Genomic DNA, 41089 nt, shown 5'->3' with positions numbered 1-41089 from the left:
CCGTCATGTGCCGCCCCCTTCCGAACCGGGAACCACCCCGCCGGCGGCACCCTGGCCCCGAGTCCCCACCCCACCCCCACGGACCACTCCACGTGGGCCGGGGTTGTAGCGGACCCGTTCGGCGATGCGGCTGAGCCGGTGGCGGCAGGTCACGCTCGGTTTGGGCAGGCCGCCATCTCCGGCAGGCACAGCGCGGGCAGACAAGCCCGCACCAGGTCGGAGTCGAGTGCCGGCGCGGGCTCCGGCCGTTCGACTGGGGCGCCATCGGCGCCGGCGAGGGAGTCGCCGCCGGGCTCCATCAGGCGGGTGCGGCGTGCCTCCACTTCGGCGTGGTCCAGCAGGAGGTGCTGGACGGCCGTGCCGAGGGTGGGGTGGCGCACCAGGTCGTGCCACCGGTCGGGGCAGGTGGCGAGGATGCGCCAGCCGGCACCTTCGCCGAACTCAAGAGGCAGTCCCAGGGAGGCGTGTTCGGAAATCTGCCACCGCTCATGCCGGGCGGGGTCGTGCAGCAGGCGGGCGAACGGGGCCAGGGCGTACTCGAGGACCGCGTCGAAGAGGGCCGGGGGCACGGGCGGGTACGGCTCGGCATCGAAGCGGTAGCGGTGGGGATTCCAGTCGTCGACGACCCGCTCCAGGTCGGTGTCGTGCAGCTGCGCAAGCAGGCCGATCGCGCCCATCCGGCGGGCAGCGAGGAGCGCCGAGCCGCCCTCGCCCTGGAGACGGCCGTCGACATGACGCGCGACGCCATCCATGCCTCCTTCGCCCACGACACCGATCTGGACCGAGACCTGGAGGATCGCCGGGACGCCTGGAACCGCCTTCGCCGGTTCGCGATGCCGTGGAAGGACGACCCGGATTTCGACGCGACCCGTGGGCCCCGGGCGGTGTACGTCCCGCTGCGGGCCGCTGATGAGCGTCCGGCCGGGGCGGAGCCCGACGCCGCGGGGCTCCCGCCGTAACCGGCAGCGGGGAAGGAGCCGGCGCCATGATGGCCGTCCTGATCCGGGCGGCCATCGCCTGTTCCCTGGCAGGCAGTGCCGATCAGGCGCCGGCGTCGCGGGGGTCGTGGGGCTCGTGGGGGAGGCCGTCGTCCAGGACGATGCGAATGGTCTCGCCCTGTCCGGTGACGTCGGCGAGTTCGGACGCGATGCGGTTGTAGGAGGTCACGGCCATGGCCCAGTCGCCCTCCAGCGGGGTGGCGGTGGCGCGGGTGTTCCACAGCTCGATCAGCAGGGCGATGAGGGAGCGCCCGGACAGGACGGTCCGGACGCGGCCTTCCTTGAAGTCCTCCACAGCGGGCGGGGTGCGGAAGTGACTGTGGTCGACGGCCAGGGCGGCGAGCCACTCCCAGGTGTCGCGGTGCGCGATCAGTTCCGCCGAGGCCACGCCGGCGGCCTTCAGCAGAAGGACACCGTGGCCGACTTGCGGGTTCTCCGCGCCGACGGATGCCTGTGGTGTGGCACCGGAAGGCTGGGCGTGGGAAGCGCCGGTGCCCCCTTGGTAAGCGGCCTCGATGGCGTTCTTCAGAGCGAGGTCCTGCTCCTGGCGCCCGTCCTCGGGCTGCGGCCGGCGCTCAGTGTTCTCCACGGTTCCCCCCTGGGTGTCGGTGTCGGTGTCGGATGAGTCGGCTGGACGCGCTGCAGCAGGGCCGGTGGAGCCGTAGTCGGCCTCCGCCCCAGGCTCCGCCGCCGGCGGCGCAGTCTCCTCGGAACGCATCTGCGCGTCATCGCCGGCATCGGCTGCCAGCGCAAGGGGGCGCAGGACGTCGACCAGGTCCAGCAGTTCCCGAAGCTCGCCCCGCGTCTCGTTCAGGTCGCTGATCATCCGGTCCTGGCGTCGGCGTACCTCACGGTTCTCCTCGCGCAGTCCGGTGACGCCCCCCTCGATCTTTTCCAGGATCTTCAGGCGGCTCTGTGTGACCTCGCCGTGCAGTGCGGTCAGCCCGACCGTCGGGTCGTCGAGACGTTGGAGTTGGTGCCGTATCGCCGTCAGTTCCTTCATCGCGTCGTCGAACGCGCTCTTCCACCCCACGTGACCCCCTGGTTACTCCGGGCAATGCGACCGCTCGTATCTCCCCACATGGACTTCGCGTGACGCGATGATTTCCGGCCCTTCCCCGGCCAGGATCACCCACCCACGCTCGTACGCCTTTCGTACGCGATACGTACGGCAAAAGAGCGCGATGGGGATAGGGTATTGGTCAGGAGGTGGTCCATGTCCGAGTTGTTCGACGCGGTTGACGCGCTGGTCGCGTCCCGTTCCCCGCTGCCGCCGGCGGAGGAGCGCAAGCGGCTGCGCACCGCGCACGGCCTGACGCTGGACGAAGTCGCAGGCGCGCTGAAGGTGCGTCGGGCCACGGTGTCCGCCTGGGAGTCGATGAAGAAACCGACCGAGCCGCGCGGCCCGGAGCGTGAGGCGTACGCGCGGCTGCTGCGGCAGCTCGCGGAGCTCTACCCCGCACCCGCAACGCCGGCGAAGCAGGCGGCCCCGGTGCCCGCCGGCTTCGCCGGCGCCGGCGACCCGGCAGGTATCGTGCCGGCCGCTGTACTCGACGAACTCACCGCATCCCTCTACTCCTCTCCCGGCGCGCCCCGCCCGGCGGGCTTCGCCGACCCTGCGGAAGCGCGGACTCTGTCCACAGGCCAGGCGTCCGAGGCTGCGGTCATGACTGCGACGGAGAACGCCCAGACCCCTGCCCCTGCTCCCGTTGCCGCTGCTCCGGCGGCCGCGCCGCGTCAGGTGCGCACCACCAAGCCGTCGTCGACGTCGCGCCTCCCGGGTGCGAAGAAGGCCGCCCCGGCCGGTACCCCGGCAGGCTCCGCCGATCCACGGTTCGAGAACGGTCCGCTCGCGGTCGTCGATGTCGAGGACGGGCAGGTGCTGGCGTACTGCACCGGCGGCCTGGTCCTGGACGTGCCCGCCAAGAGCATCCCGGCCCTGGTCGACTGGACGCTGCGCGAGGCCAGGCTCGGGGCGCCGAAGCTGTCCGGGCCGGGCAAGGACGCCGACCCGCTGATCGTCCTCACCGAGGCCGCCCTCGAGCGCTACGGCCTTCCCGTCACGCTCACGGAGGAGGAGAAGCACGCCGGACGGATCCCGGAGGGCCACAAGGTCATCAAGCAGCTCGCGCGCGCGGAGTGGAAGCTGACCAAGCGCGGCTTCGGCCCGTGGGCGCGGATCTACCGCCCCGCCGCCGGTTCGGAGCGGGCCTGCGTGCAGCTGTGCATCCCGTCGTGGAACGCGCTCGACACCCGGCACTGGGGCGAGGCCGGGCAGCTCCCGCCCGCCGAACTCGCCCGCGTCCTGGGCGTGTACGCCTCCCGTCTGATGACGCCGCGCGGCTCCACGGCCGTGACCGGTCTGGAGCTGATGACCGCCCTGCACCCGCCGACCCGGGCCTCCGAGCCCGACGCCGACGGCAAGCGGCACTCCGAGCACAACCCCGGCTCGCTCGGCAAGGACGCCATCGACCCGATGAACTTCCCGCCGTGCGAGGTCCCCGACGGCCACCCCGTCCTCAATGACCTGCCCCGGTTCCACGTGCGCGGCCCGGCGGAGAAGCTGTTCGAGGAGGCCTACGACTGGGCGCGGCCGATGACCGACGCGGAGTGCACCCTGCGCCACCTGGTCGGCATCGACGTCAACATGGCCTTCGCGGCCGGCGCCAACGGCTTGACCGTCGGCCTCGGTGAGGCGACGCGCCTCAAGGCCCCCGCGTTCGACCCGAAGCTGCCCGGCTCGTGGCTGGTCGACCTCAGCCACGTCGACCTGTCGCGGGTGAAGGCCGGCAAGGAGTGGGTGGAGCTGGACGGCAGCCTGCTGCCTTCCCCGTTCACACCGAAGGGCGAGCGGCCCGACGGCCCGGCCTGGTACGCGACGCCGACCGTGGCGTACGCGGTGGAGCTGGGCTACGAGGTGCGCCCGCTGGAGGCATGGGTGCGCTACGAGAACGGCCGCTACCTGGACGGCTGGTACAACCGGCTCCGTGACGCCTACCTCGCCACGATGGCCGACCTCGGCGTGGACGCCGACCTTGCCCCGGCCGACTTCCTCGCGGCGATGGACGGTTACAAGGACCGTGACCCGGAGCTGGCGATCGTCGTCTCGGCGGTCAAGGCGACGGTCAAGGGCGGCCTGGGCAAGCTCCGCGAGCGGCCTCGGGGCGAGGGCTGGCGGCCGGGTGAGCCGTGGCGCGCGCTGTCCCGGCCGACGTGGCGGCCGGACATCCGGGCCGCGGTCATCTCCCGTACGCGGATCAACCTGCATCGCAAGATCGTCAAACACGCGGCGTTCACCGGGCAGTACCCCATCGCGGTCCTGTCCGACTGCGTCGTCTACGCCGCGGGCGGCGAGAGTCCGCTGGACTTCCTGCCCTACCGGGACGGCAAGCCGCTGCCCGGCGGCTTCAAGCTCGGCGTCAACCCGGGCCTGGTCAAGCACGAGGGCACCCAGACCGTCCTGTGGGGCGAGGAGGTCCGCGAGCGGTTCAACGCGCCGGAGCTCAACCTCGCCCGGTACATCAAGGACGGCACCGTCACCGACGTCGACAACGGAGAGTAGGAGAAGGCCACGATGAGCCGGTTCGGGGACGGCCTGGAGGCCGCGGTGCAGAAGGCGTTCACCCGCCCCACGCCCAAGACCGCGCCCGCGCAGATGCGCTACCTGGTCAAGCAGCTCAAGGGCACGAAAGCGGTCGCCCGGATGCTGCGGATCTCCCAGCGCACCGTCGAACGCTACGTGAAGGACCAGATCAAAAAGCCCCGCCCCGACCTCGCCGCGCGCCTGGAGAACGAGGTGAAGGCCCGCTGGCAGCCCCAGATCCGGGCCAAGGCCAAGGCGAAGGCGGCCACCACCGACGGCATCGTCATCGACACCCGCGCCCGCCTCGGCTACACCGCGCCGATCGGGTCCACCGATCAGGACCGCATCCGGCACCTGACCGTCGCCCTGCCGCCCGTCTACGCCGCCCGCCTCTTCGACGCCCAGAAGCAGGGCGCCGGTGACGCCCGCCTCCAGGAGATCGCCGCCGAAGCCCTCAAGGAGGTGTACTTCCAGGACGGCGGCCGACGCGCCGGCAGTCTGGAGGAGGTCCGGTTCACGGACATCGAGCACCTCGAGTTCGAGCTGTAGCAGCCACGCCCCGAACAGCCCGCGAGCCCCGGACCAATGAACCGAAGCACGGTAGTTGTCACGAAGGCAGGGGTCTTGTCATGTCACCGTGCTGCCGACGTCGGACGGTGCTGTGCATGACTGGATAAATGAAAGCAATGGTGGCTTGAGGTAGAGCATGATCTGCCGGGTGAAGAGGGACGCGGATACGGGCGTGGGCGTGGATGGTACCGACGTGTGGCACGAGCGGCTGGGGTGGGCGTTCGGGCTGGTGGCAAGCGATCCGGCTGAACGTGCTGCGGCGCTTGTCCGTCTGGCTGACGCCGAGAGGAACACTCAGGAGGCTCTGGATCGGTACAACAGGGCGTGGCGTCGCAGGTATTCGCTGGGGCGGCAGGCGGCGCGCAGAAACTACCTGAAGACCCTGAGGTATTCGTTTCCTGGTGGGTTGTGGGACCGGCCGGCCGGTCCCGACCTCAGCACGTGGCCGGGTCTTCCCTACGTGCTGTGCTTCCTGGAGTGGGAGGCGAGGTATCCGCAGGAGTGGACACGGTATGCCAAGTCGTGGGGCACGAAGGAAAGCCTCATTCGGGACGTGGCTGCCGCCCACCACGATGAGACGGTCAGAAGCAGGCTTGTGGAACTGGTCGAGACCGTCGTTCAGCGGCCCTACCGCTGCAAGGACCGCGAGTACGTGCGCGTGGCCCGGGCCGTGGACAGTGAGGACCTGCGCAGCAGGCTTGAAAGAGCCGCCTGTTCGGACAACCCATGGGCACAGCGCCATGCCCGGTACGTTCTCTGGCTCCTGGACCGTCCCGAGGTGCCCAATACGCGTCACGTCTGGCGGACGTGGCTGGCGGCGCATCCAGAGTGGACACGGTCAGCAGGCAGCCCGGACTGGAGAGGGGGTCCATCCCTCGAGCTCAGGCACGTCGTGCTGCTGGATCGCCCGGCGGAGCCGGCGCAGGGCCGGGCCGGGCTCGACGCCTAGTTCCGCGTGCAGGACCCGGGTGGCCCGGTCGTACTGCTGCACCGCCTCGGCGGACCGGCCCAGCAGCCACAGAGATCGCATCAGCAGGTCCCAGGCGGACTCGCGCAGCGGCTCATCGGCGATCAGGTCCTGCGCGGTGTGCACGGCCTGACCCGGCCGCCCGGACATCAGCAGCGCTCGGACGTACAGCTCCCGTGCGGCGTGCCGGCGCTCCGTCAGGCGGGCGATCTCCCGGGCGGCGAAAGGAAGACAGGCAGCGTCCATGAGTGCGTCGCCGCGCCAGGCGGCGAGGGCCTCGGCGAGGGCATCGGCGGCCCGCTCCGGCCGCCCGGCCTCCAGCAGATCGTGGCTGGCCGCCACGGTGCGTTCGAACCGTACGGTGTCCAGGTCCTCGTCGGCGACACGCAGAACATAGCCGCACCGCGTCGTGGCGAGGACACCGTCCCGGCATGCCTCGGAGGACCCGGCGGGATGCAGGACACGGCGCAGCCGGCTGATGTGCGCGTGCACCGATGTCGCCGCCCGGGCTGGGGGGCGGTCCCCCCACAGGCCGTCGCAAAGCCGATCGATGCTGACGGCGCGACCGTTGGCGATGAGCAGCCGGATCAGCAACACGCGCCGCTGACGCGGGCCGAGGCCGAGAAGGGTCCCGTGCCGGGTGGCCGTCAGGGGTCCGAGCAGACTGAAGCGGACACCAGCGGCTTGCGTGGACATGATTGCCCCTTCATTCATCGGTTCGTCAGTCGGTCGTGGAAAGTCAGCACCCGGCGGGCGATGCGAATGCCGGACAACGGTGGCATCGCTATCAGGTGCGGTACCCACGCCGGATCTACTGGGGACGGTGGTGACGGGACCCCCCGGCCGGTCACACGGTGCACCACCGGGTGACCGGCCGGCGGACGCGTGCCGAAGGCCCGGGGGGTGTGTCAGGCGGCGGGGGTGCCGAGTACGTGTGCGCGCGAGGCGTGCACCTCGTCGCGCAGGGCGGGCAGGTCGACGCCCAGGACCTGGCCGTTCCACTTGCGGACCTCGCCGTTGACGAGGACGGCGCTGATGTTGCGGGCGTCGGAGCCCAGGACGACCGTGCCGATGGGGTCGTTGAGCGGCATGTTGTTGAGGTCCTCGGCCTGGATGACGAGCAGGTCGGCCTTCTTGCCCACGGTGAGCGAGCCGGTGACGCCCTCCAGGCCGTTGGTGCGGGCGCCCTGCAGGGTGGCGAAGTCCAGGACGTCGTGGGTGGTGACGCGTCCCGGCTGCCGGTCGGTGCCGTAGACGGTGTTGACCGCGCGCATCCGCTGGATGGCGTGCAGGGCCCGCATCTGCGTGAACATGTCGCTGGCCAGGGCCACCTCGACGTCGATGCTCAACCCCGGGCGCACCCCGACCGACAGGGCCTCGTCGATCGCGGGGATCGCGGTCTCCAGCCCGATCTGGGCGTCCGAGGTCGGGGCCAGGGCGATGGTCGTGCCGCTCTCCCCGATCGCCTTCCACGCTGCCTGGGTCAGGCCGGTGGCGTGGATGAGGGTGACGTCCGCGCCGAGGATGCCGTCCTTCGCCCACTGCTCGACGGCCTGCGAGGAGGAGGTGCCGAAGACGGCGTCCACGCTCACCCCGATGCCCAGGTCCCGGGCCGTGCGGGCGAGTTCGGGTCCGTACGCGAGGGCGGGGCCGGCGATCTCGTCGGTGGCGAGGGCTGCCAGGCGCAGGGTCAGCAGCTGGTCGTCGCCGGCGAAGTACTTCTCCTTGAGGCGGGTCAGGTCGCCGGGCCACTGCTTGTCCCAGTCGCCGAAGTGCGGGCCCATGGAGGCGTGCACGCCTCGGATGCCGGTGTCGACGAGGGCCTCGACGGCGGCGTCGGAATGCTCACGGGTGCGGGAGTTGTGGGAGAAGTCGAGCATGGTCGTGATGCCGCTGTCGATGGCCGTCAGCGCGGCCAGTCTGGTCCCGACGTACATGTCATGGGGCCGGTAGACCGTGGCGTAGCCGGCCAGGGTGGACATCACATAGGCGCCGAGGTCGTCGACGTCCGGCATGATCCGGCGCAGCTGAGCCTCCCAGGCGTGCCGGTGGGTGTCGACGAAGCCCGGCGTGAGGAGGGTGCCGGTGGCGTCGACGACGACCGCTCCCTCCCGGCTCAGGCCAGGACCTATCGCGGTGATCGTGTCGCCCTCGACGAGCAGATCGGCGCCGTCCAGAACACCGGAGGCGGGGTCCATGGTGACGATGGTCGCGCCGGTGAACAGGATGCGCCGCTTCGGGTCGCAGGAGCGGCGCTGGAGCTGTTCGAGCACGGCGGGGCTGGTGGTGCCGGAGGCGGTCAAGGGGAGATCCTGTTCGTCGTGCCAGGCGCGGTGGGCCTGTGCGGGGTGGGCGGTGCCTCCAGCATCGGACCGGCCGGGTGTGACAACCAGGGCGCCGTTTTCCTGGGCACAGCACACCCAGGGTCAGCCGGCGGGCTGGATGAGGAACAGCGACGGGACCTCACGGTCGGTCGCGGCGACGCCCGCTCGTCCCGGGCGGCGGTGCGTGACGCACGACCGTCAGGGCGGTCTCTTCAGCGGGCGGGGCGTGGCCCGGCGGGACCTCGCCCCTTCCGCGGCGGGGCCCGCTCCTTGCCCTCCGCGGAGCTGACGGCCGGTCGTCCGCCGCGCTGTCAACGGGGCGGCCGGCACGCCCCGTCGGCCAGCCTGGCCGCACTGTTCCGGGGAGTGAGGAGTGAGCCGGTCGAACACGGCCTGGCGTACGGCGTACCCGTGACCCGGCGCGGTCCGGCGCAGCACCCCGTAGCAACCGGCTGATGTGCGCGTGCACCGCCGTCGCCGCCCGAGCCGGCGGACGCTCCCCCCACAAGTCATCACACAGCCCGTCCAGACTCACCGCACAACCATCGGCGACGAGCAACCGGACCAGCAGCACACACCGCTGACGCGGACCCAGAACAAGAGCAACACCCTCCCGGGTCGCCATCACAGGCCCCAGCAAGCTGAAACGGACACCAGCGGCTTGAGTGGACATGGTTGCCCCTTCGGTTCATCGGTTCGTCAGGTCGGCCACGGACAGTCGTCAGTGCCGGCGGAGGACGTGGATCTCGGGCAGTGGTGTCGTGGCGTACAACGGCATCGGCGTGGGTCGTGGGGCGCCCACCGAGATCCGCTGGGGGCGGTGACGGTGGGCGAGGCGGAGGACGACGGCGGCGTACAGGACGGTGACGGCCATGTCGATGAGGGCGAGCAGGACCGGGGCGTCGGCCGCGGTGTCGTCGGAGGCGAGGCCGTCGACGAGGGCGGCCGCGAGCCCGAAGCTCACCAGGTTGTTCAGCGCGTGCAGGGCGACGGCGGCTTCCAGCCCGCCGGTGCGCAAGGTGAGGTGGCCCGTGACGAGTCCGAAGACGCACAGGTCCACGAGGCCCCACACGGCGCCCCAGCCGTGCGCCGCGCCGAACAGCAGCGCCTGCGGCAGCACCGCGCACCACGGCGAGCGCAGGAAACCACCCACCGCCTGCGTCAGCCAGCCCCGGAACACGTACTCCTCAGCCGCCGCCTGCAACGGCACACACACCGAGAGCACGGCCAGCGACACCAGGAACGACGGCCAGTCCACCCACTGCGCCGGCTCCGCACGCGTACCGTCGTCCAGGGGCAGGAAGGCCAGCGCCAGCCCCGGCACCGCCACGGTCGGCACCGCCACCACGAGGCACCGGCCCAGCCACCGCCAGCGCAGCCGCCCCGTCACCGACGACACCGTGCCCGCCGGACGCCGCCCCGCCCAGCGCACCGCGAGCAGCACCGGTGGCAGCATCAACGCGATGTAGGACAGCTCCAGCACCAGATTCGGCAGCGCACCGAAGTCGAACGTCCCGTCCGGGAGTCGGGGGCGGCCCGCGGCGGCGCCGGCGCCGTAGGAGACCATGTCGACGACACCGATGAGGACGAGCCAGCCACCGGCCAGCAGCAGCAGTCCGAGTACCGGACGCCACCAGCGGTGATGTCCGGTGTAACGCGCCATCCGATGGTAGGGGAGCGCGTTGAGCAGGGGTGAATCGGTCATGTGCACCAGCATTCCGGCGGCGTCGCCCCAGCACGTCCGTCACCGGCACGAACGGCGGCTCTACCGCAGGGTGCAGACGGCACCCGGTCCCGAGGCGGACGAAGGGTGACGGGAACCTGCCGCGGGTCGGCACGTCTTCCCCTCCGTCCCCGGGCGGAGACATCCCTCCGTCCGTGCGGAAGACGGCGGCACGGCGCAGGTGGCCTACGCTCACATGCGTCATGGGAACCATACGTACCTGGCTGCTTCCGACCGCCCTCGCGCTGCTCGGCGTCGGCGTGCTCACGGCCTCGCTGCTGTCGGAGAACGAGCCTGCCGGACTGCTGAGGCCCGCGGGGCTGGTGGCGGCGATCGTCGTGCAGTACGTCGCGCTGGGACGGCGGCGCCGCGACCCCCTGGCGGCGCTCGCCGGGACGGCGGCCGGCATGCTCATCGGGACTCTGGCCGCCCCCGATCACTTCGTCAACCTCGGGATATTCGTCGCCCTGTATGCCGTAGCGGTGCAGTACGGTGGCCGGATCACCGCTCTGTGCGCCGCCGCCGTCATCGGCTGCGATGGGCTGCCGAGTGTCCTGGGCGGTGGCTCGGCGAAGGAACTGCTGGCCGACCTGGGCTCCGCCGCCATGTTGTACGTGCCCTGTGCGGGGCTCGGCGAGGCGCGGCGGCAGTGGTTGAGCGGTCGCTGGGCCGCGGCCGGACGGCTGGCGCGGGCCGAGGAGGAACGGCGGCGGGCCGCCGAGAACGAACGTCACCGGCTCGCCCGGGAACTGCACGACGTCAGCGCCCACCACCTGACCTCCGTGGTGGTGACGGTGGACGCGGCTCGCCGGCTCAGCGGTACCCGGCCCGAACTGGTCGAGGAGGCGATGGCGTTCGCCGCGCGCACCGGCGAGGAGACCCTGTCCTCGCTGCGCCGGCTGGCCGACGCCATGCTGGACGCCCAAGCACCCGATCCGCAGCCGGTGAGCGGCCGCCTGCGCGAGTTGATCAGCGGGTTCGACCGGCTGGGCCGGCCCATCGACGCCGACCTGCCCGACGACCTCGCCGGGCCCGCCGCCGAGGCCGCCTTCGGTATCGTCCGCGAAGCCCTCACCAACGCACTGCGGCACGCGCCCGGAGCCGCCGTGCGGGTACGCGTCCGGCGCCTCGACGGCGCCCTCCACCTGCTGGTCGCCAACGGCGCGCCGCGTGCCGCGGAGGAGCACGCCCGGGCCACCACTGGACTGGGCTCGGGCAACGGGGTCACGGGCATGCGGGAGCGGGCGACGGCCGTCGGCGGCGAACTGACGGCGAAGCCGGCCGAGGACGGGGGCTGGAGGGTGACGGCCACGTTGCCCGACGGCACGGGACCGGTCCAGCCGGACTCGGCGTCCCTGCGCCGCGATCTGCGGCGCGAACAGTGGCTGGCGGACGTGCTGCTCTGCCTGACCGCCGTGATACTGCCGCTGTTCATGGTGTCCCCGTCCGGCGACGCGCTCGGTACGACGACCGTGACCCTGCTTCTGACGGCGCACGCGCTGCCCCTGCTCTGGCGGCGCCGTACTCCCGCTCTCGCCCTGGCCGGGGTGGCCGCGACCGCGTGGCTGACGCCCGCCGCGGTCGCCGCGGGGCTGGTGCCGTCGGACTGGGTGGACCTGCTGCCGTCCGCCATGGTGTCCGAGGCGATGGCGGTGTACGCGGTCGCCGCCTTCGGCCGCCGGCCCGTACGAGCCTTCGGCGCCGCCCTGGCCACCACGGTGAACGTGGTGGCCGCGATGGCCGTGACGGTCGCCGTCGACCAGATGCTGGTGCGGCCGTCCGGCGATGCGACCATGGTGCTCTGGGCCGCGTACCTCGTCATGTGGGCGGCGGCCCCGTTGTTGATCGTGCTGTGGGCTGTCGGCACGGGGGTCCGCCGACGGCGGATACGGGTCGTCACCCGCGAGGAGAGCGCGTTCGGCGACTCGGTGCGACAGACCGCGCTGGCGGCGACCACCGAACGCCGGCTGATCGCCGCCGAGCTGCACGAAACCGTACTGAGGCGCACCACCCGCATGGTGGGTCACGCGAGCGACGGGACACCGGACGATGTGGCCGGCGAGGCACGGGCGGCGCTCGCGGCGATGCGGGAACTGCTGCGCAGCCTGCGCGGTGCCGCCGAGGACGGCGGGCAGCATGCCCCGCAGCCCGGCGCGGCCGACCTGGAGGCACTGTGCGGGGCCCTGCGCGCGGCCGGCCGTGACGTGACCGTCAGCGGACTGCCGCGCGCCGTCGAGGACCTGTCCGCGTCGGTGTCCCTGACCGTGTACCGGGTGGTGGAGGCCGCGCTCCGAGCCGGCGACCGGGGTCCGGCCCGGGTGACGCTGCGACGGCGGCGCGGGCAGGTGCACGTCACGGTCACCGGGGTGCCGCTCGCGGCCGCGGGCCCGGTCGCCGAACGGATCCACGTCCAGGCGGAGTCGGCGGCGGGGCGGACGGCCGTCGACCGGGCAGGTACGCTGCGGGTAACGGTGCCGGTCGGCAACCCGTCGGTCCCTGCTCAGGAGGTCCTGCCATCGCCATACGTGTGATGGTCGTCGACGACCAGGCGGTGGTCCGTGCCGGATTCGCCGCCGTCGTCGATGCCGAAGCGGATCTGACCGTGGTCGGCGAGGCGGGTGACGGCGCCGGCGCGGTCGCGCTCGCCGAACGCACCGCTCCCGACGTGGTCCTGATGGACATCCGCATGCCCGGCATGGACGGACTGTCCGCCACCCGGCTGATCACCGCCCTGGACAGCAGTCCCAAGGTGCTCGTACTGACCACTTTCGACCTCGACGTGTACGTGTACGAGGCGCTGCGCGCCGGTTCCTCCGGGTTCATGCTCAAGGACGCCCTGCCCGAGGACGTGCTCACCGCGATCCGCGTGGTCGCCGGCGGGGAGGGCATCCTCGCGCCGACCGTCACCCGCCGCCTCATCGGGCAGTTCGCTCACGGGGCGCCCCTCCCGCCGGAGTTGTCCGGCCAGCTCGCCGGGCTCACCCCGCGCGAGCGGGAGGTGCTGCTGCTGATCGCCTCCGGCCTGACCAACGCCGAGATCGGGGTACAGCTCGGCGTGACGACCGGTACGGTCAAATCCCACGTCAACGCACTGCTCACGAAGCTGCAACTGCGCGACCGGGTACAGGCGACGATCCTGGCGTACGAGGCCGGTCTGATCCGCCCGCAGGGCTCGCTGGGGGACCCGGCCGCCGCACCGTACTGAGGACCCGGCCGCCGCACCGCACTGGGGGGTCGTCCGGCTCGGAGGCCGCGAGCGGTGCCGGCGGGGGCGTCGCGGTCGCGCTTGACGCCGAGGGCTGCCTTGCGCCGTCGTCGTGTGTCGTCGTGCACGCGGCGAGAGCGCCCAGGACGAGGACGGCGTCACAGGTGATGCCGGTCATGGTCGCGGAGCGGGACCTCATGTGGTCCGCCTCGGTGAGTCGTCCCGGTGTCCGGAGTGGGTGGTGGTCGCCGCCAGGGAGCCGAGCAGACGGAGCGCGTCCGCGGTTCCGGTGCCCTCCTGGGCGTGGTAGACGACCAGCTGCTGCCCCGGGGCGGAGCGTACGTCGAAGGTCTGCATGCGCAGGGCCAGTTCGCCGACGTCGGGATGCAGCAGGGTCTTCGCGGCGTCGCTCTTGCCCCGTGCGTCTCGGCGCTGCCACAGGTCGGTGAAGTGACGGCTGCCTTCCGAGGCCGTCCGCAGTACCTCGGCGATGCGTGGGTCGTTGGGCCGCGCGCCCTCCAGGAAGCGGAAGCCCGCGACCGTGTTGGCCGCGGCCTTGTCCCAGTCCAGGTGGAAGGAGCGGACCGACGGATCGAGGAACATCGTGAGCAGCACGTTCGCGCCGGGCTGGAGGTGGGGGAAGACCGCCCGCCCCAGCGTGTTCGCGGCCAGGACGTCGTAGGCCCGGCCCAGGAGCAGGGCCGGCGTGCGGTCCCACAGTTCGGCCAGTTCCAGCAGCTGCGGGTCCGCTCGCTCGGTGCTGCCCTCATGGCGCGGAAGCGGAGCCATGCCCGCGGCCCGGAACAGGTGCAGCCTGCCGTCGTCGTCCAGCAGCAGCGCGTCGCTCAGCGCGTCCAGGACCTGCGGCGACGGGTGCCGCTCACGGCCCTGCTCCAGACGCAGGTAGTAGTCGACGCTGATACGCGCCAGCATCGAGACCTCTTCACGGCGCAGACCGGGCACGCGCCGCCGCCCGTCCTCGGGCAGACCGACGTCGGACGGCGTCACCTGCGCGCGCCTGCTCCGCAGGTAATCGCCCAGTTTCGAGGTAGTCATACCCCTCAGGCTAAGCTCGCCGGCCGCCGGGAACCTGGCCCCAGTACCCCCAGGCATCCCCGGGACGGGAGGGGCGCGCACACCACCTCGCGGCAGGCAGACCGGCGGTATAGGCCGAACAGCCGATGTCCATCGGTCGTTTCACGAGGAGGATCCGGTGAGGCGGGCGCGAGCCCGGCCGCAGCGCCCGGAAACGCGTTCCGTGCCCCGGCGGCAGGCTGCCGGAGCGCGCCCGCCTCACATCGACACAGCACGGAGGCAGGTGGCCTCTGCGCGACCGTCACGGGCACCGCGGACCGTACACCGGTGGTTCTCGCACCGTGTGACCAGTCGGCGGCTCAGCGGTTCGGCCTGTCGGGAAAAGCGCTGCTGTCCACGTCGAGCGGCAAGTGTCTGGACCTCTTCGGAGGGGCGTCCGGCACCCAGGTGGTGCTCTGGGAATGCAACGGCCGTGACGACCAGCGGTGGAGCAGTGCCTGACACCGCGCCCGAAGGGCCGTCGGGCCGCCCGCCGGGCCAGGCGGCCGCCGGACCGGAGGTCTTGGGCAGCGGACGGCAGTGATATACACATGCGACAGGTACCGGTTCATACCGGTTCTGAAACTTGAGCGCGGTGGGACCGGCCCAACTTCCCGTCTCGCCCGCGGATGCCCGCGGATGCCCGCGGATGCCCGCGGATGCCCGCGGATCACTGAAGTACCCCGTACGACGGCTCGTGACGGTCCGAGTCGGCCCCATCCGTCCAGCCCTGCCGAACGGCTCGGCTCCTTCGCGTGAACGCGCGGGGGAGAGTGTCGTCCCGTGGCACGGTCTCCCTCGATTTGGTGTGAGCAGACGACATGAGTGACGACACCCTCTGGAACGTCCTGCTGGCGGCCGCCCGGGAGGCCCCCGAGCAAGTGACGGTGCACGTGCGCGACGACGGCGGCGAGCTGAACGTGACATACCGACAGCTGCTCGCGGACGCGGTACGGGTCGCCGGGGGGCTGCGGGCGGCCGGAGTGGCGCCCGGTACCTGTGTTCCGCTGGTCGCCGACCGCAGCGAGAACTTCCAGGTGATGTTCTGGGGACTGGTCGGTGCCGGTCTGGTGCCGGTGCCACTCGCCGCGGACGCCCGCCGGGTGGCGCCCGTGTGGGAACACCTGGGCCGGCCGGCCCTGTTCGTGGACGCCGTGGGCGCGGAGGTGGCGCGGGACCTGCCCACCGGGGCGGCCGTGCTGCGGCTGGACGGGCTGCCGGACGGCGGGGCGTCGGACGGGGACATGCCGGACGTGACCGTGCCGGGTTCGCCGGACGGTCTGGCGTTCGTGCAGTTCTCCTCGGGCAGCACCGGGCAGCCCAAGGGCGTCGAGCTGACGCACGCGGCGGTGACGGCCAACCTGCGCCAGATCGTGGCCGTGTCCGATCTGGGCAGTGCCGACGTGGTGGTCAGCTGGATGCCGTACTTCCACGACATGGGTCTGATCGGCACGCATCTCGCCCCGCTCGCCGCCCGTGCCAAGCAGGTCAAGATCGGGCCGCTGGCGTTCGCCCGGCGGCCCGGTATCTGGTTCGAGCGGGCCACCACCCACCGGGCCACCCATCTGTCGGCCGCCAACTTCGCGCTCGCGCTGGCCGTCCGGCGGATTCCCGAGGCGGACCTGACCGGCTTCGACCTGCGCAGCGTCCGGCGGGTGGTGGTCGGAGCCGAACCGATCTCCGCCACCGTCTGGCGCGACTTCGCTCGCCGTGCGCGGCTCGCGGGTCTCGCGGCGCACGCCCTCCAGCCGGTCTACGGGCTGGCCGAGGCGACCCTCGCCGTGACGTTTCCGCCGCCCGGCGAGGTGGCCGTGCCGCTCGCGGTGGAGCGGGGCGCGCTCAGCCGCGGCCGGGTGGTCGACGCCTCCGAGGCGGCCGAGGAGGCCAGTGGTGCCGACGGTGCCGTCGAGCTCATGGACCTCGGTCACCCCGTGCCCGGCTGCTCCGTGCGGATCGTCGATGACGCCGGGCGGGTGCTCGGGGAGCGGCGCGTGGGGCACGTCGAGGTGCGCGGGCCGCAGCTCGCCCGCGGCTACCGGGGGCTGCCCGATGCCACCGCCGCGGCCTTCACCGCCGAGGGCTGGCTGCGCACCGGCGACCTGGGGTTCCTGCGGGAGGGACGGCTGTGCGTCAGCGGCCGGCACAAGGACGTGCTCTTCCTGAACGGGCTGAAGTACCACGCCGCCGATCTGGAGGAGGTCGCCGCCGGTACACCCGGGCTGCCGCCCGGGACGGCCGCGGTGGTGGGCTCCACCGATCCCGTCACCGGCCGCGAGCGCGTGGTGGTGTGCGTCGCCTGGGCCCGTCCGCCACGCTCGGCCGACGAGGTACTGCGGCACGCCGCGGACCGGGTGGGCGAGGCCCTCCTCCACGACGACGTCCGGGTCGTCGCCCTGCCGCCCGGTCGGTTCCCCCGCACCACCAGCGGCAAGATACGCCGCCATGTGCTGCGCGACCGGTTCGAGGCGGGCCGCTTTCCCCGCGTCGTCGCCCGCGCGCCCGGTGGTACGCCGACCGTTGCCGGCGGGCACGGGGCGGGTGAGCGCGACGTACCGCGGTCGCGGGCGGCGGCCGAGCGTGCCGTGCGCGAGGTGTGGGCCGGGGTGCTGGGGCTGCCCGTGGAGCGGATCGGCTCCCGTACGTCCTTCCGGGCGCTCGGCGGGACCTCGCTGAAGGCGATGGAGGTACTGGCGGGGCTGGAGGATGCCCTCGGCCGGCGGCTGGAGGTGTCGGCGCTGCGTGCCGGGGCGGACACGGTGGCCGAGATCGTGGATCACCTGCTGGACGGGACGGAGGCGACGCCGGGGGCACAGGCGAAGCCTGGGACGGAGACGGAGCCGGGAGCGCAGGCGAAGCCGACGGGGGCGCAGGCAAAGCCGGGAGCGCAGGCGAATCCTGGGACGGAGACGAAGCCGGGAGCACAGGCGAAGCCGACGGGGACACAGGCAAAGCCGGGCGCGGGCGCGCAGGCAGAAGCGGACGCGGAGGCGGAGCCGGGGACGCGTGCGGAGGCGTACGTGACCTCGGAGCCGGCGTCGGCGCCGCGGAAGGGCGGCGCGGGTGCGGAAGGCACCGGCGTGTCCGGCCGACGAGCGGACGGCACACTCGCCGTGGTCGGTCTCGCGTGCCGTTTTCCCGGCGCCGACAGCCCCGAGGAGTACTGGCGGCTGCTCACCGAAGGGCGGGACCTCGTCACCCCGGTGCCGCCGCACCGGTGGGGTGACGACCAGGTGCCCGAGGCCCGGTGGGGAGCGTTCCTGAAGGACCCGGCCGGCTTCGACGCCGCCCGTTTCGGGATCGGCGACGCGGAGGCCCACAGCCTCGACCCGCAGGCCCGGCTCCTGCTGGAGCTGGCGCACGAGGCCCTGGAGCGGGCCGGTTACGCCGGCCCGCGCCGCCGCGGCCACCGTGTCGGCGTGTTCACGACGGCCGGGGAGAGCGGCTACCGGGAGCTGCTGGAACGGGCGGCCCGCCGGGACGGCACACCACTGCCGCCCGCCGCGCTGACCGGCAACCTGCCCAACCTCCTCGCCGCCCGCATCGCGCAGAGCTTCGACCTGCGCGGTCCGGCCCTGGCCGTCGACACCGCCTGTTCCTCCGCCCTGGTGGCCCTGCACCTGGCCCGCCGCAGCCTCGCGGACGGCGAGTGCGACATCGCCCTGGTCGGCGGCGTCAACCTCCATCTCACCCCGACCGCGCACCGCATGCTGCACGCCGTGCAGGCCCTGTCGCCGACGGGCCGCAGCCGTGCCTTCGGCGCCGGCGCGGACGGCTTCGTGCCCGGTGAGGGCGGCGCGGTGCTCGTCCTGCGGCGGACGGCGGACGCCCGGCGGGCCGGTGACGAGGTGCTCGCCGTCGTCCGCGGCACCGCCGTCAACAACGACGGCACCTCGCTGAGCCTGCTGGCGCCCCATCCCGCCCGCCAGCGCGAGGTCATCACCGCCGCCCACGCCGCCGCGGCCGTCGATCCGGCCGAGGTGACCTATGTCGAGGCGCACGGCACCGGCACGGCCCTCGGCGACCCGGTCGAACTGGCGTCGCTCGCCCATGCCTTCCCGCCGCTGCCCGACGGACGCCCGCGGCTGCTGGGTTCGGCCAAGAGCAACATCGGCCACCTGCTGAACGCCGCCGCGCTGCCTGGTCTGGTCAAGGTGGTACTGGCGCTGCGACACGGCCAGGTGCCGCCCTCGCCGCACGCCGATCCGCCCGCCGCTCCGGTCGCCGGGGCCGGTTTCCAGGTGCCCGGCCGGCTCGTCCCCTGGCCCGTACCGCCCTCGGGAGGCCCTTTCGTCGCCGGCGTCAGCGCTTTCGGCTTCGGCGGCACCAACGCGCACGCCGTACTGGAGCGGGCCCCCGCGCACGCCGTACTGGAGGAGGCCCCCGCGCCCGCCGTACTGGAGCAGGCCCCCGCGCCCGCCGTTCCTCCGGCCCGCGCGCGGCGGGTGGCGGACGGGCCGCATCTCCTCGCGCTCTCCGCCGTCACACCGCCCGCGCTGCGTGCCCTGGTCCGGGACCTGTCCGGCCACCTGGCCGCACATCCGGAGATCACCGAGGCCGACCTGTGCCTGACCGCGGGAACGGCGCGCGACGGCGACCGCCACCGCCTCGCCCTCGTCTGCGACGGCGACGTACGCGCGCGGCTGTCCGCCCTCGCCGCGGCGGACGGCGCCGCGGACCGCCCGGCCGCAGCGGAAGGCGCCGAGCATCGCCCGGCCGTGGCAGGGGGCGACACCACCGGCCGTCTCCCCGCCGCGCCGGACACGTACACCGGCGTCGTTCGCTCGCGCCCTCGTCTCGTGTTCCTCTTCCCCGGTCAGGGCACCCAGCGTCCAGGCATGGCCGCTGGTCTGTACACCACCGCGCCCGTGTTCCGGGACACCCTCGAGGAGGCGTCCGCGCACCTCGGTCCGTTGTACGGCCGCACCCTGACCGCCTGGTGCACCGATCCCGGCGTCGCCCCGGCCGACCTGGCGCGCACGGAGATCACCCAGCCCGCCATGGTCGCCTTCACCGTTGCCCTGACCCGGCAGTTGGGCGCCTGGGGCGTCGTACCGGACGCCGTCACCGGCCACAGTGTCGGGGAACTGGCCGCTGCCTGCGCGGCGGGCCTGCTGCCGCTGTCCGACACCGTCCGCTTCGCCGCCGAGCGGGGCCGGCTCCTGGCCGAGCTGACCGAGCGGGGCGCCATGGCCGCCGTACGCGGGGCGGACGACGCCGTGGACTCCCTGGTCGCCTCCTCGGACGGGGACCTCTGCGTCGCCGTGCGCAACGCCCCCGGCCGGCTGGTGCTGTCCGGGACCGTGCGCGCTGTCGAGGACGCGGTGGCCGCGCTGACCGCGCGGGGCGTCGCCGCGCGCCGGCTCCAGGTGACGCGCGCCTTCCACTCACCGCTGATGGCACCGGCCGCGCGGGCGTTGTACGACGCCGCCGCCGCTCTGGTGCCGGGGGCCGCCCGGGTACCGCTGATGAGTACTCTCACGGGCGACTGGGTGTCGGCCCCCGACGCCTCCCACTGGCGGGACCACGCGCTGCGGCCGGTGGAATTCGCGGCTGCCGCGCAGCGGTTGACCGAGGACGGTTTCGACACGTTCGTGGAGATCGGGCCCGGCACCGACCTGCCGGCGGCCGTGCGACGGGCCGCCGCGGCCCGGCCCGGCCCCGCGCCGGTCGCGCTCTCCGCCCTGCCGGCCACCCGGGAGGGGGGCGGCCGGGGCAGGGACGCGCTGCTGCGCACCGTCGCCCGGCTGTGGACACGCGGCGTCGCCGTCGACCACGGGACGCTCGCTCCGACGGGACGCCGCGTGCCCGTGCCCACCTATCCCTTCCAGCGGCGGCCCTACTGGCCCGGCCCCGACCCCGCCCGGCTGCTGCACCGGATCGCCTGGACCTCCGCTCCCCTCCCCGAGCCCCTGGACCTGGTACCGGTCACGCTGGTGTCCGGGCCCGACGGCGAAGCGGTACGGGAACTGTCCGGGCGGCTGGCCGCGCGGGGAGTGCCGACGGTGCGGGCGGACACGGGGTCCGCGCACACCGTCGTCCATCTCGCGGGACGTGGAGAGGACGGCACCGGCCTGGCCGCCGCGGTCGCCTTCCGGGACACGCTGCGGGTCTTCGACCGGGTCGGGGCGCGGCGCCTCCTGTTGCTCACCGAGGACGCCCACCGCACCGGCTCGCGGGGCGAGGCGGTGCCGCGTCCCGGGCAGGCCCTGCTCACCGGTCTCGCGTCGGCGTTGCCCGAGGAGACCGAGGGCGCGGGCCTGGCCTGTGCCGACCTGTCCTCCCAGGACACGGCCGAGCAGCGACTCGACGCGGTGGCGGCCGAGTTGTCCGTGGCGTGCGGCGAGGTGTCGGTGGCGGCCTGGCGCGACGGTACGCGGCTGCTGCGGGGGGTCGAGCCGTTGCCCCACGGCGCCGTGGCGCCGTGGACGGACCGGACGGACCCGCTGCCCGCGGACGGCGTCTACCTGATCACCGGTGGCGCGGGCGGCCTCGGCGCCGCGCTCGCCCGGGACCTCGCCGGGCGCGGCCGCCCCACCCTCGTCCTCACCGGCCGTTCCGCACGGCGGCCGACCGCGCTGCTGGCGGAACTCGGCGAGCTGGGCGCCTATGCCCGCTACCGGCAGGCCGACGTCACCGACGAACGGCAACTCGACGCCCTGCTCGCCCAGGCTCCGGCACCGGACGTCGTGTTCCACCTGGCCGGGGTGGCGGTTCCGGGCTCGTTGCGCGGCACCGCCCGGGACGACACCGGCCGGTCACTGGCCGCCAAGACGCTCGGCACCCGGCTGCTGGCCGGCGCACTGCACCGCCACGGGCACCGCCCGGCGCTGTGCGTGGCCTTCTCCTCGGTGGCCTCCGTGCTGCCGGGTGCCGCGGGCGCGCTCGGCGACTACGCCGCCGCCAACGCCTACCTCGACGCCTTCGCTGCGGCCGAGCGGGCCGCCGGCCGCCGCTGGCTGGCGGTGAATCTCGGCGCCGTGGCCCGCACGGGACTCGCCGCCAGGGCGGCGGAGCACGTGCCGGTGCGCGCCGGGGGCGCGCCCCTCTCTCCGGCCGAGGCGCTGCAAGCCCTGCGCGCGGCCTGCGCCGTCGACACCGCGCAGCTCGTGCTCGCCGACATCGGTGCCCCCGGCCACGGCGACGACAGCGTCCCGGCGGCGCCGGTACGGCTTCCTCAGCTTCCGCCGATGGCCGATCAGGACTCCACCCCGGCGCCCGCTCAGACCTACGACGCTCAGACCGCCGACGCCCAGACCGCCGACGCCCAGACCGCCGACGCGCCGGCCTCCTCCGCGCAGGCCTTCTCCGCCCAGAACGCCGACGCGCCGGCCTCCGACGCGCAGGCCTCCGACGCGCAGGCCTCCGACGCGGCCGGCCGTACGTCCGGCCGCACCCCCGGCACCCCCGCACTCGTGCGCGGCCTGCTCGCCGAGGCCCTGCGCCTCCCCGTCGAGGCGGTCGACGAGGACGCGGCCTTCCTCTCCCTCGGTCTGGACTCGCTCGCCGCGGTGGACCTGGTCCGGCGGCTGGAACGTGCCCTCGGCCGGGACCTGCCGACGACGCTGTTCTTCGAGTACCGCACGGTGCGGGAACTCTGTGCCCACCTCGACGCCGACGCGTCCGGCGAGGGCGCGGGCACCGGCCCGGCGGTCCTCACGGAGAGCGCCGTCGCCGAGGGCGTGCCCTTCCCCCTCACCCCCGTACAACTGGCCCTGCACACCAGCAGCGTCCTGTACCCCCGGACTCCGGCCCGCGGCTGGGTGCGGCAGACCGTCCACGGGCCCCTCGACCCCGGTCTGCTGCGGCGTGCCCTCGTCGCGCTCGCCGGGCGGCACGGCATGCTGCGCGTGCGGATCGCACGGGGCGACGGCTCCTCCCCCGTACCGCGTCAGACGATAACGGCGGGCGCGGACCCCGCCGGGTGGTTCGAGACCCGGCCGTGCCCCGAGGGCGAGGACGCCCTCAGGGCTGTGGAGACCGAACTGGTCAACCGGCCCCTCGACCTCACCCACGAGCCTCCCCTGCGGGCGCTGCTGCTGACCGGTGAGGCCGGCGTGGCCCACCTGCTCCTGTCCGTGCACCACGTCGCCGCCGACGGCTACAGCCTCAACCTCCTCAGCACGGAACTGTGGACGCTGTACACCGACCTCGCCCTGGACCGCGTCCCGGCCCCGCTGCCGGCCGCCGCCGACTTCGCCGCCCACGCCGGCGGCGTGCGGCCCGCCGTCCGCGCCGAGGACACCGCGTACTGGACGGCCCGCCTGGCGGACCGCTCCCCCATGACGCTGCCCTACGACGGCCGCCCGGACCCCGAGGAGGGCCCCGGGCCGATCGTCACCGAGCACCGCGTCCTGGACGAGGACCTCGTCGCCGTCCTGCGCGAACGGGCCGCCCGCTGGAACGTCTCCCTCTTCCACCTCCTGCTCGCCGCCTACGCACGCTGCCTGGCGCGGTGGAGCGGACGGCGCGACCTCGCGGTCAACGTGGCCCGCGCGGGCCGCGACGCCCGCACGCCGGGGAACGACCGGCTGGTCGGCCCCCTCGCCGACACCCTGCCGCTGTTGCTGGAGGCAGACCCTGACGAGCCGCTGCCCCGGCTCGCCGAACGCGTGCGGCTGGCCTGGCTGGACAGCGAACGGCATGCCACCGTCAGCAGTCTCGGCCTCGCCCGGCTGCTGTCCGGCGACGCCTCGGGGCCGCGGACGGCGAGCCCGGCGAGCTTCAGCTTCGCCCGCTTCCCCGCGCCCTTGGACCCGGACTGCCCGGTCGGGGTACGGCCCACCGCGGCGGGCACCGGCTCGGCCGCCACCCGGCTGAACCTGCTGTGCTGGGAGGACGGGCCCATGCTGCGGCTGTCCTGGAACTTCCCCGAGGACGTCCTCTCCCCGGCCACGGTCGCCCGTCTCGCCACCGCCTTCGAGCGGGAGCTGCGCGGCCCGGAAACCGCCGGTACCGCGCCCGAGCCCGCGAGCGCGGCCCGGTCGACCGTGGTCGGCCGGCTGCTGGAACGGTTCCGCGCGGCGTCCGACGCGGTCGCCGTCGACGACGGCCGGCTCCCGGTGACGTACCGGGACCTGGACGCGGCCACCGGCGCCCTCGCCCGGCGGCTGCGGGAGAACGGCGTACGGCGGGGTGACCTGGTCGGCATGCTCACCTCTCCGGGCCCCGACACCGTGATCGCCGTCGTCGGCATCCTCCGGGCGGGCGCCGGATGGGTTCCGCTGGACGCCGAGTACCCGGCGGCGCGGCTGGCCGGGCAGACCGATCGCTGCGGGGTGCGCGTGGTCGTGCACGACGACCGCACCCGGGCCACCGCGCGGGCGCTGACCGCACTGACGGCCCTGCCCGTCACCGGGCCCGACGACGGGACGGCCGGGCACGCACCCGGTGATGCGGCCGACGCCGACGCGACGGCGTACGTCATCTTCACCTCCGGCTCCACCGGCCGCCCCAAGGCGGTGCCCATCACCTTCCGCGCCATGGAGAACTACCTCGACTGGGCGGCGAGCACCTTCGCCTACGGTCCCGGCGACCGGCTCGCCAACACCTCCTCGCCCTGTTTCGACGCCTCCGTACGGCAGTTGCTGGCGCCGCTGCTGACCGGTGCCACCGTGGTGACCGCCGACCGTGACCTGGTGCGCGATCCGGAACTGCTGCTGCACCATGTGGCGCGGGCCCGGATCACCGTGTGGAGTTCGGTGCCGTCGCTGTGGGAGCGGCTGCTGACCGCCGCCGAGAACGTCGTCCGGCGCGGTGAACCGCTGCCGGACCTGTCCGCACTGCGCCTCGTCCACGTCGGCGGAGAGGTGCTGTGGGCGGACTGGGTGCGCCGCTGGTACGACCTCTTCGGGCCGGGGCAGACCATCGTCAACCTCTACGGACCCACCGAGACCACCATCAACGCCACCTTCCACGTCGTCACCGAGCGCCCGGGCGATCAGGTCGCGGCACTGCCCATCGGCCGTGCCGTCACCGGGACCGAGGTGCTCGTCGTCGGCCCCGAGGGCGCGCCGACGGGTCCGGGCGGCACGGGGGAACTGCTGATCGGAGGCGTCGGACTGTCCACCGGTTACCTCGGTGAACCCCGGCTCACCCAGGCCGCGTTCACCGAGCGGGACGGTCGCCGCTGGTACCGCAGCGGCGACCGGGTGGAGGTGCTGCCCGACGGCGCCCTGCGATTCGTCGGCCGCCTCGACGACCAGGTGAAGATCCGGGGTCACCGGGTCGAACCGGGTGAGGTGGAGGCCGTCCTGCGCGACCGTGCGGACATCGCGCAGGCGGTCGTGCTGGCGGACGCGGGGCGGCTGTCCGCGTTCGTCGTGCTCAGGGACGCGGAGGGCGGCTCGGAGGGCGGCTCGGAGGACGGCTCGGAGGGCGGCTCGGAGGGCGGCTCGGAGGACGGCGCGGGCGTGGACGCGGTGACGCTGCGGCGCCATCTGGCCCGGTCGCTGCCGCCCTACATGGTGCCGGCCCGCATCACTGTGCTGGACGCCCTGCCGCTGACCGGCACCGGCAAGGTCGACCGGCGGGCACTGCCGACGGCGACCGGCCGGACGCCGGTGGCGGACGCACCGCCGTCCGGCGCCGGTGACACCGAGGAGCGGCTGGAGCGCATCTGGTGCGAGCTGCTCGGCGTCGACCGGGTCGGGCCGGACGACGACTTCTTCGAGCTGGGCGGCGATTCGCTGCTGGCGCTCCAGGTGTTCGACCGGCTCGCCCGGTACGGAGGCGGTCCGCTGCCCAGGCCCACCGCCGTGTACCGGCACCGCACGCTGGCCGCGCTGGCCGAGGCCGTGGACAGGGCGGCCCGGGAGGCGGGGCCGCGCGCCCCCGTACAGCCCGCCTCCGACGACGGCCCGGCGCGTCCGGCAGATCCGGCGCATCCGGCGCGTACGGCGCGTACGGCGCGTACGGCGCGTACGGCGCGTGCGACCGACCCGGTGGCCGCGACCGACCCGGTCGACGCGGCCGACCCGGTCGACGCGGCCGATCCGGTCGACGCCGAGCGGGCGGACCCGGCCGTCCCGGCGGCCTTCCCGGTCACCCCGAGTCAGCGCGGGTTCCTGCTGGCCGAGGCCCTCGCACCCGGTGCCGGGGGGTCCTGGCTGGCCCGGCTGCGGCTGGCCGGCCCGCTCGACCGGGAGCTGTTCCAGCGGGCCGTGGACATCCTGGTGGCCCGGCATCCGATGCTGCGCACGGTCTTCCCGGCCGGGGCGCGGCCACCGGTGCAGCAGGAGCTGCCCGCGTCGCTGCGGCTGCCGGTCGGCTTCGCGGCCGTGTCCGGGCCGCAGGAGCTGGCGGAACGGGTCGAGGAGGAGCGGCGCCGCGGCTTCGAACCCTGGGCCTGGCCCCTGCTGAGGCTGCGGGTGCTCACCCTGGCCCCGCACGAGCACGTACTGGTCGTGCACGCCCACCACTTGATCGGCGACGGTTACAGCGCCGCTCTGCTGCTCGGTGAACTGACCGCCGTGCACGACGCCCTGAGCGGCGGTGTGACACCCGCGCTGCCCGCGCTGGACACCACCTTCCGCGACTTCGCGCGCCGTGTCGCCGGGCAGGCCGCGGTACCGGGGAGGGAGGAGGACGGCACGCGGCGCCGGCGGGCGGCGTTGTCCGCGCCCTACGCCGGACCGGTCCTGCGCGTCGCGGACCGGGACGGGACGTCACCGCGGTTCCACTCCCACGGCTTCGTCCTGGACGCCACCGTCACCGGCGCGCTCCGCAAGGTCGCCGCCGACGCGGGCGCCACCCTGTACGCTCCGCTCCTCACCGCCTACCACGGGGCGCTCGCCGCCCTCACCGGCCAGGAGGACCTGATCATCGGCGTGGCGGTGTCCGGCCGGGACCATCCGCTGCCCGGCATCCACCGTGTCTTCGGACCTTTCGCCACCGCCGTCGCCGTCCGCCCCTTCGGGCCGGGCGCGCAAGCCGCGCCCGGGGACTTCGCGCGGCGGGTGCGCCGGGTCGTCGAGGAGACGGTCGACGCCCGCGTCCACGAGGACGTCGTACCGCGTGACTCCAGCGGGTTGCCGCTGACCTCGCAGTTCTTCTTCACCTTCCTCGACTTCGGCGCGCTCGGCCGGCGCGGTGGGGACGTCCTGGCCGTGCGCTGGGACGACGAGGAGGACAGCGGCTTCACACCGCCCGCGGCCGGGACGGACGTGTTCCTCGCGGCGCGGCCCGACGGGGACCGGCTCAAGGTCACCCTGCGGGGCGCGGCGGCGGCCTTCGACCCGGACGCGCTCGCCACGCTCGCCGACGGGCTGCGCGAACGGCTCCTCCGCGCCGTGCCGGCCACCGGCCACCGGCCCGTGGTTCCCCGGGCCGTACGGCGGGCCCCGCGGTCCGCGGGTGAGGACCTGGACGCCGCGCTCGTCGGCTATCTGCCCGCTCCCGCCCACCTTGCCCGGCTCGCGGGGCTGCCGGAGACCTCCTCGACGCGTGAGGACGTCCGTCGCCTGCTGTTCCCGGGCGGCGCGCCCCGGCTGCTGGAGACGACCTCCACGCCGCTGGGCCGGTCCGGCTTCGTCGCGCTGCCGCTGTTCGCCGACGAACTCGCCGGCGACCGGGCCCTGGCCGGTCACGTGGTGCGGGCCGTGCGGACGGCTGCCGCGCTCGGCGCCCGTTGTGTCTCACTGGCCGGCATGATTCCCTCACTGACCGGCTACGGTTTCGACGTCATGCGCGCCGACCGGGCCGCGGCGGCGTCCGTCACCACCGGGCACGCGGCCACCGTCGTCTCCGTGGTCCGCACGGTGCGTGCCGCACTGGCCGCGGCCGGCCGCGACCTGGCCGGCCTGGAGATGGCCGTGGTGGGGCTCGGCTCGATCGGCGCCTCGTCGCTGGAGCTGCTGCTCACCCTGGCCGAACGCCCGCCCGCCCGGCTCGTGTTGTGCGACGTGCCCGGCAGCGAGCAGCGCCTGCGGGAACTGGCCCGGACGCTGCGGGAACGGGGGCTGGCCGGGGACGTCGCCATCCGCGTCTCCGCCCCGGACCTGCCTGACGCCGTGTACGGGGCGGGGCTGGTCGTCGCGGCGGTCAGCGGGCACCGCGCCCTCATCGACGTGGACCGGCTGCGGCCCGGTGCCGTCGTCGTGGACGACAGTTTCCCGCACTGCTTCGACACCGGCCGCGCGCTCGCCCGGATGCGTGAGCGCGGGGACGTCCTCGTCGTGGGCGGCGGGCTGCTCGCGGTCGGTGACACGCGGCGCGACCTGGCGGACGGGCTGCCCGGCGCCGTCGCCGTCGCCGAGACGGCGGCCCAGTACGGAATCGCCGGCACGCTGGCGTCCTGCCGCGCGGAGTCCCTGCTGCACGCCTCGGGCGCGGACGTGCCCCTGGTGCGGGGCCTGGTCGATCCGCCCACCGCCCTGGCCTACTGGCGGGCCGTCGAAAAAGCCGGGGTCACCGCCGGGCCGCTGCATCTGCTGGGCGACGTCCTGGAACCGCTCGCGGTGAGCCCGCCCGCTGTCGCGGCCGCCGGGACGGGCCGGGCTTCTCAGGAGGTCACCGGGGAGCGGGCCGGCACCACCGACATCCAGGAGTGATCGCGGGGCGCGGCGCGTGGTCGGGCCGCGCGTGAGCCGGGTGGGCCGCCGCGTCGCCGTCCGGTCGTCGCGGAGCAGGGGGCGAAGTCACCGGCCGCGTCGTCCCGTTGGCCTTGCGCCGCACTGGGGTTCCGTAAGCTGGGGACCGGGGGCGCACGGTGTGGAGGGGACAAGGCATGGACGGCGACGGTCCGGCGCGGTGGCATACCGGCACGGAGGGCCGCGGGCGGCGGATCACCACCACCCTCCTGATGTCTCTCGCGGCCGTCCGCGACGCCGATCCCACCGGTCTTGCCGTCCCCGTCCTCCGTCTGGCCTCTCTCCTCGATCCCGACGGCCATCCTCACGCCCTCTGGACGCGAGCGCCCCTTCTCTCCTTCCTCGCCGCTCATCGTGTCCCACCCGCGGAGAAGGGCACCGCCCGCGGCACCTCGCAGGTCACAGCCGGCCAGGTGCACGCGGCCCTGCGGCTGCTGCACCGTCATGCGCTGCTCGTCTGCGATCCTCGTGCCGACCCTCGTGCGGTCCGCGTCCACGCCGCCACCGCCCGTGCCGTCCGCGAGACCGTCTCCGACACCGATCTGCCCGGCCTGGCGGTCGCGGCAGCCGACGCGCTCCTGGAGGCGTGGCCCGAGGACGACCGGCTCCAGGCCGAGCTGGCCGAGGTCCTGCGTGCCAACACCGCCGCTCTGGCCGACCGCGCGGACGGCCACCTGTGGCGCCCCGACGGGCACCCCCCCCCCCCGAGTCCTACCGGGCGCGCGGGTCGTTCTCGCGGTAGAGGACGAGGTGCTCGTGGTAGAGGATGCCGTCGCGGACGTCGCCGGTGGCGGTGAAGCCGGTGTCGTCGACGTAGTCGAGGTGGTTGCCCGTGACGGTGTAGCGGCCGGTGTAGGCGCTCCGGCGGTTGCCCCGGGCCTCGTCGTAGCGGCCGTTCGGGAGCAGTTCCTGGCGGATGTGGCCGTCCGCGGTCACCCACATACCGGCGTACGGGTGTGGCTCGCGGGGAGTGTCGTTGCCGTTCATGGCTTCATCCTCGGTCCTACGGCGGGACCCAGCCAGGTTGCCGTTTTCCTGGGTGGAGGACTCCTGGGTGCAGCGCACCCATCCTCGTGACCAGCGGGCGTCGCCCGGTTCGGAGCCCTTCCGGGTCTCTCAGTCAGTCGGTATCCCGGACGGGCGGACCAGTCCGCTTTCGTAGGCGAAGATGGTCACCTGCACGCGGTCCCGCAGGGCCAGTTTGCCGAGCACCGCGCTGACATGCACCTTCACCGTGCCCACGGCCAGCCCCAGACGCTCACTGATCTCCGCGTTGCTCAAGCCCGTGGCCACCAGAATCAGGATCTCGCGCTCGCGGTGGGTGAGGCACTCCAGCGCCCCGGCGACCTCCGCCTGAACCGGCATCCCTTGGGAGAAGGCCGCTATCAAGCGTCGTGTGACCGCGGGGGCGAGGACGCCGTCTCCGGAGGCGACGACCCGTATCGCGGACAGCAGATCGTCCGGACCGGCATCCTTGAGCAGGAAACCGGAGGCTCCCGCGCGCAACGCGTCGTACACATAGGCATCGAGGTCGAACGTGCTGAGCACCAGGACCTTGGCTCGGCTGCCGTGCCGCGTGATCAGCCGGGTGGCCGTCAGCCCGTCCATACCGGGCATCCGAATGTCCATCAGCACCAGATCGGGGTCGAGTTCGGCCGCCATCGTCACGGCCGCTTCCCCGTCCGCGGCCTCGCCGACCACGGTCATGTCGTCTTCGGCGTTCAGAATGGCCACGAAGCCCGTACGAACGATCGCCTGATCGTCCACAACCAGCACACGTATGCTGATGGCAGCTCTCCTTGCCTCACTCGGGCAGGGCCCGTCGCCCGCACCACATCTTCCCACGGGGGGACAGCGGCGCAACGTGTTCCCCCCCCCCTGCCTCGGGCCGCCCTGATCGGGGCCGGCTGGTCGCCCGAGGACAGCTCCGGCTCCGGGAACGCCCGCTGCTTCCCCGCCCGGTCGCGGACGACAGCAGTGCCCCCACGGCCACGTGGCAGGCGTAGCGAGGCTCTGATATCGCCGCGAGCGGGGTGGCATCTGCCTGTACCGCCCGGGAACGCCGGCCCGCATCCTGCTCACCGGCTTCACCCCCGATGGTGGGAGCGCGTCACCGACCTGCTGCGCATGACTGCTGCCGGCTCCCGCAAGAACAATCGGACTGGCCCCTCGACGAAACGGGCGACGCACACCGCAGTGAGCGCCTTCCCACGGCACCGCAGCTTCATGGTCGACGCGAACCGTGACGCCTTTCACCGCTGACCGCTGGTGCCGAGAGAAGGCGACACGCCTGGTCCAGGCCTGCCACCGGTTTCGGCCTCCCGCTCGTTGCACGGCTCGGCCCTCAGCGTCGTTGTGCGCTGCCTGCTTCCTGTGGAGGGGCGGGCTCCGTTCGTCAGACCAGGCGGGCAATTGCTTCCAGAGCGGTCAGGTGATTGCGGGGCAATCGCTGGGCCGCGAGACACGACTCAAGTTGTGTGCCGCTAGGCTCAACCGTCGCGTCCGTTTCGGCACGACTCATGCGGAGATGTCATGTCAAAGAAGCCCGGCCTCAGCCGGAATCTCGCCGCGGAGCGAGCAGCACGCAGGGCTGCGACCCAACAAGCACGCCTGGTGCCGCAAGGGCTGCCGACTGTTCACCCGGACCGGCTGATGCCGAGCCCCGAGAACGGTCGAAAGAAGCTTCACAAGATCGATGAGCTCGCCGAGACTCTACGCACCGACGGCATGAACACCGCCATGACGGTGCTGCCGCCTGACGTCTACGTCTCGATCTACCCCCAGCACAAGGCGGCCGTGGAGGCTCGGGTGGCTGAGGGCGTCCTCTTCGTCGTGCATCACGGACATCGCCGGCTGGCTGCAGCGAAGTTGGCGGGGCTCACCGAGGTTCCCATCCTGGTACGCAGTGATGTGCCGAGCCTGCGCATCGCTGCCATCCAGGAGAATGTCCAGCGGATGGGTCTCAACCCGATTGAAGAGGCCACCGAGTTCCAGGAGGCTCTCAACGAGAAGGACGAGAGAGGGAAGCAGCTCTCCCAGCGGGAGCTCGCCAAGCGCGTCGGGTGTTCGCAGACTTATGTGTCCCATCGGGTGGCGCTGCTGCGCCTCGTGCCGGCGCTTCAGCAAGCAGTGATCGATCACTGGCTCAAGGAGCAGCAACTACTTGAGGAGGGGGCGGACACATCGGACGGCCCGGGTCGCTTGAAGCTGCCTGTCCGGGAGGCCGCAACGGTCTGTGCACGGCTTCGTCCCGACCTGCAGGACGCCTTTGCGCGGGGCGAGATCTCTGCGGAGCAGGCTGTGGCTGACAGCAAGGTGCCGCCGGCTGAGCAGCAGATCCGCGACGAACCTGCAGAAGACGCTGATTGCGCCGCAACCACCAAGTCCTCGGATGCTGCGAACACCAGCCTCGATCATCTCCCTGAGCAGCGAACCGAATTCGCGGGCGAAGACAGAGAGCGATCGGACCCGTCCCAGGATGCACCACCTCGGGGTCGCGCAGACGACGAACGCTCTGCGACAGGAACCGATACGCGCACCGAGACCAAGACCGCGACCAGCACGGTGACCGAGGACCCGCGAGGCGTCATCGTCGTCAGGACCGTAGAGGACCTCGCTCGGAACATCACCGAACTCCTGTCCCAGGATGAGATCGAAGAACTCAAGCGGCATCTTTCCGCCTGAGATGGACTGTTGACCAATCGCCCAGCGCCCATGCGAAGCTGGGTGACTGGTGCGCACGATGAACAACCCTGTGCCGTCCTCCCGGCCAGGTTGCAGCTGCCACGTCTGACCCGAGAGTCAGCCTCGGCGCTCGTGCGGGCATTCGTGATTGCGCCGCAATCATCCCGGCACCGAGAAGGGCAGCCCACACCTCGCGGCGGGCACGCCGCCCCGCTCTCTCATCGGCGTCCCACTGCCGATGCTCGCACCACACGCCCACCGACACTGATTGCGCCGCAATCACCTGTGGAGGCTCATCATGACTTCACCCACCCCACGCGCCACGCCAGGCAACAAGATCGCGCGAGTCATCTCCCTCACCAACCAGAGCGGCGGCGCAGGAAAGACGACCTCAGGCGTCAACATCGGAGCCTGTGCAGCCCACCTCGGCTACACGACTCTCGTCATCGACGCAGATGCCCAGTGCGATGCCTCTGCAGCACTGGGCTATGACAGTCCCGATGACGTCCAGAACCAGGCCAATCTCTACGACGTCCTCACCGGTGCGGCGGAGATCGAGGAAGCTGTGGTTCCCGCCATGGCGGGCGCCTACGACGACGACAGCGCCAAGCCCATCCCGAACCTGCACGTGGTCTTGGGTTCCAGTGAACTCGAGGAAGCAGAGCAGCTCCTCGCCCCCAAGACAGGCCGTGAATTCTGGCTCAAGAGGCAGATCGACCGCATCCGGGACACCTACGACCTCATCCTGATCGACTGCCCGGGCAACCTCGGTCTCATCGTCGTCAACGCCGTCGTCGCTTCTGACGAGGTGGTCGCCTGCGTCAAGCCGGGCTGGAAAGAGCTGCGGGCCCTCACACGGATGGAGGCGAAGATCGACGACATCCGCGACACCTTCTCCGTCATGGGCGCAGAGGCTGAGCTGTCCCACATCCTCATCGTGGATTGCCCCACGACTCGCAACCAAGGCGCTGTCTATGACGACAGCCAGCGGCAAGCCCGGGACGCCTACGAGGAGCTCGTACTCCCGAGCGTGCGGCGAAGCCCTCGAATCCCGGAAGCCTACGCGGCGCAGAAGGTTCTACGCCTGTACGACCCTGTCACGGAAAACCCGTCCAAGCTCACCGTCGGCAACGCCTCCTCTGCGACCGATGACTACTACCTCGTTACGCAGGCTCTGGGCTTCACCAAGCGCTGAAGTGATTGCGGGGCAATCACTCAGGCCCGAGTACGACGAAGACAGCGGTTCCGGCGCGGAACGCAAAAGAGGCTCGGCTTCCTGCGATCCTCATCCTCTGCAGGAGAGCCGGGCCTTCAGCTGTGACGCCGCCCAGATCGGCCGACGGGTTCGGCGGTGGCGCCTTCGCGGTGTTTGCGCAGTTCCCGGTAGAGCGTGGAGCGGCTGACGCCGAGTTCATCGGCGACTTGCTCGGGGATCGCGCCGTCCTTGTTCCGTTGAGCGGCTCCGGCGCGGGTGGTCGCGTTGAGTTTCGCGGGGCGGCCGGCCGGCAGACCGCGGGCTGAGGCCGCTCACCGATCGCCGTGTACGGACGGCTGCTGTCTTCACCCGACACCGCTGCAGGCCATCGACTGCCCCGACGGCACGGCCGACGGCTAGCACGTGGGGAAGAGCACGTTGACTTCCGAGCTGACTCAAGAGGTTCCGGCGGTGATCGCCGGTCCACGCTGAGAGCGCTCGGTCTTCGTTCCGGGCTTCTTGGGCTCGATGGTGAGCGGGTCCACCGCTTCGCCGGGAGCCCCCTCCTTGTAGAGGCCGTGGGGAAGACTGTCCCGATCATGCGGGAGCAGGAAGAACACGCGCCGCCGGTACAGGCCGCTATCGGGGTCGGGTTCGGCGCTGTCATCCAAGCGGGCGTATCCGACCATACGGCCGTCGCGGAGATAGGGGGGCTTGGTGTTCCGCCGCCTGGTCTTGTCCAGGGTCTGGCGGACGTAGTCGAGCGTTTCGGGGTCTTCCAGCCACACCACGTCGTCTTCGCGGGCGAGGTCGCATTCGGTCAACAGCGAACTCATGGCTGCAGCCCCTCCTTCGTCAGCCGGCGCGGGCGGGGCCAGCCGGTGTGGTTGTCATGGCTTGTACAGGGGGACGAGCCCGTACAGGGTGGGCACCTGCGGGCGGCGGGCCCGCAATCCATCGTAAGGCGACTTGCCGCATTGAGGCAGACCTCCCTGCCGGTCCACGGGGCACCTCGTCATTCACTCGTTACCAGGGCAAGATTCGGGTAGTACTTCCGACCGTTGGACTTGATCATGTCGTTGGGTGATGCCAGCCCCAGTTCCTGACGCACCCGCGTCGCAAAGGCCCTGGCCGTGGCGGGCCGGAGCCCCTCCCCCGCATGGCACCAGGCACTGTACTGAGTGTAGAGAAGGCCCTGCTCGACGCGCATGTCACAGCCCTCCGCAGCCGGCCCACGGGTACAGCACTCGGACAGGAACCGGCCGATGTGGTCCTCGGTGGTCGCGTAGGCGGTAGTAGCGATACGAACCCGGTCGGGGCCTTCGAGCGGATCGCGCGTGGCAAGGTAGCGGCGGGCCCCCTCGATGAGCCAGTGCAGGATCCCGGGCCCCTCGTCGCGGACGAGTTCGAAGGCCAGATTGTCGATCTTGCGAGCGTCGGAGACGACGCGTTCGAAAGGCAGCAGGCGAATACGCCGCCAGAACGCGAAGCCTCCGGTGGACACCTCAGGGCGGTGGTTGCCCAGCAGCCACAGGTGATGCGTCGGGGTGAAGGAGAAGTAGTCCTGCCGCATCCGTCGTGCCTTGATCTTGTCTCCACCCGTCAAGAGACGTACCCGGGCCTCGTCGAACTTGTCGTTCGGCTTCAGCTCGCTGCACACGACCAGGCGTCGCCCGTGCAATTCGGTCAGCTCCGTGGAGTGTTCGGAGAACGCCCCCCGGTCCATCAGGAATCCGGGAGGTGCGGCGTCCGCGTAGTCGCCCAGGATCTGGATCATCGTATCGAGGAGGACGGACTTACCGTTCTTGCCCTGCCCGTGCAGGAAGGGCAGAACCTGGGCTCCGACGTCGCCGGTGATCGAGTAGCCGAGCAGCAGGTGCAGGAAGTCGATCATCTCCCGGCCCTCTGCGTCGTCCCCGAAGGTGTCCACCAGGAAACGCTGCCAGCGGGGGGCAGCGACGGGTTGCGGCGCCACACTTGTGGCCCGGGAGTGGAAGTCCCGAGATGGGTCAGGCTTGCGGAGCGCTCCGGTGTGGAGATCAACAATGCCGGCGGGAGTGCACAGGGCATAGGGGTCGCCGTCGAGGGTGTCAGGGTCGACGGACAGATCCGGGGAGGCCTTGGCCTGTGTGAGCAAGGCTTTCATCCCCGTCGTGGACAGTGTCCGGCGCTTGTGGGTGCGCAGCTCACGCTCGCTGTACAGGCCGCCGGGATCAGTGTCAGCGAGATCCTCGGCCATCTCGCCCGCCGCCCACAGCGCGGCTTTCTCCCCGCCACCACGCTTCCACCGGTAACCGTCCCAGGCAAACCAACCGAGCCCTTCGACGTGCCGGAATTGCTCTCGGTAGATCTGGACGAACAGCCGCGCATTACCCCGGTCGGACAGCGACTTGGGCATCAGACCGCTGGGAACGTGGGTTGCCAGGGGCTTCGCGGCGCCGCTCTGGGCAGGCAACAGCCCGCCCGCGGGGGGCGCCGGCGCTTCCCGCAGGTCAAGCATCTGCTGGGCCGCAGCCTGGGCGTCGAACGGCGGCATGTTGTCGGCGCTGCTCATGAACGTCCTTGGAGATGGAGCGGTCGAGCGGCCCCTGCAGTCAGGGCGTCGCTGATGATTCTGGCGTTACGGGTGTGCTGCCGGGGGCGGGCCTGGTCTGCTGTCTCTTCCAGGAGCAGGCGTGCGTCGGCCTCGTCGAAGTGGCCGCCTGCAACAAGGCCTCCGGCGGTGTAGGCCGCCCGGTTCAGCTTCTCCGTGAAGGCCGCTCCTTCCGACAGGGCCCCACAGGCTGCGACCTCGGCGATGAGCGGGTCCAGTACGCGGCGCGCACCGGCTGCTCCGGACACACGGCGGGCGCATGGAGCCGGTACAGAGGGCCGGGCCGCACGAGGCGGGGTGATCTCATGCCCGGTACGCGCCAGTTCGGCATGCAGCCACTCAGGCAGGGGTGCAGGCAGACGGGCCGACCCCACCGGTTGGTAAATGCCCTTGTTGGTGCGTGTGGTGGGCGCGACAATGTACCCGCCCGTGGCCCGGACGTCGACCTGCCAGGCCAGGGCTACCTTCGGGCTTGACCCTGTTGAGCAGCGTAGGGGCAGGCGACCATCGCGCTTCCTGTACCACACGTGCAGGCCCCCGGAGGGTGTGCGCACACGCAGGGTTGTGTGGTCGTGGGCAGGGTCTTGGCGGCCACGATAGGCTGCCAAGAGGGCCAGGGTGTCGAAGCCTGAGGCCAGTCCAGTGAGGTTGACGGGTTCGGGGATGGGGATGCCGGGCAGCAGCCTACTGCGGTCAGGGATCGCCGCGGAGTGTGCGTCGATGTCAAGCACCACGAGGTTGGCGGGCCCGGTGGCCACACCTATTCCCGACGAAGGGGAGGCGGACCACCAGGCGTCAATGAGCGCCGGATCGGTGGTTGCGGCGTGGAACCCGTGGCAGGGACGCCCGGCTGGCAGACACGGGCACTGTGCGGGCGTGTGACGGTTCTCCCTGCACTTGGCGCAGTTGGCCCGAGGGGTCTTCCTGCCAGGGGTCAAAGGGTGCACGGGCCAGGCCTGCGCGGCACACCAGCGGGCTACGGCATGCGGCGTGGTCGGCCGAGTCTCAGACCCGGAGAACTCACCGGAGCGCAGCACGTGGATCCTTCTCGTCGGCATGGGTCTCTGAAAAGGGAAACCACCTGGTCAGGTGGGCTGTTGACGTAGCCTCAGGGACCGAAGGGACTATGTTTCGGGAATGAGTGTAGAGGCTGAGCCGTGCGACGCCGTGCACCTGGGGCGTCGCACTATTCGTACCTGAGTCCCTTTGGTCCCTTGGGAATATCACAAGGGAAGTCCCTTTTGGCGTTTTTTGCGAGTGCCGAAGGGACTCTGGGCTTAAGACTCTCTCACGCCTCGACCCGGCCCGGCGTGCGAGGCGGGTCAGAGGGGGCGGGGGCCGTCCGGGGGACCGGAAGGGACCACCGCAGGGGCCCAGAACCTGTGGCAGGGACGGGAACCCCTTCGGTCCCTCACTCCAAAAGCGCAGGTCAGACGAGGTCTCGCCCAACCCGGAGGGACTGAAGGGACCAGACTCTCCAATTATGAGTGAGAACAAGTATAGGTACTACGACCCTACTCATGCGCGGGCGCATGAGTAGACATGCAGGACTAACTCATAATTGGAGAGTTCGGTCCCTTCAGTCCCTGGCTGAGTGCTAACACATGCTCTGAGCTGCGCTTTTACTACAGGGACCGAAGAGAGACTGAGAGGGTTTCAACCCCTGCCCAGGCAAACTCCCGCCCCCGGCCGCCGGTCTGGGCGCCCAGCCCCCGGCCGCGGCCTTCGTGGGCATCGACACCGACGCTGAAAACGCCCCAGCCGCCCCCGCTCTGGCCGACAGGGCCAGCCGTCGCTCGTCGAAACGCGCGCGGCAAGCACCGCGCGCCCGTGCCCCCTAGGGGGTGTCTGATAATTCCGGTCTGATCAGCGAGATTCGGCTGAGCTGGCAATCCGGAGGTGCGCCGATCGGCTGGGGGGACTGGGCAGTGGCTACGAACGGCGGGCCAGTAGATGGGCGTCGAGGAAGCCCCGATCAGAGGATGGATCGTGGAGCAGCCGGGCGAAGGGATCGAGCCCAGCATCGCCCAGCAGTTCGGCGAGGCGATCCACCGGCCAGCTGTAGGCGGGCGCCACCTTGTGGTCGAACCGGACCGGTTCTTGTCCGTCGGTCCCGAAGAAGGAGACCAGGAGCAGACCGTCCGGTGCCAGGACGCGTACCTGTTCGGCGAGCAGCTCCGGTAGTTCCTCCGAAGGGGTGTGAATCATTGAGTAGTGGGCCAGTACGCCGCCGAGCGCGGCGTCCTCGATCGGCAGGGATTCCATCCGCGCCTCTTGGAAGCGCAGCGCCGGATGGGCCTGCCGGGCGTGGTTGACCATGCCGGGGGCAAGGTCTAGTCCGAAGGCGTCCAGGCCGAGTTCGTGCAGCATGGCTGTCAGATGTCCGGGCCCGCACCCGACGTCCGCTGTCCGCAGGTTGCCCGTCGCGCGCACCAGTTCGGCGAAGGTGCCGATCATCGCCCGGGAGAAAGGCTGTGTTTCCAGCCGGTTTGCGAACAGCGATGCGTACAGCTCGACGACACCGTCGTAGGCCGTCCTGGTCTCGTCCTGATGATTCGCCACGGGCAGGACTCTATAGCCGGTCTGATAATTGATCTTGTGGCAGGTCGAGGTGAGTTGACGGATGCGGCATGGAGGCGGATAGAGCCCCTTGTGCCTCAGGTGGACGGACGGGGCCGTCCGTGGCGTGATCACCGGCAGGTGGTCAACGGGGTGCTGTGGCGGCTGCGGACCGGGGCTCCGTGGCGGGGTCTTCCCGACCGGTTCGGGCCGTGGCAGACCGTCTACGAGCGGTTCGCCCGCTGGGAGGCGGACGGCACCTGGGCACGGTTGCTGGAGCACGTTCAGGTCCGCGATGACGCGGTGGGCCGGGTGGAATGGACCGTCTCCGTCGGCTCCACCATCAACCGAGCCCACCAGCACGCAGTCGGCGCCCGCAAAATGGGGATGTGAACGGGGACGAACTGGAAGATCCGGGCCGCTCGCAGGCGCGCCAGGCCCTCGGCCGCTCCCGAGGCGGACTGACCACCAAAGTCCATCTCGCCGTCGATGGCCGGGGCCTGCCCCTGTCGATTGTGCTCACGCCCGGCAACGTCAACGACGCGACGGCGTTCGGCCAGGTCCTCGACGGCATCCGCACCCCGCGCCTCGGCACGGGCCGCCCGCGCACGACACCGGACCGTGTGCTGGGTGACAAGGCGTATTCCAGCAGGGCCATCCGCCATCTGCTGAGGCGCCGGGGCATCGCTGCCACGATCCCCGAGCGCCGCGACCAGGCGGCGAACCGCCACCGACGCGGAGCCCTCGGCGGCCGGCCGCCGGCCTTCGACAAGGTCACCTACCGCGACCGCAACGTCGTCGAACGATGCTTCGCCCGCCTCAAGCAGTTCCGCGCGATCGCGACCCGGTTCGACAAGCTCGGCGACCGCTACCGTGCCGGAGTTGTCCTGGCTTCCTTGATCCTCTGGCTCCGCGAGTCCACGGGGTAATCATTTGTCAGACAGGCCCTAGCTGGAGACGGCCCGCGCAGTCGCAGACAGACGGACCGTCACGAGAAAACAGCATCACCGGAGATGGAGTGAACCAGCCGACCCGAGAGCTCGTTCAGAGTGATGTGGACCGAGGTCACCCTCCACTCACACAACGAGAATGCATCCTTCACTAGGGGTAACAATGAGGCGCTCACTCACGCGAATCATCGTCGGAGCCGTCGCCACGGGGTTTGCGGCGGTCGTCCTGCCGATGAGCTCCGCGGCGGCCCTCAACGGCACGCCGTGCAGCACGAAGGCCGGCCCGAGGACCGACATCGTCAAGATCACGTACAACAAGGGCGCCAGCGAGACGTGTCTCGCCAACGCCGGCCTCATAGAAAGGCACTTCTCCAACGTGACCCGGGTCAGCTCGGGAAACAACAAGATCCGGTTCGTGTCCAACGGACGCACCTACAGCATGGAAAAGTGGCAGAAGAAGGTCGTCGTGGACGGCACTCCGCAGCGCATCACCCGGCTGCGCATTCTCTGAGCGTACCTATGCGATATCGAAGCCCAGGCCGCTTCCGCGGGGCTGGCCCCGTCCGGCGCCTGCAGGGCGAACGCCTCGCCCGCGCAGGAGACGGAGGCACTCGTCGTGGTCGTAGCCGCGGACCGCAGCCGCGGTCCGCTAACGGCGCGTCGGCAACGTCGTCCGGTGGTGCCGCCCGCGGCTGGGTGCTTGTCGAGCAAGGGCAGGAGTTCGGTGACGTCGTTGCGTTTTGCCGCCGGTCAGCGACACCGCGAGCGGGATGCTCTGGCCGACGGTGAAGACATGGTGCTTGCTTCCCCAGACGTGTGCGGCCGACCGGGCTGGGACCGTTCCCGCCCCCTGGGTGCAGCCCGGAGGTGGGAGGAGTCGATCACTGTCCTTGACCAGTCCAGCTTGTTCTTCGACCGCAGCATCTTCAGCAGTACCGCATGCAACTGGCCCCAGACACCTGCCTCGGTCCAAGCCGCCAGACGCCACCAGCAGATCTTGCCGGGAGCGAAGCCCAGCTCCTGCGGCAGGCACTGCCACTGGATGCCGGCATGCAGGACAAGCAGGATTCCGTACAACGCCTCCCTGTCCGGCGCCCTCGGCCGACCCTCGCCCTGTCCCGGCCCTGGCTCCGGCAACAACAGCTCGATCCCCGACCACAATTCATCCGAGACGAGCCACGGCCGCGACGGTCTCTTCCTCACGACCACACCAAAGATCCAGCGGGACGACAGTCACGTATCAACAGATTCTGTTAGAGCCAGTTGAGGAGACAGATTGATCACCGTAGATCTGCATCCGGTTTTCAGGAACAATCGTGATATTGAGCTGACGCTGCGACAGACAATTCTCAAAGCGGTGCATACAGGCGAGGATGTCGTTCAATTCATTCCGGGTAAAGGATCAGGGCAGCTTAAGCAACGGGTACTGACGTTCCTCGCGCAGAAGCACATCAAGAAGCTGTACCACGCTGTCGAAGCCCTTCCAGGCAACAGTGGCAGAGTCCTTGTTCGCATGGCTCCGCCCGGGGCACGCTCCGCTGCCCCAGTGGACGACGAGGAAGACCATGACTGGGGCATGTGATGAAGGAGTCGGTGCTCGGTGAGGCCGCAGGCCCGCCATCGGGGCTGCGGCCTCACCGAAAGCCCTTGAAGCCAGAAGCGTCCTTGGGACGGGCTGACCGACTTGGTGGTCGGGTTGAAGTGCTGTTTCGCCCAGTCCGTGAACTTCCCGACGTAGGCGGAGTCGGCCCACACGAGTGCGTTCACAGGGTGTATCAGACGCAGACGAAACAGGACTTCCTGTGCCGCTGCCGCGTCATGCAGGTCCGCGGGGTGACCCTCACCAAGGAGGAGCCTGTTGAGCCGGCACGGAGCGCGGCGCCGGTGTTGCCACCGTCCGTCTCTCCGTGCCGCTCGCCGAACCCGGCGTACCCGTCTCCGAGTACCGGGCTCTCCACGGTCTCTGCCGTTCAGGCGTGGTTAAGAGGTCATCTCATTTGGTGAGTCTGCGGTAGCAGATGAGGGTGCAGGCGATGCTGGTGAGGGCGAGGAAGTGTTCGGCCTTGCGTTCGTAGCGG

At 71.7% G+C, this 41089-nt stretch carries 25 protein-coding genes and 2 pseudogenes; 12 read left to right on the top strand and 15 right to left on the bottom strand.

Annotated features, from left to right (window positions below):
* Positions 1 to 149 precede the first annotated feature (149 nt).
* A complete protein-coding gene (locus tag ACZ7G3_RS34700) occupies positions 150 to 752 on the bottom strand; it encodes a hypothetical protein (protein ID WP_470930551.1) in 603 nt (200 codons plus the stop codon).
* On the opposite strand from ACZ7G3_RS34700, the gene ACZ7G3_RS34695 reads away from it, so the two are divergent.
* Positions 732 to 959 (top strand): hypothetical protein, encoded by a 228-nt coding sequence (locus ACZ7G3_RS34695; protein WP_470930549.1) that lies wholly within the window; start codon positions 732 to 734, stop codon positions 957 to 959. The genes ACZ7G3_RS34700 and ACZ7G3_RS34695 overlap by 21 nt on opposite strands.
* Before the next feature lie 82 nt (positions 960 to 1041).
* Here the strand turns inward: ACZ7G3_RS34695 and ACZ7G3_RS34690 are convergent, their stop codons facing one another.
* A complete protein-coding gene (locus ACZ7G3_RS34690) occupies positions 1042 to 2031 on the bottom strand; it encodes a hypothetical protein (protein WP_470930547.1) in 990 nt (329 codons plus the stop codon).
* Between the two features lie 183 nt (positions 2032 to 2214).
* On the opposite strand from ACZ7G3_RS34690, the gene tap reads away from it, so the two are divergent.
* The gene (gene tap / locus ACZ7G3_RS34685) at positions 2215 to 4560 is read left to right on the top strand and encodes a telomere-associated protein Tap (protein ID WP_470930545.1); all 2346 of its coding nucleotides are present in this window, start codon (positions 2215 to 2217) and stop codon (positions 4558 to 4560) included.
* 12 nt (positions 4561 to 4572) lie between these two features.
* Positions 4573 to 5130, top strand: coding sequence for a telomere-protecting terminal protein Tpg (tpg, locus tag ACZ7G3_RS34680; protein WP_470930543.1), 558 nt, complete (start codon positions 4573 to 4575; stop codon positions 5128 to 5130).
* An 859-nt stretch (positions 5131 to 5989) separates the two neighbouring features.
* Here the strand turns inward: tpg and ACZ7G3_RS34675 are convergent.
* From ACZ7G3_RS34675 to ACZ7G3_RS34660, 4 genes and pseudogenes are all read right to left on the bottom strand, one after another.
* Positions 5990 to 6814, bottom strand: coding sequence for an AfsR/SARP family transcriptional regulator (locus ACZ7G3_RS34675; protein ID WP_470930541.1), 825 nt, complete (start codon positions 6812 to 6814; stop codon positions 5990 to 5992).
* A 212-nt stretch (positions 6815 to 7026) separates the two neighbouring features.
* Positions 7027 to 8421: an amidohydrolase family protein gene (locus tag ACZ7G3_RS34670; RefSeq protein WP_470930539.1), complete on the bottom strand. Its 1395-nt coding sequence runs from the start codon at positions 8419 to 8421 to the stop codon at positions 7027 to 7029.
* A gap of 357 nt (positions 8422 to 8778) precedes the next feature.
* A pseudogene (locus tag ACZ7G3_RS34665) lies at positions 8779 to 8886 on the bottom strand (MarR family transcriptional regulator); the annotation flags it as partial.
* 277 nt (positions 8887 to 9163) lie between these two features.
* Positions 9164 to 10147 (bottom strand): lysostaphin resistance A-like protein, encoded by a 984-nt coding sequence (locus ACZ7G3_RS34660; protein WP_470930537.1) that lies wholly within the window; start codon positions 10145 to 10147, stop codon positions 9164 to 9166.
* Between the two features lie 221 nt (positions 10148 to 10368).
* Here ACZ7G3_RS34660 and ACZ7G3_RS34655 point away from each other — a divergent pair, with 221 nt between their 5' ends.
* Both ACZ7G3_RS34655 and ACZ7G3_RS34650 read left to right on the top strand, forming a co-directional pair.
* Positions 10369 to 12696, top strand: a complete 2328-nt coding sequence (locus ACZ7G3_RS34655; protein WP_470930535.1) for a sensor histidine kinase — start codon at positions 10369 to 10371, stop codon at positions 12694 to 12696.
* Positions 12696 to 13370: a response regulator gene (locus tag ACZ7G3_RS34650; protein WP_470930533.1), complete on the top strand. Its 675-nt coding sequence runs from the start codon at positions 12696 to 12698 to the stop codon at positions 13368 to 13370. Before ACZ7G3_RS34655 ends, ACZ7G3_RS34650 begins: the two co-directional genes overlap by 1 nt.
* Positions 13371 to 13565: 195 nt before the next feature.
* Here ACZ7G3_RS34650 and ACZ7G3_RS34645 read toward each other — a convergent pair whose 3' ends face one another.
* Complete coding sequence (locus ACZ7G3_RS34645; RefSeq protein WP_470930531.1) at positions 13566 to 14426, bottom strand: MmyB family transcriptional regulator; 861 nt, start codon at positions 14424 to 14426, stop codon at positions 13566 to 13568.
* On the opposite strand from ACZ7G3_RS34645, the gene ACZ7G3_RS34640 reads away from it, so the two are divergent.
* Both ACZ7G3_RS34640 and ACZ7G3_RS34635 read left to right on the top strand, forming a co-directional pair.
* A complete protein-coding gene (locus ACZ7G3_RS34640; RefSeq protein WP_470930557.1) occupies positions 14379 to 14906 on the top strand; it encodes an RICIN domain-containing protein in 528 nt (175 codons plus the stop codon). The genes ACZ7G3_RS34645 and ACZ7G3_RS34640 overlap by 48 nt on opposite strands.
* 359 nt (positions 14907 to 15265) lie before the next feature.
* Positions 15266 to 27991 carry an amino acid adenylation domain-containing protein gene (locus tag ACZ7G3_RS34635; RefSeq protein WP_470930529.1) on the top strand — a complete coding sequence of 4242 codons (12726 nt, stop codon included), beginning with the start codon at positions 15266 to 15268 and terminating at the stop codon, positions 27989 to 27991.
* Positions 27992 to 28741: 750 nt separating this feature from the next.
* Here the strand turns inward: ACZ7G3_RS34635 and ACZ7G3_RS34630 are convergent.
* Together ACZ7G3_RS34630 and ACZ7G3_RS34625 are read right to left on the bottom strand one after the other, a co-directional pair.
* Positions 28742 to 29017: an Atu4866 domain-containing protein gene (locus tag ACZ7G3_RS34630; protein WP_470930527.1), complete on the bottom strand. Its 276-nt coding sequence runs from the start codon at positions 29015 to 29017 to the stop codon at positions 28742 to 28744.
* A 129-nt stretch (positions 29018 to 29146) separates the two neighbouring features.
* The gene (locus tag ACZ7G3_RS34625; protein WP_470930555.1) at positions 29147 to 29818 is read right to left on the bottom strand and encodes a response regulator; all 672 of its coding nucleotides are present in this window, start codon (positions 29816 to 29818) and stop codon (positions 29147 to 29149) included.
* Positions 29819 to 30562: 744 nt separating this feature from the next.
* On the opposite strand from ACZ7G3_RS34625, the gene ACZ7G3_RS34620 reads away from it, so the two are divergent.
* Together ACZ7G3_RS34620 and ACZ7G3_RS34615 are read left to right on the top strand one after the other, a co-directional pair.
* On the top strand, positions 30563 to 31714 hold the full coding sequence (locus tag ACZ7G3_RS34620) for a ParB/RepB/Spo0J family partition protein (RefSeq protein ID WP_470930525.1): 1152 nt from the start codon (positions 30563 to 30565) through the stop codon (positions 31712 to 31714).
* Between the two features lie 298 nt (positions 31715 to 32012).
* Entirely contained in the window at positions 32013 to 32909 is an 897-nt protein-coding gene (locus ACZ7G3_RS34615) for a ParA family protein (protein WP_470930523.1), read from the top strand.
* A 116-nt stretch (positions 32910 to 33025) separates the two neighbouring features.
* Here the strand turns inward: ACZ7G3_RS34615 and ACZ7G3_RS34610 are convergent, their stop codons facing one another.
* From ACZ7G3_RS34610 to ACZ7G3_RS34590, 5 genes are all read right to left on the bottom strand, one after another.
* Entirely contained in the window at positions 33026 to 33223 is a 198-nt protein-coding gene (locus ACZ7G3_RS34610) for a helix-turn-helix domain-containing protein (protein ID WP_470930553.1), read from the bottom strand.
* Between the two features lie 141 nt (positions 33224 to 33364).
* Positions 33365 to 33745 carry a DUF6009 family protein gene (locus tag ACZ7G3_RS34605; RefSeq protein WP_426602466.1) on the bottom strand — a complete coding sequence of 127 codons (381 nt, stop codon included), beginning with the start codon at positions 33743 to 33745 and terminating at the stop codon, positions 33365 to 33367.
* A 179-nt stretch (positions 33746 to 33924) separates the two neighbouring features.
* The gene (locus ACZ7G3_RS34600) at positions 33925 to 35463 is read right to left on the bottom strand and encodes a DNA primase family protein (RefSeq protein WP_470930521.1); all 1539 of its coding nucleotides are present in this window, start codon (positions 35461 to 35463) and stop codon (positions 33925 to 33927) included.
* Positions 35460 to 36560, bottom strand: a complete 1101-nt coding sequence (locus tag ACZ7G3_RS34595) for a bifunctional DNA primase/polymerase (RefSeq protein ID WP_470930519.1) — start codon at positions 36558 to 36560, stop codon at positions 35460 to 35462. The genes ACZ7G3_RS34600 and ACZ7G3_RS34595 overlap by 4 nt, the downstream gene beginning before the upstream one ends.
* 874 nt (positions 36561 to 37434) lie before the next feature.
* A complete protein-coding gene (locus ACZ7G3_RS34590) occupies positions 37435 to 38064 on the bottom strand; it encodes a class I SAM-dependent methyltransferase (protein ID WP_470930517.1) in 630 nt (209 codons plus the stop codon).
* 36 nt (positions 38065 to 38100) lie between these two features.
* On the opposite strand from ACZ7G3_RS34590, the pseudogene ACZ7G3_RS34585 reads away from it, so the two are divergent.
* Positions 38101 to 39012, top strand: a pseudogene (locus tag ACZ7G3_RS34585) (IS5 family transposase).
* A 162-nt stretch (positions 39013 to 39174) separates the two neighbouring features.
* On the top strand, positions 39175 to 39522 hold the full coding sequence (locus ACZ7G3_RS34580; RefSeq protein WP_470930515.1) for a beta/gamma crystallin domain-containing protein: 348 nt from the start codon (positions 39175 to 39177) through the stop codon (positions 39520 to 39522).
* A 239-nt stretch (positions 39523 to 39761) separates the two neighbouring features.
* Here the strand turns inward: ACZ7G3_RS34580 and ACZ7G3_RS34575 are convergent, their stop codons facing one another.
* Entirely contained in the window at positions 39762 to 40214 is a 453-nt protein-coding gene (locus tag ACZ7G3_RS34575) for a transposase (RefSeq protein WP_470930513.1), read from the bottom strand.
* 73 nt (positions 40215 to 40287) lie between these two features.
* On the opposite strand from ACZ7G3_RS34575, the gene ACZ7G3_RS34570 reads away from it, so the two are divergent.
* Complete coding sequence (locus ACZ7G3_RS34570; protein WP_470930511.1) at positions 40288 to 40593, top strand: Smr/MutS family protein; 306 nt, start codon at positions 40288 to 40290, stop codon at positions 40591 to 40593.
* The last annotated feature ends 496 nt before the right edge of the window (positions 40594 to 41089 follow it).

The sequence above is a fragment of the Streptomyces sp. NPDC037271 genome, assembly GCF_055603605.1.
Note: the sequence above shows the minus strand (reverse complement) of the source record. Positions and strands in the feature narration are given on the sequence as shown.

Bases quoted from the DNA above. Each gene is read 5' to 3' on its own strand.
- ACZ7G3_RS34655 (WP_470930535.1), top strand. From the start codon at position 10,369: ATGGGAACCATACGTACCTGGCTGCTTCCGACCGCCCTCGCGCTGCTC.
- ACZ7G3_RS34595 (WP_470930519.1), bottom strand. From the start codon at position 36,560: ATGCCGACGAGAAGGATCCACGTGCTGCGCTCCGGTGAGTTCTCCGGG.
- tap (WP_470930545.1), top strand. From the start codon at position 2,215: ATGTCCGAGTTGTTCGACGCGGTTGACGCGCTGGTCGCGTCCCGTTCC.
- ACZ7G3_RS34700 (WP_470930551.1), bottom strand. From the start codon at position 752: ATGGATGGCGTCGCGCGTCATGTCGACGGCCGTCTCCAGGGCGAGGGC.
- ACZ7G3_RS34635 (WP_470930529.1), top strand. From the start codon at position 15,266: ATGAGTGACGACACCCTCTGGAACGTCCTGCTGGCGGCCGCCCGGGAG.
- ACZ7G3_RS34650 (WP_470930533.1), top strand. From the start codon at position 12,696: ATGGTCGTCGACGACCAGGCGGTGGTCCGTGCCGGATTCGCCGCCGTC.
- ACZ7G3_RS34645 (WP_470930531.1), bottom strand. From the start codon at position 14,426: ATGACTACCTCGAAACTGGGCGATTACCTGCGGAGCAGGCGCGCGCAG.
- ACZ7G3_RS34630 (WP_470930527.1), bottom strand. From the start codon at position 29,017: ATGAACGGCAACGACACTCCCCGCGAGCCACACCCGTACGCCGGTATG.
- ACZ7G3_RS34580 (WP_470930515.1), top strand. From the start codon at position 39,175: ATGAGGCGCTCACTCACGCGAATCATCGTCGGAGCCGTCGCCACGGGG.
- ACZ7G3_RS34600 (WP_470930521.1), bottom strand. From the start codon at position 35,463: ATGAGCAGCGCCGACAACATGCCGCCGTTCGACGCCCAGGCTGCGGCC.
- ACZ7G3_RS34675 (WP_470930541.1), bottom strand. From the start codon at position 6,814: ATGTCCACGCAAGCCGCTGGTGTCCGCTTCAGTCTGCTCGGACCCCTG.
- ACZ7G3_RS34605 (WP_426602466.1), bottom strand. From the start codon at position 33,745: ATGAGTTCGCTGTTGACCGAATGCGACCTCGCCCGCGAAGACGACGTG.
- ACZ7G3_RS34660 (WP_470930537.1), bottom strand. From the start codon at position 10,147: ATGACCGATTCACCCCTGCTCAACGCGCTCCCCTACCATCGGATGGCG.
- ACZ7G3_RS34695 (WP_470930549.1), top strand. From the start codon at position 732: ATGACGCGCGACGCCATCCATGCCTCCTTCGCCCACGACACCGATCTG.
- tpg (WP_470930543.1), top strand. From the start codon at position 4,573: ATGAGCCGGTTCGGGGACGGCCTGGAGGCCGCGGTGCAGAAGGCGTTC.
- ACZ7G3_RS34615 (WP_470930523.1), top strand. From the start codon at position 32,013: ATGACTTCACCCACCCCACGCGCCACGCCAGGCAACAAGATCGCGCGA.
- ACZ7G3_RS34620 (WP_470930525.1), top strand. From the start codon at position 30,563: ATGTCAAAGAAGCCCGGCCTCAGCCGGAATCTCGCCGCGGAGCGAGCA.